Here is a 53,797-nt window from a genome sequence, read left to right as displayed (position 1 = left end):
GGGTGATGCCAAGCTGCGCCTCGAGCTGCATGATCTGGCGGCTCAGCGGCGACTGCGAGATGTGCAGGAGTTCCGCGGCACGGCCGATAGTGCCGGCTTCGGCCACGGCGACAAAATAGCGGAGCTGGCGCAGGTCAAACATTTTTTCTCCGAAGCATGAAGTCCTTTAGGGTCTCAACTTTAGCCTAATCAGTCTTGGACTGTCTGACCAGCGGCAGCGATAGTTTGGGCATCGAAACCACAGGAGACAGAAATGCAGTTCTTTGCCCTTCTCACCCGCAACACCGAAAAGTTCAGCGACGCCGATTTCGCGCCGCTGCTGCCCGGCGAGGCCGAACAGCGCCGCACGCTCTATGCCGAGGGCGCTGTGCGGCAGGTGTGGAACCGCGGCGACACTCCGGGCAGCGGCATGATGTTCGAAGCCGGCAGCGACGCCGACGTGCGCGGCCACCTCGCCACCTTGCCACTGGTCAAGGCCGGGATGATGGACATCGCCGCAGTGGTGCCGCTTGCGCCCTACCCCGGGTTTGGGCCCAAGCGCTGAGAGATCCCAGACAAGTGCGGCCGGCGGCAATCGACGCCGCTGGCTGTCTGGCGACGGATCCACGCAGGCTTTGTGACGCCGGGAGCATGCCGCAAGCTGATCGACAGACTGTGATCGGCTGTCAAGAAACTGTCACACAGAACCCGGCTCGCCCGTGTTAGGAAAAGCGGGCGGGCATCCGCGCGCGGCGTGGTCGAAATCAATACTTGGCGAGGCGAGCCGTGAACATCGCTCTCAACGCGGAAGGCACTCCCCTGTCGCCTTACCTGCCCGACGAGCACGGGCTGTTCTTCATCTACCATTTCACTGCTGATGGCCTGCGCACCAAGGACGCGGCCGAGGCTATCTGGACGTGGCGCAGCTATCAGCTCACCGACATGCGCGCCCGCCGCGAGATTGCCGCCGAGGCGGCGCTGCCCGCGCCGGTGCGCGAAGCCTTCCTCGGTGCCAGCCAGGGCTGCCACATCGACGTCGAGGACGACTGGCTCTATGGCGACCTGCCGGATTTGCGCCACGACTATTCGGCGGAAGCGCGCGGGCTCGGCCATTTCCGTTTCGCCCTCAACGACAAGATGCTGATCGGCGCCCGCAAGCAGCCACTGGAATCGGTCGACATCGTCCGCAAGGCGGTGGAGAGCGGCTCGCGCAAATTCCGCTCGCCGTCCGATTTGATCGAGGCGGTCATGGGCCAGTCGCTCGATGGCATGGCAGCCGAGCTCCATGGCCTTGGCGATACGCTGGACGGCATCGAGGATCGTATCGTGCGCGATGCCTGGCACAGCGAGCGGCAGTCGCTGGTCGAGGCGCGCCGTCAGCTGGTGGTCATCCATCGGCAGATGGCGACGCTCACAAACCTGTTCCGCCATCTCGACCATTCGCATCGCAATGAGCTGCCCGACCCGATCAACGACATGGCGACAAGGCTCTCGCACCGGGCGCACACGCTCTATCACGACGGCGAGCAGCTGCAGGCGCGCACAAGGCTGCTGCAGGACGAACTGATGGCCAAGCTGACGATGCAATCGAACCAGCTGCTCTATGTGCTGTCGGTGATGACGGCGGTGCTGTTGCCGATGACCATCATTTCGGGCCTCTTCGGCATGAATGTCGGCGGCCTGCCGCTGGTCAACACGCCGATGGGGTTCTGGGTGGTGTCGGCGGTTTCGATCGTGATCGCGGCAGCGACCTATCTGTTCGTCAGGCGGCTCGGGCGGATGTAGCGCCGACTGGCTTTTGTTTGACGCAGTTCCCAAGGGAAAGCGCTGCGCGCTTTTCCCGGGAAAACCGCTACACACTTTTCCTGGAATTGCTCATCACGCCGTGGCGCGAAGATCCTCGGTGACGGTGCCGGCGGCAGCGACTTCCGCTTCATGATCCGGTTCCCGCCAGGTCTCTGCGAGGCCCGCCGCATACCATTCCTCCATCGCCGGCAGGCCTAGCAATTGCGCGGGATAGGCGGCGGCCGCACCCTCGAGAGAGAGCCCATAGGACTGGACGCGGAACGCCACCGGGGCAAAGAGGGCGTCGACGGCGGTGAAATGGCCGCCGGCAAGAAACGGTCCGCCAAAACGGGCGAGGCCATCGTTCCATAGATCGCCGAGGCGGAAGAGATCCTGCTTCAGCGCGTCAGACATAGCAAACGGCTTTACACGCAAGCCGCAGTTCATCGGACATGCGCCGCGCAAGGCGGTGAAGCCCGAATGCATTTCGGCGGCGGCCGAACGTGCCCAGGCGCGTGCTTTGGCCTCGACCGGCCACACACCGTGGTGACGCTCGGCGAGATATTCGGCGATGGCAAGCGAATCCCACACAGCCCAGCCATCATCGACCAGGCAAGGCACGCGGCCACTGGGTGAAAACGACCGGTAGAGATCAAAGCTGGGCCCGGTCGGGAACGGCGTCAGCCGCTCCTCGAACGGGATGTCGAGGGTCCGCATCAGCACCCATGGCCGCAGCGACCACGACGAGTAGTTCTTGTTGGCAATGTGCAGCACATACATCGTAGGAGATCCTATTTCGGGGCCAGCGCCACGGGGCGGATTTCACGGCCACGAAACATCGACCAGGAATACATCGCCAACGCCGCCCAGATCAGCGCAAAGGCAATCGCCTGCGTGGTGCCGAACGGCTCGTCGAAAATCAGCACGGCGATGAGGAACACCATGGTTGGCGCGATGTACTGCATGATGCCGATGGTGGAGAGGCGCAGAAGCTTGGCACCGAAGGCGAACAGAAGCAGCGGCACGGCTGTGACCGGTCCGCAGCCGATGAGCAATGCCGTGTCGGTGCCGTTGCTGGAGATGAAATGATCTTGGCCGTTGGCGATCAGGAAGACGATGTAGCCGAGCGCCGGCACCGACAGCAAAAGGATTTCGAGCAGAAAGCCCTGGCTCGGACCGATCGGCAGCGTCTTGCGGAAGAAGCCGTAGGCGGCGAAGGAAAACGCCAGCGCCAAGGACACCCAGGGCAATTTGCCGGCATCGACGGTCAGCACCGCGACCGCGATCGCCGCCAGCGCCACCGCCGCGATCTGCAGCCGGTCGAGCTTCTCGCCAAGCAGAGCCGCGCCGACGACGATGCTGACCAGCGGATTGATGTAGTAGCCGAGTGCGGTTTCGACGGTGCGGTCGACCGAGATCGCCCAGACATAGATGCCCCAGTTGACCGAAATCAGCGTCGCCGTCAGCGCCGCCATGGCGATGGTGCGCGGCGAGCGGATCGCCGCCTTGAAGTCGGCAGTACGGCCGGCCCAGACCAGCACCGCAGCGGCAATCGGAACCGACCAGACGATCCGGTGGGCGATCACCTCGATCAGCGGCAGATGTGCGACCGCCTTCATGTAGAAAGGCAACAGCCCCCACAAGAGATAGGCGCCCAGCGCCAGGAGGAAGCCGCGGCGGCCTTTGGCATCGGCATCGGGGGCAAGTACGTTGGTGGCCATGGCGCAACGCTATGGATCAACGGCTTGGCCAAAACCATCACAAATTGCTGATGGATCAATGGACTTTTGCTGATGGTTCAAGGGTTAAGACAGACAGCCACGGTGGTCGCGATCCTTCACACCCCCCTCTGTCCTGCCGGACATCTCCCCCGCAAGGGGGGAGATCAGATGTCCTTTCGGCCTTCGCCAATCCTCAATGTTGAAGAAGACGCAATGAAAGCGAAGGTGCCAATCTCCCTCCTTGCGGGGGAGATGGCCGGCAGGCCAGAGGGGGGTGCTGTCCCTCGGCCTGCGGCTATTTGCAAACCTACTCCGCAGCCACCAGCCCCGCCATCTCGCGGTTCTTCATCAGCTTGTAGACGATCGAATCCATCAGCGCCTGGAAGGAGGCGTCGATGATGTTTTCCGACACGCCGACCGTCCACCAGCGGGCGCCGGTGCCGTCATGCGATTCGATCAGCACCCTGGTGATCGCTTCGGTGCCGCCATTGAGGATACGCACCTTGAAGTCGGCAAGCTCCATGTCGGCGATCTCGCCCTGGAACTTGCCGAGATCCTTGCGCAGCGCAATGTCGAGCGCATTGACCGGGCCATGGCCTTCGGCGACCGACATCTTCTCCTCGCCGTCGACCTCGACCTTGACGATCGCTTCGGAGACTGTCTTCAGCTGGCCGTTGGCGTCGAAGCGGCGCTCGACCATGCAGCGGAACGAGGTGACGTTGAAGAACTCCGGCAGGCCGTGCAGCATCTTGCGCGCCAGGAGCTCGAAGGAGGCATCAGCACCCTCATAGGCATAACCCTCGGCCTCACGTTCCTTGACCACCGAGATCAGCGCATCGAGCCGATGATCGTCCTTCGGCACATCGATGCCGCGCCGCTTCAATTCGGCGAGGAAATTGGCCTTGCCGCCCTGGTCCGAAACCATGACGCGGCGGCGGTTGCCGACGGCTTGCGGCTCGACATGCTCATAGGTTGCCGGCTCCTTGGCCAGCGCGGAGGCGTGGATACCGGCCTTGGTGGCGAAGGCCGAGGCGCCGACATAGGGCGCCTGCGCTTCCGGGGCGCGGTTGAGCAATTCGTCGAAGGCGCGAGACAGCCGGGAAATGCCGGTCAGCGCGTCGGCCGAAATGCCCGTCTCGAAGCGGTCAGCGAATGCCGGCTTCAGTGCCAGCGTCGGCACGATCGAGACGAGATTGGCGTTGCCGCAGCGTTCGCCGATGCCGTTCAGCGTGCCCTGGATCTGGCGCGCGCCGGCCTCGACGGCGGCCAGCGAATTCGCCACCGCCTGGCCGGTGTCGTCATGGGCGTGGATGCCGAGATGATCGCCAGGAATGCCGGCGGCGATCACCTTGTCGACAATGGCGCGCACTTCCGAGGGCTGTGTGCCGCCATTGGTGTCGCACAGCACCACCCAGCCCGCACCGGCATCATAGGCGGTCCTGGCGCAGGCCAGCGCATAATCCGGATTGGCCTTGAAGCCGTCGAAGAAATGCTCGCAATCGACCATCGCTTCCTTGCCGGCAGCGATCGCTGCTTCCACGGAAGCTTTGATCGACTCGAGATTCTCCTCATTGGTGCAGCCGAGTGCGACGCGGACATGATAGTCCCAACTCTTGGCGACAAAGCAGATGGCGTCTGACTTCGACTGCACCAGCGCCGCAAGGCCCGGATCGTTGGACGCCGACACCCCTGCCCGCTTGGTCATGCCGAAGGCGACGAATTTTGCCTTCGCCGTCCGCTTCTGCTGGAAGAAGGCGGTGTCGGTCGGATTGGCGCCGGGATAGCCGCCCTCGACATAGTCGAGGCCGAACGCGTCGAGCAGTTTTGCAATCGCGATCTTGTCCTCGACGGAAAAGTCGATGCCCGGCGTCTGCTGGCCGTCGCGCAGTGTTGTGTCGAAGAGGTAGAGGCGCTCGCGAGCCATCGTCATTTCCCCGCAAACCTATCCGTCGCCCGGATCAGCTGGTCCAATATTCCCGGCTCGGAATAAGCGTGCCCTGCTCCTTCGATCAGGTGAAAATCCGCCTTCGGCCAGGCCTTGTGCAGCGCCCAGGCGTAATGCGCCGGGCATGGCATGTCATAGCGGCCGTGGACGATGGTTCCGGGAATGTCCTTCAGCTTCCAAGCATCGCGCAGCAGCTGTCCCTCCTCCAGCCAGCCGGCATGGACGAAATAATGGTTCTCGATGCGGGCAAAGGCGATGGCGAAATCGTCCTCGCCGAACTTGCCGCTGGTTTCGGGCTCCGGCAGCAGCGTGATGGTCTCGCCTTCCCACAGGCTCCAGGCAAGAGCTGCTTCGAGCTGAGCCTTGCGGTCGGTCCCCACCAGGCGCTTGCGGTAGGCGGCCATCATGTCGCCGCGCTCGGCTTCAGGGATCGGCTTCTGAAAGCGCTCCCATTTGTCGGGGAACATTTCGGAGACGCCGAACTGATAATACCATTCAAGCTCGGCGCGGGTCAGCGTGTAGATGCCGCGCACGACAAGTTCCGAGACGCGATCGGGATGCGTCTCGGCATAGGCGAGCGCCAGCGTCGAGCCCCAGGAGCCGCCGAACACCAGCCATTTGTCGAAGCCGCACATTTCGCGCAGGCGCTCAATGTCGGCGACGAGGTGCCAGGTGGTGTTGGCGTCGAGCGAGGCGTTGGGGGTCGATTTCCCGCAACCGCGCTGGTCGAACAGAATGACATCATAAAGCTTCGGGTCGAACAACTGCCGATGTTTTGGCGAGATGCCGCCGCCGGGACCGCCATGCAGGAACACCGCCGGCTTGGCGCCTTTGGTGCCGGAACGCTCCCAATAGATCTCGTGGCCGTCGCCGACATCGAGCATGCCGGACTCGAAAGCCTCGATCTCAGGATAAAGAGTACGAAATTCACTGCTCATTTCATTGCTCATATCTGCAGGCCGTGCGCCGGCCAGTCCGTGGTTTCGTGGTCGGGATGCTGAAAGGAGATGATCTGCTCCTGGCGGGTATAGAAATCCGGATCCTGATGCACGGGCTGGTCGAAGATCGTCTCCACCCAGGGCAGCCGGGCGGCGTAGTTGACCTGGATCTGCGGCGCGAGATCGGAGCGGTCGTCGAAAGCGCCGATGGCGATCTCCAGCGCGCCGGGCTGACGATAGGTCAGCGGCGTGCCGCAACGGGCGCAGAAGCCGCGATCGATGTTGACCGACGACTGGAAATAGGTCGGTTCCTCGCGCACCCATTCGACTCCATCCTTGGGCACGGTGACCAGCGCACCGAAGAACGACCCGAACTGTTTCTGGCACATGCGGCAATGGCAGATGGAGGGACGGCCGAGCTTGCCCTTTATGCGAAAGCGCACGGCGCCGCACTGGCAGCCGCCGGTTCTGATATCATCGGTCATGATTTTTCCTCCGGCGGCCATTGTTCGGTATCGTGGTCGGGATGCTGGTGGGAGACGAGTTCAGCCAGGTATGGTGCCGACGAGATGTCGGCCATCGTGTCCTCGCCGGGCAATTGCGGGATGGTATCGACATAAGGCAGTTTTGCCTCCGTGCCCCACTGGATCAGCGGCACGATGTCAGCCGGATTGTCGAACGCCCCAATGGCGAGGCCCACGCCGTCGGGCGCGGTGAAGGTCAGCGGCGTCCCGCAATTGGCGCAAAACCCACGATCGACATGGCTGGACGAGGCGAAATATTTTGGTTCGCCGCGCGTCCAGTCGAGTTTGGCGCCGCGCACCGAAACCAGCGGCGCGTAGAAGGACCCGAACGCCTTCTGGCACATGCGGCAATGGCAGATCGAGGCGTCACCCAATGTACCTTCGACGCGGAAGCGCACCGCGCCGCACTGGCAGCCGCCGGTATAGACTGGCCGGTTGTCGAGGCTCATCGCGTCTCACTCCAATTCATGGTCACTGGGATTCATGGTCACTCCGGCGCATGGCAAACGGCCTCGACATTGTTGCCGTCGGGATCGAAGACGAAGGCGCCGTAGTAGTTAGGGTGATAGTGCGGCCGCAGCCCCGGGCCGCCATTGTCCTTACCGCCGGCGGCAAGCGCAGCGGCATGAAAGGCATCGACCTCGGCCCGGCTGCGCGCGGTGAAGGCGACGTGCTGACGGGTCCTGGGCTTGTCGTCGCTGGCCTGCACCCAGAACACCGGCCGGTCGCGGCCATAACCGCCGACCTTGGCGCCGCCGGTATATTCCAGCGGCACCATGTAGATCAGCGAAGCGCCAAGCGGCGCCATCGCCTGGTCGTAAAAGGCCTTCGAAGCGTCGAAATCGGCGACGTTGATGCCGAGATGGTCGATCATAAAACAAACTCCTCCCTTGCTGGTGCCGGCATTTCAGCGCCGGCCAGGCCAGCCTCGATCACGATGTGCTTGCAGACATTGTCGATATCGCGGATGACGTCGTCATTCCAGAAGCGCAGGACGGTCCAGCGACTGGCCCTCAAATAGGCGCTGCGTGTCTCGTCGCGTTCCGCGTGCCCGGTGTCGGCATGCTGGCTGCCATCAACCTCGACGATCAGGTGGTGGGCTGAACAGGCAAAATCGACAATGTAAGGTCCGATTGGCACCTGCCGGCGAAAGCTCATCCCCATCAGCCGATGAGCGCGCGATTCATTCCAGAGTTTAAGTTCGGCATCGGTCATAACCCGACGCATGGACTTGGCATTCTTGCGCTGGCGGGAGGGAACGACGTCGTGACCCATGTTCAGGCCACTCCACGCTGGCGATTAGCGAAAATCGAGGCGAAGGCTGATCTCCCCCCTTGCGGGAGAGATGTCCGGCAGGACAGAGGGGGGTGCTGTCCCGCAAGCATAGCAACTGGGGAGTGCTGCCTTCTCAGGAGATGGCTGGCGTGCACGTAGCGGAACTCAAAAGTCGGCGTTCCTTCACACCCCCCTCTGTCCTGCCGGACATCTCCCCCGCAAGGGGGGAGATCGGCCGTCGCCATCGACATCGCCAAGCTTGCAACGGCGTTTGCCACCCTCACCGCTTTACCTCCCACGTCGTCACGCGCTCTCCGGTCGCCGGGTCCTTGCCGTCCTTCAACTGCACGCCTTGCGCCAGAAGCTCGTCGCGGATGCGGTCGGCTTCGGGCCAGTTTTTCGCGGCGATGAGAGCAAGGCGATTGGCGATGGCTTTGGCGACGTTGTCCTCATCGACCTTTGCCGACGCCACATCGAAGCCGAGGAACAGCAGCGAGGCCTTTAGCGATGCGGCCGCTTCGTTGCCATCCGCGACCTCGCCAGCAAGCTGCGTCAGCTGCTGGAAGGCGGCGTAGGTGGCGAGATCGTCGGACAATGCCGCCACGATTTCCACCGGCACCTGCCCGGCGGCCGGCGCCAAATCGGCGACGCGCTTCCATTTGCGCAGCGTGTTCTCAGCCTCTTCCAGCTTGCGCACCGAAAAGTCGATCGGCTCGCGGTAATGCGTCATCAGCATGGCCAGCCGCAGCACTTCGCCCGGCCATTTACGGCCGCCGAAGGTGTCGGTCTCCAGGAGCTCGGCGATGGCGTAGAAATTGCCGAGGCTCTTCGACATCTTCTGGCCTTCGACTTGCAGGAAGCCGTTGTGCATCCAAACATTGGCCATGACATCGGTGCCGTGAGCGCAGCGCGACTGGGCGATCTCGTTCTCATGGTGCGGGAAGATCAAATCGAGGCCGCCGCCATGGATGTCGAAGACATCGCCGAGATAGGCGGCGGACATGGCCGAGCATTCGATGTGCCAGCCGGGACGGCCCCTGCCCCATGGGCTGTCCCAGCCGGGCTCCTCCGGCGAGGACAATTTCCACAGCACGAAATCGCCGGGGTTCTTCTTGTGCGCATCGACGGCGACGCGGGCGCCGGCCTGCTGCTCGTCGAGATTACGCTTCGACAACTCGCCATAGTCCGGCATCGAGGCGGTGTCGAACAGCACCTCGCCGGCCGCGACATAGGCATGGCCGCGTTCGATCAACCGCTCGATGAGGGTGATCATGTCGGCCTTGCCGTCGGCGCGCCGCGCCACGAACTCGGTGGCGCGCGGCTCGACCGTCGGCTGGAGGCAGCCGAGGGCGGCGACATCCTTGTGATACTGATCGGCTGTCTTTTCGGTCACCCGCCGGATCGCCTCGTTGAGCGACAGTTTTCCGGACGCGATCTCCGCCCCGAAATCGCGCAGCGCGCGGGCGTTAATCTTGTCGTCGACATCTGTGATGTTGCGCACATACGTGACATGCGCCTGGCCATAGACATGACGCAGCAAACGGAACAGCACGTCGAAAACGATCGCCGGCCGCGCATTGCCGATATGGGCAAAGTCATAGACCGTCGGGCCGCAGACATACATGCGCACGTTCAGCGGATCGATCGGGACGAACACGTCCTTCTCCCGCGTTAGCGTGTTGTAGAGGCTGAGACCCTTCGATGCGTTGGACATGCGTGCCCTTCCGGTCCGTTAAGTTTCTGGTAGGAGCCTTGCTTGCGCCGAGGCGCAAATCGGGCTCCAGCCTGCTGGCCGGGGCGTTTGTCCAATCTGGGGAAAGATGAGGCGAAAACGTCCGGACCAGCGCGAGGCTAGCCAATAATGCAAATGCCACAAATGGCGAAAAACGTTTTCATGGGCGGCTTTATCGCCTTGGCCGGTGTTGCCGTCAAGTCGCAACTTCCGGCAAAAGCGTCGCTGGATCACAGGTCATGAGCCAGTGAAACATTTTATTAAACATGTCGGCACAGTCATGAAACATTCGCCGGCTAGTTCACCACAGGTCACGATTCGGTCAGATTCGGCCGGCAAACGCAGACACGGAAATGTTACCAGGGAAGAGACTGATGTCACGAACCAAACAGGAATCGAGCCGCGCCAAGCAACCGGCGCTTGCCAACCACTACCGCGCAATCGGGCCGGCCGCGATCGTCGCTGCCCTTCTGCACACAGCGAAGAAGAAGAAGCCGGCGCCGAAAATCACCTCGCCCCGCGCTGCCTGAACTCTTTCGTTTTTACGCAATTCCGGACGGAAAACCGCTCACACTTTTCCTGGAATTGCTTTAGGCCGCCGGCCACCGACAAGGCTCGTGCCGGCATGTGGGGAGGCTGAGGCGCTTGAGAGCGCCTGAAAACAGCAGATCTTCCTCATTGAGCATGTTCTTCCCGAAGACTGGATCCTTGGGATCGTGCTCTAAAACAGCGTCATTTGACTGTCGTCCGCGCCGGGCTTCTGGCGCCTGACCCTCTCGGGCTCCGGCCCGACGATGCCCCTGTCCTGTATCTCAGGCCCGGTGTTGGCGACCTTGTTGACGAGGTCGGAGACGGGAACTGCCTCGAAGAAATCGGGCTGAGCGGGTCTGAGCAGATCGGCCACGTCGCGCGGTTCAAGCGCCCGGCAGTCCAGCCAGCGGGCAAAATCCTCAGGCGCGATCACCACCGGCATGCGGTCATGGATATGAGCGATGCCGGCATTGGCATTGACGGTGAGAATGGCGCCGGTGTCCATCTCCGAACCGCCGGGCTCGGCATAGGTTTCGACCAGCCCGGCAAAGGCGAGGAGCCCGCCATGCCTCGGCCTTATCCAGTAGGGTTGGCCCTTCTTGCCGTTGCCCGATTGCTGCCACTCATAGAAGCCGGAGGCCGGGACCAATGCGCGGCGATGGCGCATGGCGGCTTTGAACGAGGCCTTCTCCGCCGCCCCTTCCGAGCGCGCATTGAACAGCAGCGGAAATTCCCTTGTGTCCTTGACCCAGGTGGGGATCAGACCCCAACGCACCAGCATCGCCTGGCGATCCGGAAAATTCGAGCCCGGCATGCGCGGCGGCCCGGACAGCGCCATCAGCACCGGCTGCGTCGGCGCGATGTTGTAGCGGGCCGGAAAATCCTCCAGTTCGGCCAGGCCGAGCAAGGCAGCGGTCTCGTCCGGCGTGGCGGTCAGGGCAAAGCGTCCGCACATAATACAAGCTCGATGAAATGATCCGATCGCGAAAGTGGCGATGGAACCGGCGTAGCGCAACCGGTAAAGCTCTCTGCCGCAGGCCGGTCCACAGCGGGCCAGCCTCGGGCAGGGCGAATCGAGATCGATGAACGAGCAGCGCAAGACACTTCCCGCAGTTTCCGTCGCCGTCGTGCGTGGCAAGACGGTGCTGCTCGTCAAGCGGGCGCGACCCCCGTCGCAAGGGGCCTATGCCTTTCCCGGCGGCAAGGTCGAGCCCGGCGAAACTCTTGAGCAAGCGGCGGCGCGCGAATTGCTGGAGGAGACCGGGTTGCGGGCGAAAGACTATCGTCCGCTTCGCGACATCCACATCGACGGCAGCAGCGAGAATCACCCGGTCGACTATCTCTTGACGGTCTTCGGCGCTGTCTATGCCGGCGGCCAAGCGACAGCCAGTGACGACGCCGAGACCGCCGCCTTCTATACGCTGAACGAAATGACCGACATGCCGCTCGCGGGCGATGTGTTTGAGGTCACTGAGGAGCTTCTGGGCTCGAGCGGCTCCGGTATCTGAACGCAGAGAATCTGCCTTGCAGGCGACAAATTGTTTCGCCAGATAGACTTATGACCCGCGCCGCGCTCTTCCTCGCCGCATGCCTCGCCGCCAGCACGGCTGTCGCCGTGCAGCCGGCGCTGGCCGCTGAGTCGCCGTTCGAGCCCGGGCTGATGCGGTTGGCCGAGGTGCTGGGGTCGCTGCATTTCCTGCGCAATCTGTGCGGCGAAAAGGGCGACCAGTGGCGCACCGAAATGCAAAAGCTGATCGATTCGGAAAATCCCGATCCGGAGCGGCGCGCCCGCTTCATCGCCAGCTTCAACCGCGGCTACCGCTCCTTCGGCGGAACCTATACGCAATGCACGGCATCGGCGACCGAAGCGATCAGCCGTTACATGAAGGAAGGCGAGACGCTGTCACGCGACATCGCCTCGCGTTACGGCAACTGACGGGCGCCTGACAGCGTCATAGCCAACAGCTTTTCGTGCATCCAGCCTTGTATCCGCGGCGCCTTGATGCAATCTTGGTGTTGCACTTTGGCAACAGTATTAACGAAACGTTAGCGCGCGGATGTGGAATTAACTCAAACTGAAGGTTTTCATCCCTCTCACCGGTCTAATCGGCTAAGTTTTGAATCGGACCGAACGCAGGCGATGAAGTTTGTAACAGACGATCAAAAAAATGTCGTATTTACAAATACTTACTTAGCCTGTGTGGAGATAGGGACAGCCCAAGCCGGATCCGACCCGCCGGATCGCCGCTTGAAAAGGGTGGACATCGCAATGGAACATGGCGTCAACGACATCGACGCGCTGGTCAGGGAAGAAAAGCGCCTGACCGCGGTGGAAAGCCATAGCGAGGCCTGGGCGGAAGGTCTGTCCGCCGGCATCGAGCCGGAAATCATCGCCGAGGCAGCACTTGAAACGGCGTTCGGCGAGATGCTGCGCGCCAATGGCGAAACCTCGGCCCTTGCCCTTCTCGACCGCATGCGTGAAAAGGTGATCGCTGGTGCCTTCGAGCCGGAGCGGCTGCGGCACTAGAGCGCCACGCGTTCCCGCCGGCGCCAAATGGCGCTCTGGCACCCCGACCGGTTCTTTGACTACGGCGCGCCGTTTGGGCATCATGCCCGGCACCTAAGAGCCTAGGCCCAAGGAGAGGCAAGCGGTGAATTTTTTGATGTCAGGCCGGCCTCACGGCATGGTCCTCAGCATCTGGCTTGCCGCTTCCTGCGCCGCGGTTCCGCTGGCACTTGTCCTGACAAGCAGCCCTGTCTATGCGCTGAGCGAGATCAAGCGCGAGGAGCTTCCGGCGCCGGCGGCGCCGCCAGCCAATGGTGAGACGGCGCCATCCGAAAACTCCGTGCCGATGCCCGATCTGCCCGGCACAACGCCGCCGGCCGCCAGCCAGCCGACATCGCCCGCAGAGCCCGAGCAAAGCGAACCGGAAGGGCCGACGGACGATGGCGGCGTGGCCAACCCTCGTGTCGATCCCGATGCGCCGGTGCCTGAAGTCGTCTACGACCTTTCCAAATTGCCGGAGCCGGTCAGGCGCATGCACGACCTGATGGTCGAAGCCTGCGTCAGCGGCGACATCGAGAAGCTGCGGCCACTGATCGGCAAGGGCGACACCATGACCCAATTGTCGCTGGGCGAGATCGAGGGCGATCCGATCGCCTTCCTGAAGGGGCTTTCAGGCGACAAGGAAGGCCAGGAAATCCTCGCCATCATGGAAGAGGTGCTCAATGCCGGCTATGTCCATGTCGACGTCGGCACGCCGCAGGAACTCTATGTCTGGCCGTATTTCTTCGCCCTGCCGCTGGATAAGCTCGACGCCAGGCAGCGGGTCGAACTGTTCAAGATCGTCACCGCCGGCGACTATGACGACATGAAGCAGTTCGGCGCCTACATCTTCTACCGCGTCGGCATCACCCCGGCCGGACAGTGGACGTTCTTCGTCGCCGGAGATTGAGCGGCCGGCGGCGCAACGTCCGCAGGCTTGTTGGAATAGCTGTCTTTGAGCGCCGACGGGTGTGCGCCTCTACGCTCGTATTATTTACAGGTGTATTCCCAAGTGAAATATTGAGGATGCTCAGCGTCCGGATCCTCATCTTGTTCAGGGTCTCTGCTTATTGTTATACCTCCCAGAGCGCTGACGCCATTTTGGCAGCTACCCTTGATCAATCTCGCTACCATTCCAAAAACTTGCAAATGGCGGTCACGAAATGACATCTCCGCCAGCGGCCCACCGTACTTTTCTCTGTTATGAATAACCTCTATGCGCCTATTGTTCGAACCTAAGTCGATTACAGAGTAGCTGAATTCTGATTCACTCAATTCAGATACACCTTGTTTAAGGGTATCTATGGCGCGCGCCGAAACTTCAGTCATGCCCAGAATAATCAAAATAGCGGAAATATATCTGAGCATAGTCCCCCCCTAGACGACAATTAGAATCTGTCTCACCGGATTCTTTTCAGGGTAATTCCAGGAAGGTGTGAACCGGCTTTCCGTCCGAATTGCGTCCAAACAAAGAGATGGCGCATGTTTCCGTAGAACGAAGCACCGCTCTATTCGATTCGTGAATAACGCTGCGGTATTGGGCTAACGCTTCGTCAGGCGGACCGGGCGTGCGGCGATCGATATCGCGCGCGCGAAAATGGGTTGCGGTTCGTTTCCCCTAAAGCGGGAGCGCTTCGGAGAACTCCACTGCCCTACCCTGTCCCGGCGTGACGATCTCGCCTTCCCACATGATGCGGCGGCCGCGCACGACAGTGCCGACCGGCCAGCCGGTAACCTCTTTGCCGTCATAGGGCGTCCAGCCGGCCTTGGAGCCGGCCTGCGCGTTGGTGATGGTCTCGCGGCGCTTCAGGTCGACGATGGTGAAATCGGCGTCGTAACCGGCGGCGATGCGGCCTTTCCGGGCCATGCCGAAGATGCGCTGCGGGCCGTGGCTGGACAGGTCGACGAAGCGCTGCAGGGTCAGCCGACCGGCATTGACGTGATCGAGCATGATCGGCACCAGCGTCTGCACCCCGGTCATCCCCGACGGCGTGGCCGGATAGGGCTTTGCCTTCTCGGCCAGCGTGTGCGGGGCGTGGTCGGAGCCCAGCACATCGACAATGCCTTGGGCAATGCCGTGCCAGACACCGTCGCGATGATGCGCCGTTCGCACCGGCGGGTTCATCTGGATCAACGTGCCCAGCCGCGCATAGTCGTCGGCGGCGAGCGTCAGATGATGCGGCGTCGCCTCGCAGGTGGCGACGTCCTTGTGCTGTTCGAGGAACACAATCTCTTCGGCGGTGGAGATGTGCAGGACATGGATGCGGGCGCGGGTGTTTCGCGCGATGCGCACCAGGCGTTCGGTGCAACGCAAGGCGGCGATCTCGTCGCGCCACACCGGGTGCGAGGACGGGTCACCGTCGACGCGCAGGCCAAGGCGCTCGCGCAGCCGGAACTCGTCCTCGGAATGGAAGGCGGCCCGGCGTCGGGTGTTCCTGAGGATCGAAGCGACACCCTCGTCGTCCTCGACCAGGAGGTCGCCTGTGGAGGAACCCATGAACACCTTGATGCCGGCCGCACCGGGGAGCCGCTCAAGTTCGCCGACATCATTGGCGTTCTCGCGCGTGCCACCGACCCAGAAGGCGAAGTCGCAGTGCATGCGGCCGGTGCCGCGCCGCACCTTGTCGGCAAGCGCCGCTTCGCTGGTGGTCAGCGGGTTGGTGTTGGGCATTTCGAACACGGCGGTGACGCCGCCCAGCACAGCCGCGCGCGAACCCGTCTCCAGATCTTCCTTGTGTTCCAGTCCCGGTTCGCGGAAATGCACCTGGCTGTCGACGACGCCCGGCAGGATGTGCAAGCCGCGGCAGTCGATCGTTTCGCCGGCCGAGGCTTGGCGAAGATCGCCGATGGCCGCGATGCGACCATCCCTGACGCCGACGTCGCGCGCGCCCTCGCCGTCATGGTTGACCACCGTGCCGCCTGTCAGGATGAGATCGTAGGTGGTGGCCATTGGCGTTCGGTCTCTTGCGGGGGGAGTGTCGTCGGCTTACGTAAAGGCCGACCCTTTTGCAAGATCAGGCTTTATTTCAACCCATGCCCTTTGCCCTGCTCAAAGACCGCGCAGTCATTTCCGTGTCAGGCCCGGATGCCGAGCATTTTTTGCAGAACATCCTCACCACGGACCTCGATACGCTGGGCGCCGCAGAGGCAAAGCCCGGCGCACTGCTTTCGCCGCAAGGCAAGATCCTGTTCGACTTCCTGGTCTCGCGCAGTGGCGAGAATGGCTTCCGGCTGGAATGCCGCGCCGATGTATCCGACGATTTCCTGCGCCGGCTCACGCTTTACAAGTTGCGCGCCAAGGTCGAGATTAGCAAGCAGTATCAATCGCTTGTGACGGTTGCATGGGGACCCGATTCAACGGCCTCACAAACTGATTCAACTGACGTTTCTGATGCACGCTTCAGCCAGCTGTCCGTCAGACGCAGCTATGGCGGCACGCCGGCGGGCGGCGACCCCGCTGCGTGGCAGGCGCTTCGCATCGCCAACGGCATCGCCGAAAGCGGTTCCGATTACCAGCTCGGCGACGCCTTCCCGCACGACGTGCTGCTCGACGAGGCCGGCGGTGTCGGCTTCAAGAAGGGCTGCTATGTCGGCCAGGAAGTGGTCTCGCGCATGCAGCATCGCGGCACCGCCAGACGGCGCGTGCTGATCGTTTCGGCCGACCATGCCTTGCCCGCGGAGGGCACTGAACTGACGGTTGCGGGGCGGCCGGTCGGCATGCTCGGCTCGACCGCGGGCACGGCCGGCCTCGCCATAGCCCGCATCGACCGGGTCAAGGCGGCGATCGACGCCGGCCAGCCGGTCCTGGCCGGTGATGTTACCGTCTCGCTCGCCATCCCGGCCTGGGCAAAGTTCAGCTTTCCCAGGGAAGTCGTCGGCGTGGAGGACACCTGATGGCCGCCGACCGCGTCGGTGCGCCGCCGCGCGCGTGGCAGCGCATGCTGTCGGGGCGGCGGCTCGACCTGCTTGACCCCTCGCCGCTCGATATCGAGATTTCCGACATCGCTCATGGGCTTGCTCGCGTCGCCCGCTGGAATGGCCAGACGCGCGGCGATCACGCCTTTTCGGTCGCTCAGCATTCCCTACTGGTCGAGGCCCTGTTTGACGAATTACAGCCGGACGCCTCGGCCAATGCGCGGCTGGCAGCCCTGCTGCACGACGCACCGGAATATGTCATCGGCGACATGATCTCGCCGTTCAAATCGGTGATGGGCGGCTCCTATAAGGACTGCGAGCTGCGTCTCCAGCGCGCCATCCACCAGCGCTTTTCGCTGCCGGCCGAACTCGGCGTCGGCCTGCGCAAGGAAATCAAGCGCGCCGACCAGATCGCTGCTTACTATGAGGCGACGCTGCTCGCCGGCTTTTCGACCGCGGAAGCAACCGAGTTCTTCGGCCGGCCGCGCGGCTTTAATGCCGATCGCTTCGATTTCACCCCGCGCTCGGTAACCTCGGCGCAGGCAGCGTTTCTCAAGCGCTATGCAACGATCGAAAGGCAGCGCCAGGCAGCGGTTGCGGTGCGTTCGGCCGAGTGAACATACGCTAAATTAACCAGCGGGACCCACAGTACCGGGTTCGATCACGGTCAGCAGGTACGGCTCATGTCCGTTGGGCACGTCAAGGGTGGTTCGCCCGTCCGCAGGCGGGGAGCCGGAGGCGTCGCCGCGACACGGCAGATCGCAGACGAATTACGCAATCAGAATGAGCGCTTTTCGGCGGCCGTCGAGAACATGTCGCATGGCCTGTGCATGTTCGATGCCGACGAGCGGATGATCATCTGCAACCGCAACTATCTCAGCATCTTCTCCCTCGATGCGAAGATCGTGCGGCCCGGCATCGCGTTCCTGGACATTCTCCAACACAGCGTCGACATCGGCGTCGCCTCGCAGAGTGCCCAAGACCTTTATGCCATCCGCAAGCCCTATATCGAGCGCGCGCAAGCCTCGACCTACGAGGAAATCCTGTCGGACGGCCGCATCGTTTCCATCACGCACCGGCCGCTGGCCTCGGGCGGCTGGGTGTCGATCTATGAGGACATTACGGAGCAAAGGCGGGCCGAGCAGGACTTGAAGGAGCAGCACCGCCGCTTCGATGCGGCGCTCGCCAACATGTCGCAAGGCCTGTTGATGTATGGCGCGGACGGCACGCTGATCGTGCGCAACCAGCGCTTTCTGGATTTGTGCAAGGCAAAAGCAACTGATTTCGCGCTCGGCATGACACACGGCCAGATGCTGGAAAAGCTCGTTCGCCTCGGCATCTTTGTGTCCATCGACGTCGATGTCGAGGTGGCAAAGACAAGGGCGACCCTGGAGGCCGGCCAAACCCGTTCGAGCTATCGCGAACTGGTTGATGGCCGCACGCTGTTTGTTTCGCGCCGGCCGCTTGCCGGCGGCGGCTGGGTGGCAACCTTCGAAGACGTCACCGAGCGCCGGCGCGCCGACGAGCGCATGAGCCATCTTGCCCATTACGACACGCTGACCGACCTGCCCAACCGCTCGATGTTCCGCGAACGGCTCGACCAGGCGCTTGGCGAAACCCCTGCTACTCCGCTGGCGATCTTCTCGCTCGACCTCGATCGCTTCAAGGCCGTCAACGACACCTGGGGGCACCCGGCCGGCGACTGGCTGCTGAAGTGCGTGGCCGAGCGGCTGCGGCACAGCCTGCGCAGCGATACGGATGTGGTCGCCCGCCTCGGCGGCGACGAGTTCGCCATCCTGCAGTTCAATCCCAAAGGGACCGCCGATGCGGAGAACCTGGCAAAACGCATCGTCTCGGTCATCAGCCAGCCGTTTCGCAATAAGGGCCGCGACATGCATGTCGGCATCAGCCTTGGCATCGCGCTGTATCCCGGTGACGGCAAAGACGCCGACACGCTTTTGAAGAACGCCGACATGGCGCTTTACAGGGGCAAGAGCGAAGGCCGCAACGTCTACCGCTTTTTCGAGCCCGGCATGGATGCCCTGGTGCGGGCGCGCCTGGCGCTCGAAACCGATCTCGAGACGGCACTGAAGCGGCAGGAATTCGTCCTGGACTTCCAGCCGATCACCAACATCGCGTCAGGCGAGATCGTTGGCGCCGAGGCCTTGATGCGGTGGAATTCGCCGACGCGCGGCCTGGTGGCGCCCGACGATTTCATCGCGGCCGCCGAAGACAGCGGACTGATCGTTCCGCTGGGTGAATGGGCGCTGAAACAGGCCTGCAGCGTGGCCGCCGGCTGGCCGCCCGGAATGCGCATCGCCGTCAACGTCTCGGCCGTGCAGATCAGAAGCGCGGACTTTGCCCGCAGCGTGATTTCGGCGCTGGCCGTTTCAGGCGTGCCGGCCAGGCGGCTTGAGCTGGAGATCACCGAAACCGTGCTGATGGATGAAAGCGAGACGGTGCTGAAGACGCTGAGGCAGTTGCGCGAACTCGGCGTGCGCATCGCGCTCGACGATTTCGGCACGGGCTATTCGTCGCTTGGCTATCTCAGGCGTTTTCCCGTCGACAAGATCAAGATCGACCGCTCCTTCATCCATGATATCGACAACCGGGACACGGCGGCGATCGTGCGCACGATCATCGGGCTCGGCGCCGAGCTAGGCATCACCGTCACCGCAGAAGGCGTCGAGACCGAAGCCCAGCTCGACATATTGCGCAAGGCCGGCTGCGTCGAGGCGCAGGGCTTTCTGATCGGCGTGCCGTCAAAGGCGACCGAGATCAATCGCCTGCTGAAGACGAGAGCGGTACGCCGGCCCGCCTGAACATGCCCGGTGTCATTCCATGCGCCGCGCGGAAGGTGCGCGAGAGATGGCTCTGGTCGGAGAAGCCGGCCGCAAAGGCGGCATCGGCGAGATCTGAACCTTGCCGGATAAGGAGATCAGCGCGACGCAGCCTGCGGTCGCGGATGAAGGCGGCCGGGGTGAGACCCAGCGCCTTCTTGAAATCCCGGATGACCTGAAAGCGCGTCACGCCTGCAGCTTCGGCGAGCCGCTGCAAATCGAGGTCCAAGTTCAGATGGTCTTCGATGACCTGTTCATAGACCCGAAGCCTGCCTTTAGATCCGAAGCTCTCGACCGCCTCGCGCCGTCGGCCGCCCCAGTCGCCATGACGCAAGATGAGCTTGCGCAAGGCGATCAGCATGGATGTTTCGGCACCCGCCGCGTCGCCTGATGTCGAGCTCTGATGCGCTACGGCTACAGCCTGGACGAGATCGGCATCATCGACGATCGATTGCGAAAACAGTGGCGCACGATCCTGCCCGAGTTCTGCTGCGATCGCGCCCATAAGTGAGGTCGAGGGATAGAAGGTACGATAGGCCCAGCCCTTCTCGGCGCCAGCCTCACCATCGTGCCACACCTCCGGATTGACGAGGAGGACCGTGCCCGACGGCGCAACGACGCTCTCGTTGCCGATGCGGACACGCTCGCAGCCTTGCGTGATCAGGGCGACGACATAAGTCGGGTGCGTGTGCAGCTGGTAGCGATGCCGGGTGAAGCGCGCCTTGAGCATGCCAAGGTCGCGAAAGCGCGGATGACGCCAGAACTGCGTTGTCTCCTGCGGCTCGTGAATTCCCAACACGGTCAATCCTGTTCAAGACGCTGCCGGCGCAACCCATTAGGTGCTGGCATCGACAAGGCCGAAATTTACGACGGCCGGCAAGGAGAGCGCAATGCTGCACAACGACCCCGTCGCCGCCCTCACCCCGCAGGTGGTGCAATGGCGGCATCACATCCACGCCAATCCCGAGCTGGGTTTCAGCGAGTATGAGACCTTACGCTTTGTTGCCGACAGGCTGCGCGCCTTCGGGCTGGACGAAATCCATGAAGGGATAGGTGGCACCGGCGTGGTCGGCGTTCTCAAAGGCCGGGCGGGGGAGCGCGCGGTCGGGCTTCGGGCCGAGCTCGACGCCTTGCCTGTGCTGGAGAAGACCGGATTGTCCTACGCGTCGAAAAAGGACGGCGTGATGCATGCCTGCGGCCATGATGGCCACACCGCGATGCTGCTCGGCGCCGCCAAGCTGCTCGCCGATAGCAGAGCCTTCGACGGAACCGTCTATTTCATCTTCCAGCCGGCGGAGGAAAATGAAGGCGGCAGCATGCGGATGATCGAGGACGGGCTGTTCGAGCGCTTCCCGGTGGAGGCCGTCTACGCCGTCCACAACTGGCCGGGGCTGCCGCTTGGCACGATCGCTGCCCGCGCCGGCGCGATGATGGCGGCCGTCGACAATTTCGAGCTGAGTTTCGAGGGGACCGGCGCGCATGCCGCTATGCCACAGCTAGGCGACGACCCGGTGCTTGCAGCTAGCGCCTTCATCCAGGCCGTGCAGCGCATCGTCAGCCGCTCGGTCGACCCGCAGACGGCGCTGGTCGTCTCGATCACGCAGATTCATGGCGGCAATGTCGGCAACATCGTGCCGGGCACGGTCTGGCTGCAAGGAACCTGCCGCTTCTTCGAGCCTGCTCTTTCGGACCATTGTGAAAGGCTAATCGGAGAGATCGCGGATGGTATCGCCTCGGCGCACAGCCTGACCACCAAGCTCGCCTATCGGAAAGGCTATCCGCCGCTGGTCAACACATCAGCCGCGACGGACCAGGCCGTGCAAGCTGCGGCTGTCGTCGTCGGTCGCGAGCAAGTCGAGACCGCATTCAACCCGAGCCTCGGCTGCGAGGATTTCGCCTATATGGTTCGCGAAGCCGGCGGCTGCTATGCGTGGATCGGCGCTGGGGCAGTCGGACCCGGCGAAGGGTTGCACGGCGATCGCTACGTCTTCAACGACGCTATCGTTCCCACCGTGCTCCGCTATTTCGTCACGCTGGTCGAACAGCCGCTAGAGGCCAAGCCGATCAAGACCGCGGATTGAGCATCACTGTCGGCGCAGCGTCTCGATGTATTTTTCGTGGAAGCTGAGATAGCCGGGCTCGACCACTTTGAGATGGCGCTCGATCAGCTGGTGAAACGCCGGCAGCTGATGAAACGGCACGCCGGGATAGGCGTGGTGCTCGGCGTGATACGGCATGTTCCAGGCAACCTTGCGCACCAGCCAGTTGGTCAGCGTGGTGCGAGTATTTTCCAGCATGTTGGCAACGAGCGGGCAGCGACCGTGCTCGGCCAGCAGATAAAGCCTGAGGAAGGGCTGGCCGAGCAGTGCCGGCACGATCCAGACATAGAGCAGCACCGTCGCCTTGAACCAGAGGGCAAGCGCCGCGACCACGACATAGAAGGCGATCATGGCACGGGCCTCGGCCTTCACCTTGGGCAGGCCCTTTGGCGGCACGTAGCTGTCTCGGCAGCCGCCCGTCGCATTGGTGTAGAGCGTCTGCAAATGCGCCCACCACACCGGGAGGCCCGAGACGTGGACGATGTATTGCCGCATCGTCTCCGGTTTCGGAAAGGCGAGCTCGGGATCGTTCTCGGGATCCTGGGTGAAGCGATGATGAGCGAAATGGAAATAGCGGAACCAGTCAGCCGGCAGCGCGATCGCCAGGCTGCAGACCCTTGCCACGGCATCATTGAGCCACTGCGTGTCGAAAGCTGTCCTGTGCACCGTCTCATGCAGCAACGTGAACAGGAAGACGATGAGGATGCCTTGCGGCAGCATCAGCAGCGGCCAGTACGGCAACTTGGCCGCGATCAGCGCGCCGATAACGATGACCCCACCGAGATGAAATGCGAGCTGGATCAGGCCCGGCCCGTCCGATTTGCCGGTCAGGCGGCTACGCTGCTCATTGGTCAGCGACGCGATGACATCGCGATGGTCTCTGGGGTCGGTCTGGACTGATACGGTCATGGCGCGCCACGCTACCCCAACGAGAAACCTTTCTAAAAACGAGGATTTCTGCAAAATAGATAAGCACAACTTATCTTTTTGATCGCCAATGGCCGCACTTCCATCCCTGAGAGGACTTCAAGCCTTCGAGGCGGCGGCGCGCTCGGGCAGCTTTGCCGCGGCGGCGGAAGAACTGTCGATCTCGGCAGCCGCCGTCAGTCAGCTCATCCGCACCGTCGAGGAGCAGATGGGCCGCAAGCTGTTCCACCGCGTCAACCGCCGCGTCGTGCTCACCGAGGCCGGCGTCGAGATGCTGCCGAGGCTGACCCTGGCCTTCCAGGAGATCGGCAGCGTCGCGCGCGGCGGCGATGCCTTCCGCCCGCGGCTTGTCATATCGGTGCCGCCGTCAATGGCGATGGGCTGGCTCTCGGAGCGTCTCGCCGGCTTTGTCGCCAGCCACGGCGCCGTCGACATCTCTCTGCGCGGCGATGACGACCCGGTGCCGTTCGACCGTGAACTGGTCGACCTCAGACTGTCCTTCGGACCGCACTATCGTGAACATCCTACCGAGGACATCGTCAGGGACGCCGTGTATCCCGTGTGCGCGCCAGGGCTTGCCGCCAAGATCAGGCCAGAGAACCTTGCCGGCTTCCCGCTGATCCACACCGACTGGGGGCCGACCGGAGCGTCGTTTCCGTCATGGCGCAACTGGTTCGAGGCGGCCGGCATCGATCCCGGCAGGGCAGTCCAGCGCGGCCTGTCGGCGAACTCGTCGCGGGCAGCGCTCGACCTTGCGATTTCGGGGCTGGGCGTGGCGCTGGCGCAAGGCATCTATTGCGCCAAGGCGCTGGAAGACGGCCGGCTGGTCCGGTCGAGCGCCCTGTCGATCGCGCTGCGCCAGCCCTATTGCCTGACAATCCCCGAGCGCAGCGCAAGGCGCGACGCGGTGGCGGCGTTCCGTTCCTGGCTGATCGAGGAATGCCGGCGGTCGGTGGGCTCGCCGGCGCTTCGATGATGGCTTGCGGCTCAGAGATGGGCGGCTAATGCCACCACTCAAAGATGGCCCGCCAATGCCGCTACCATGTCCTTGTTCGTCGCCACGGGAATGATCTCGAACTCCACCAGGTCAGACCATTCGATGACCCAGCGCTGCAGCAGCGTGACGTCATCGGCCTCGACCAGAAGGAAGCAGCGGCTCATATCCGCCGCGATCCAGGAGTGGTGGACGACAAGCTCGTCCGGCTTCAGGCGGCCGCGCTCGCCGAAGCGGCGGTAGATTTCCTTGCGATCGCAGCCGGTAAAATCCTCGATGACGATGAACTGCATACGTCCCCCTCGCCTTGAATTACCGCCCGGGACGATCGAGCCGCTCCAGGAACCATTGCGTCAGCCGCACCCAGACCTCGTCCTTTTCGCCGGAATCCTCCCAGCCATGGTCGAGATTGGGATTGTCGTTGACCTCGATGACGAAGACACCGTCCTTGGTTTCCTTGAGGTCGACGCCGTAAAGCCCGTCACCGATGCAGCGCGCCGCCTTCACCGCGGTCTCGACGACATGCGGCGGCGTCTCTTTCAGCGTAAAGGTCTTGATGCCGCCCTGGTCGGGCTTGCCGCTGGCCTTGTGGTTGACGATCTGCCAATGTTTTTTGGCCATCAGATAGTGCACGGCAAACAGAGGCTGGCCGCCGAGCACGCCGACACGCCAGTCATATTCGGTCGGAATGAATTTCTGCGCAATCAGAAGATCGGAATCCTCAAGCCACTCCGTGGCGAGTGTCTTCAGTTCCTCGAAGTTGCCGCATTTCTTGACGCCGCGCGAGAACGATGAATCCGGGATCTTCAGCACCAGCGGAAAGCCCAGCGTCTGCGCCGCCAGTTCGAGGTCGGTGGTGCCGGCAATCATCACCGTCGGCGGCACCGGCACCTTGTTGTAGGCCATCAGCTCGTTGAGATAGACCTTGTTGGTGCAGCGGATCATCGACAGCGGATCGTCGATCACCGGCATGCCTTCCTGCTGGGCGCGGCGCGCAAAGCGGTAGGTGTGGTTGGAGATCGAGGTGGTCTCGCGGATGAACAGCGCGTCGTAGTTGGCGAGCTTGGCCAGGTCCTTCCTGGTGATCGGCTCGATTTCGACGCCCATCTTTTCGGCGATCTTGGCCCAGTAGCGCAGCGAGGAAATCTCCGACGGCGGCAGTTCCTCATGCGGATCGACCAGCGTGGCGAAGGTGTAGCGCGCCGGCGTGCGGCCCTTGGTGTCACGCCACTCGCGGTTGGTGTAGGTCTCCAGCGCCTGCACGAATAAGGCTTCTTCTTCCTCGGTCATCCTGGCCAGCGGCAGGAAGCCGATCTTGCGGATCGAGGCCCATTCGGCGCTGTCCTTGATGTGCACCTCAAGCGCGGGGGCGCGGAACCAGTCGAACAATAGCTTGGCGAAACGGTCCCAGATCTTCGACGGCCCGATGCCGAAGAAGATGCAGACTTTTTGCGGAAAGACGCCGCCGAGATCCTTGCGGCATTTGTTGAGCGCCAGTTCCAGTTCCGGCAGCGCGTGCTCGTAGAGCTTGCGCTCCGACAGGTCGATCATCGTCTCGACCGTCGGGATGACCTTGTGGCCGCGCGAACCGGCGAGCAGAGAGGCATAGTAGCCGCGGCTCTGGTAGGCGTAGTTGTTCGACAAGTTGATCACCTTCGGCTGCTGGCCGCGAAACAGCGCCGGATGTGCAAGATAGTCACGGTTGGTGATGATCTTGTGCGGCGTCGCCGCCTGGTCGAGATCGTTCTGACGGCCGGTGAGGATGACCCAGGTCATTGTTATCAGCGTTTCCCAAGAGTGATGGCAGCACGCAGTCCGTCGCGGCCGAATTGCGCCATGTTCATGAAGATGCCGTGGGGCACGGGAATGTTGGCGGCATCGAGGATGGTCTCCTGTCTTTCGTCCTCGACCCAGGGATCGTGGATCAGGATGTGGTCGCCGTCGTCGCCGATGGCCAACACCCAATGCGGCACCTTCTTGCCGAACATCAGGAAGCCGCTGATCAGCACCAGCACAAGTTTTCCCTCGGCCAGAGCGCCACGGATGTCGTCGATGGCGAATGGACGGTAATTCACCGGGATGCCGTATTGTTCCGCGCGGCGGCGAAAGTCGACCTGGGCAAGCTCCATCACCCGACGTTTGTCCTCGCTGCGCACCGATTGCAGAAACAGCGCGCCGTAGAAGGACACGAAGATTTCGGCCGCCAGCCCGTTTTCGTGGCCGGCCACCGCAAGGCCGAACGGCTCACAACCGCCCGGGCCGGACATCATGAAAACAGTCGTCGCCTCGCGCCACAGGCGGATTTCCATGACCGGGTCGGGCACATAGTCGCGATCGAAATTGGCCATCGCCATCATCAGGCAGCATGGGCCGCAGGTGAATTCGCACGTCTGCTGGTAGAACGGCACTTCGGTGGCGACCGGAATGTCGCCGCGCAAGGTCTTTTCGTAACGCAGAGCCGTCTCGCCATCCTCGTAATAGTGGGGTTCGCGACCGATCTTGCGGTAGCCGCTCTGCTCATAGATGCGGATGGCGCGCAGATTGTCCTCGCGCACTTCGAGGCGCAGCATCATGCGGTCGTGCTCGAAGGCTGCCTCTTCGGCTGATGCAAGCAGCATGCGGCCAATGCCGCGGCCGCCGAAAAACGGACTGGTGGCAAGCGAATAGAGCCGGGCCACGCCGCTGCCCTTGCGAAACAACACCACGGCGTAACCGGCGACGCGGCCATCGTCCTCGGCGACCAGCATCTCGGCGGTCTCGCGTTCGATCAACAGCCGAAAGGAGCGCCGGGAAATGCGGTCACTGGAAAAAACCGCCTTCTCGATGGCGGCGAGGTCATCGACGTCGGACGCGCGGGCCTTGCGAATCTCGGCAGGCATGCGGGTTCAGAAAACCTCGATTGAGTGGATGGAAAGCCCCGGACAAAAACGTCGCAAACATCAGCCGAAACGCCGATATCAGCCAAGCGCTATCGCACCTTGAATAGGGCCGAATTGTGACAGGTTCCGCCGCGAGTGGCGGGCGGTGGGGGCGGCACCGCGAAGTGCGGCGGCGCCCTGCTGAATGATCCGAAAACGGAATGCGCTCAACTGGCGAGACCCGCCAGAAGCTGACCGTAGGCGCGCTTGGCGACCGCAGCCAGTTGCTCACGCGGCAGCGAGCCGACGACGGCGCAGGCATAGCCCTTGTCGAGCCAGTAGACCGCCTCGGGACCGTCGGCGTCCGCCATGTAGGTGCCCTTGGACTTGGCAGCCGAGTCGGCGGTAACGAACAGGGAGATGCGCTGGCCCTTGGCGTCCTCGTAGAGCAGCATGGCCGCCTTGCCCTGGCCGGCGGGCAGCAGCCGGCCGCCAACCAGCTGGAAGCCTTCCGCCACCAGATCGGGCGCCACCAGCTTCAGGCCGACGCGGTTGGACAGCCAGGTCTGCAGATGATCCTTGTCGCTGGCGGGCACTTCGACCGCATGGCGCTGTTCGGCGGCATAGATGACATGGGCGGCGATGGCCTCCTCGGCCAATTGGTCGTCTGCCCCGTCATCCCTCCCAATGCCGTCGATGCCGGCAAAATAGCCGCCAAGACCGCCGACGACGAGCACCGCGGCCGCCGCGGCCGCAAGCCACCAGCGCGAGTGCCGCGCCGCTACCCTGGCCGGGCCTTCGCCGCGCACGATCTGCTTGAACAGCACCGGCACCGGCTCGTCGAGCACGCCGGCAAATGCGGCGCGCAGCGCGGCGCGGTCGGCGGTGTAGCGGGCGCTTTTCGCCTTCATTTCGGGATTGGCGTCGATCCACGCGTCATAGGCGGCGCGCTCGTCGCCCGGCAGCTCGCCGTCGAGGGCCATGTGGATGTCGCGTTCGGTAAAATCGCGGCGGGTCATTTCTCGACGATCCTTATCGAGCGGCGGCGTGCGGTGTCGTCGAGCAGACTGCGCAGTTCCTCGCGCCCGCGCGCTATGCGCGACATCAGCGTGCCGGCGGGCACGCCGAGAATGTTGGCGGCCTCGGCATAGGAAAATCCTTCGATGGCGACCATGACAAGGGCGGCGCGGCGGTCCGGGCTGATCGCCTGCATAGCCTCGATGATCTCGCGCGATGCAGCATTCTCCGCCTGCTCGGCGGGGACTGCCTGCGCCTCGTTTGCGTCGAGCGGCAGGATCGCCGCCTCACCGCGCCGGTTCACCTTGCGCATCTGATCGATGAACAAATGGTGCATGATCGTAAACAGCCACCTCCGGGGGCTTTCTCCCGTCTGCCAGCTCTCGAGCCGCAACAGCGCCCGTTCGAGGCAATCCTGGACGAGATCGTCGGCGGAATCGCGGTCGCGCAGAAGCGAGCGTGCGTAGCGGCGCAGGCGCGGTATTTCACCAAGGATTGCTGCCTTCTTTTCGTCCATGACCGCTGGTTCTGAGGTCGCCCTTGTTTAACCCGATTGAACGCGCCTTCCCGGCGTGGCGCAAGCGGCCAGCGCGAAGCGGTCTGCCGCCCCGGTCACCCAAGCACTGAGATAACGAGAGGGTGAGCCGAATTATTCCCGGCAATCAACAAGAAAGCCGAATTATCCCAAATCGGTCAGTGCGAAATCATTGCCCTTGTAGAGGAGCGGAAGATCGCGACTTTTCGCGCAGGCGTAGGCGAAACAGTCGCCAAGGTTCAGATCCGCCTGGTGCCCGACGGCTTTGCCGTAACGGGCGCTGGCGTCGATGGCCCGAGAGCCGATGTCGTCGTCGATCGTCACATTGTCTCCGTCAATCTCCAGAATGAACCGATCAACCAGATCGCGAGCATGGAGAAGTGCCTCGGCGGTGGGTTTGCGCGACCCCGCACCAGCACGCGCCAGTGCTTGTGTCGCTTCGAAGCGCACCAAGGGAGAAACGCAGAGCAAGCCGGAAAACCCGGAAACCCGCTTGATCAATTCCTCCCAACCCGGCTCCTGGTTGAGAATGGCGACCACCACCGACGCGTCGACAAACATCAGTCTTCCCACATCTCGTCGGTGAACTTCTTCATATCGAAATCGGGATTGGGCAGACCAATCTTCCTGGCCTCGACCTGTAGCCTGGCAATCCGGTCGCGCAGCGGCACCTTGGTGCGATTGCGTTCGAGTTCGTGCACGAGCGCGATCCGCACCGCCTCGGTTTTGCTCGGTGCGTTCGTCTCGCGCTGCAATCGGGTGGCCAGCGCATCCACTTCGTCGTCACGTATATAGAGCGGCATATGAATATCCTTTATTGGATATTCATATATTCCATCCTGCATATTCCTTCAAGAAGCAGCGCTGTTCTCCCTCGCCGCCCTTGTCAGCAGCCGTTGATAGAACAGGCCGATGCCGATCAGCACGGCGCCGAGGCCGATGAAGGACAGTGCCCTGAGCACGCCTTCCAGCTCCGACATGTCGAACAGGAAGACTTTCACCACGGCAATCGCGATCAGCGCCGCCGAGGCAATGCGCAGCACCTGCGATTTCAGCCAGACGCCGGCGGTGAGCAGAACGACACCGATGACCAGCCAGAGCGCCGAATAGGTGTAGGTCTCGAGCTGGCCGAGACCGCTCCATAGGCCGATGAACTCGCCCTTGAACGCTCGCCTGACCGACAGTGTGGCATAGGCGAAGACAAGCAATGCCGCCACAACGGCCAGCATCTGCGCATACCATGGCGGCCGCTTGTCCCTGGCATAGAGTGCCAGCCCGCCGGCGGCGATGGCCGGCAGGAGGTAGGCCAGGAACAAGAGGTTGAACACCGGAATCTGGCCGGTCGACTCGTCGGTGAACAACGGGTTCAGCACCAGGAAATGCTGGAAGACGATGAAGGCGACCGAGACCACGCCGGCGGCCATCGAGCCGTAGCGCAGCACCGAGCTTGGCGAGCGCATGTCGGTGGCGACCAATATGGCGCCGGCGCCGAGGGCGATCAGGGTGTAGATCGCCTGTTCGGCGAGCGTGACGGTGCCGGTGTCGATGACGCCGCCATGCATGGCGTGGCGCACCAGCATGGCGATGGTGAGGAGCGCGAAAAGGGCTGCACCCGCCTCCATGGCAAGGCGCGGCCGGCCATTGGTGGTGCGGGCGAGTTGCCAGGCGGCGAAGCCGAAGGCGAGCGCCGGCACACCGTAACCGGGCAGCAGCCAGTTGAACACCGGCGTCGTCGTCAGCAATTCGGCGCCGACGATGGTCGGATCGAAGGCAACGCGGCCAAGCACGGCGACAACCGCGCCGACCGAAATCCAGCCGAGGACCGGATAGGAGCGCCAGCGCGTCGCCAGCGCCGGCACGATTGCCGCAACGCCGGCGAGAATGGTCGTCCAGCCGGAACCGAAGGCCATATGCAGCATCAGGAGGCCGGCCAGGGCCGAACCGCAGAGCGCGAAGGAGACGGCGATGTCGCCCTTGAGCGGCGGCTGTTCGGCGCGCGCGATCCACTCGCCGCCGGCGGCGAAGACGACGACCAGAAGGGTCGCGACCGCGGCATAGGCCAGGTCGCGGTCGAGATTGCCGTAGGCGAGCCACAGCGTCAAAAGGACGACCAAGGGCGCGGCGACGCCCCATGCCGCCCAACATGCCGCGCGAACCTGCGCGGTAGCGGCGAAGCGGCGTGCGGCCCAGAAACCGGCGCCGATGAAGACCAGGCCAAGGCCGATGCCGATGTTAAGCGTCCAGGGGTTTCCGGCCGCCACCGGCATTCCGTCAAAGCCTATGTTTCCCTGGGATATGCCTGAGCCGATGGTGGCGGGCGGAATGATGCCGAGAAAGATCATCACGCTCACCACACCGGCGGCGTGCAGCAGCGGCAGCGCGCGCGGCCGGTAGAGCGCGGTGGCGACAAGGGCGACGAGGACGAACGCGCCAGGCAGGGCACCGCCGGCGGCGACCAGCGTCATGTCGACGGAGAGGCCCAGGGCCGAAAAAGCAACGAAGACACCTGGCACGATCGAGGGCCAGTCGAAGCCGTTCTTTGCCGTTTCCGCTTCGCCGCCGCGGCGACCCAGCCAGACAAAGGCAAGAACCGCCAGCGTCACCGCGTCGATGAACAGGATGACGGCAAGGTCGGTGCCGGGTGCAGCCATCATATAGGCGATGGTCCAGGCGCCGGTGCCGAAGAAGGCCGCCGCGATCAGGAATGTCCAGTCGCGCATGCGGGCGATCACCGCGGTGGCGGCAAGCACGATGGCGAGATAGACGAACAGCGCCCATGGATTTGGCGCCTGCGAGGACACAAGCGCCGGCGTCGCCATGGAGCCGACAAGGCCGATGCCGGCCAGCGCCTGGCCGTGGATGAGAGCGGCGACAATGGTCGCCACGCCGATGGCGCCGAGCACGGTGAAGGCGAAGGCTGGGCCGACGAAACCGTAAACGGCGTGGGCGGCATAGACCGTGCCGAACAGGATGAATGCGCCGGCGGCCGTCAGGATCGCCGGGATATAGGCGCCAGCCACTCCTTCCACCGGAACCTTGAAGCCCGTGCGGCGGATGAACTCGCCGCCGCCGATCAGCACCAGCCCGAGCAAGGCTGCCAGGGCCAGCCGCACTTCCGGACCGAAAATGCCGGCCTCGATGGTGTAGCGGATGAGGAACAGGCCGCCCAAGGCCAGCGCGATGCCGCCGACCCAGACCGCCCAGCGTGTGCCGAGCGCGGTTTCGACCTCGGACTGGCGGGCGGCTTTTGCTGCGGCCGGCGCTGTGGTCGCGGATCCGGTGAACGCCGCCTTGGCCGCTGCTGACAGTTCTGACGCGACCTCGCTGGTGACCGCTACGGCCTCCGCGGCCGGTGCCTGCGCCGCTTCGGCTGCTGTCGGCGAAGCTATGTCGGCAATCGCTGCGGTGGCCTGGGCGGCATCTGCGGGCACGCTGTCACTTGCGACCGCCTCAACCGCCTTGGCAGCGGGCGCGGCAACATTCACGCCGGACAGAACCAGGCTGCGCAGCGCGCCGAGTTCGCGCTCGATCAGGCCGATGCGGCCCTGCTGCCGCAGCACGATGACGAAAAGCACGATAACGACGACAGCGCCAATCAGGCTTTCAAACATGGCGGTTCCCCCAAACCAGGCCAGTTTTCACTGACAATTGCGGCGGCCACACGGCCACCCCAGACGGCTATTCAAGTCACGCCACCGCAATGGTGACCGGAGAGAAATCATCGAGCATGTTTCGTCGGCAAATTCCAGCGGTCTACAGTCGTTATCCTCACCCATCATCCCGGATGGTCAGGAATGGCGCCACCGCTACTTGCCAGGGAGACATGCTATCCTCAGATGAGCTGCGAGGAAATCCAATGCCGAAAAGAAGCGCGGGATTGCTGATCCACCGGACAAAGGCCGGCATTCTCGAATTTCTGCTGGTCCATCCCGGCGGCCCGTTCTGGGCAAGGAAGGATGAAGGCGCGTGGTCGATCCCCAAGGGTCTTGTCGAAGAGAACGAGGATGAGCTGGCGGCCGCCCGGCGCGAGGCCGAGGAGGAACTCGGTGTCGCCATCGAAGGCGATTTCGAGCCTGTCGGCAGCTTCCGGCAAGCCGGCGGCAAGATCGTCATCGCCTGGAGTGTCGAAGCCGACCTCGACGCCGATGCCGTCAAAAGCAGCATGTTCACCATGGAGTGGCCACCAAGGTCGGGCGCGATGAAGGAATTTCCGGAAGTCGACAGGGCCGGCTGGTTTTCATTGGCTGAAGCCAGCCTCAAGATTCTCAGCGGTCAGCGCGCCATCCTCGATGATTTCATGGAGCGTCGCAAAACGGGCTGAGCGCTACGTTGCCCTCCTGTCGGATGGCGAGCCTCAGCGCGCCGCGAGATTGGCGGCTGGAAAGATCGAGCATGTCTCGGTGCCGAAGGCGAGCAATTTGCCCTGCGCGTCCTTCAGCGTCGCTTCCGATACCGCCAGCGTGCGGCCCTTGTGGACGATCTTGCCCTCGCAGACCACCTCGCCGGTCCTTGGCGTGATCGGCCGCGTAAAATTCACTTTGAACTCGGCCGTCGTATAGGCCTCGCCCTTGTCGAGCAGCGTCTGAACCGCGCAGGCCAGTGCGGAGTCCAGCAACGTTGCCGCCCAGCCGCCATGCACGCCGCCCAACGGGTTGAGGTGGCGCTCGCTCGGCATGCCGCGAAACACCGCCCGGCCCTCAGACACCTCGGTCAGCGTAAAATTCAGCCGGAAGGAGATCGGCGGCGCCGGATATTTGCCGTCGATGATCCGCTGCAGCAAGTCGAGGCCGCTGTATTCGAGGAGGTCGGCAAGTGGAATGGTGCCAAGGCCAAGCGGCGAGACCCGGCCTGGATAAAGTTCGACTTCGCTCATGGGATTCTCACGGCGTGATTTCTGGGAGGGCGCCTGCTCTTGCGGCGGCTTTGCCGCCCGAATGATGCTTGCGCAATGCGGCGAGGAAGCCGGTACGCGCGTCTGGCTGTTCGATGCCGCGCGGCTCGTAGACATGGCGGGTAAAGAAGAAACCGGTCAGCCGGAAAGCATCCTCAAGTGCCGCCTGGTCGGCACGCAGGCCGGAGCCGCGCTGCAGGAAGGCCGGCAGCGCCAGCATCTTGTCGCGCCATGGCGCGCCGGCCTGGCGCGATACCGCGCGGCCGGATTTCGGCGAGACATAGGCCAGATCCTGCCGGGCGCCGGTCGCCGCGCACTGGCTGAGATCGAGCCCGAAGCCGAGTTCATCTAGGATGAGCAGTTCAAAGCGCGCCACCAGTTCGCCGGCGGCATCGGCATCGTCGAGATGGGCGATCATCACGGCCAGCGTCTCGTAGAGGCCGCCATGGGCGTCGCGCTCCGGCAGGAGCCTCAGATGCGCGGCCATGGTCTGCAGCCCGTAGACGGCTACCGCGCTGTCCATCAGCCGGGCGGCGTTCATCTCGATCGCCTCCGCCTGGAAGGTGCCGAGATGCTCGTCGAGGCGGGCCCGCCACAGCAGGTCGACGCGGTTGCCCGGCTGAAGCACCGGCTGCTGCTTGCGCGAGCGGCCGCCGCGCACCAGGCCGAGATGGCGGCCATGCGCGCGCGTCATCACCTCGAGGATGGCGCTGGTTTCGCCATGCTTGCGAGTGCCGAGAACGATTCCCTCGTCGCGCCATTCCATGGCGGGAGCTTGTCACCGGTTGCGTGGCGAAATCAAGGATCGTGCCGGGGACCCTGCATGAGCTCCTGACATTGGCTTGCGTCGAAATATCGGAAAACCATCGGAAAGCCGTCGGGATTTTCCGCCACGCAACCCCCAATAAGAACGGGTTGGCCGGCGCGGTCGACTCACAACCTACCGGAATGGTTCGGATGGGTCGTGTCCAGCATGTCGACCGATCGGGCAGCCCGGCGACCTCTCATGCCCCCTGCCCGCCGAGAGGACCCGACATGATTTCCTTCCTGAGCCTGGTGCGAAGGCACCAGCTGATATCCTTCTTTTCAATGGCACTCGGCCTGACCTGGCTGTTGTTCATCCCGTTCTGGCTGTCGAAGGGCGACAGCATTCCGTGGTTCACCTTCGGGCCGGTGGTTGCCGCCTTCACCGTCGCAGCACTTTCCGGGGGCTGGACCTCGGTCAAGGCCATCCTTGCCTCAATGGTGAAGTGGCGGGTGCATCCACTGTGGTATCTCGTGGCGTTCGGCCTGCCGTTCGCGGCACAGCTGGCCTCGATCCTGATCAATCCGCTGCTTGGTTCTCCGGCGCCTGCCTGGGGCAACATTCCGGCGATGAGCGAAATCCTGCCGATTGTCGCGCTTTACGCCGTCTTCAGCGGCCCGCTCGGTGAAGAGCCAGGTTGGCGCGGCTTCGCCACGCCGCGGCTGCTTGCCAGCCATTCGGCGCTCACCAGCAGCCTTATTCTCGGCGTGATCTGGGCGATCTGGCATTTCCCGCTCGGCCTGGTAGGCGACCTCAGCGTCTATGGAACGATCAATGTGGTGCTGGCCGGCGTGGTGTTCACCTGGCTCTACCAGAACACCGGCAGCGTTCTGCTCGCCTTCATCATGCACGTCACGCATCAGAACAGCGTGCGCTTCCTGGGCAAGGTGTTCACCGACGGCGACTATGTGCAGCAGCAGTGGATCGGTGTCGCGATCTGGGCGATCATCGCGGGGGCAATCGTTGCCTACTATGGCTCGGAAAGCTTTGTCCGCCGGCCATCGGCGCACGAGATCGGTATCGATCGTCAGTTTTGGGTCCATCGTCTCAAACTGCCGGGCAGTTCTAGATGACGAATCTCAATGGGGAAACTCCAGCCCCATCTCGCGGTAGCGTTCGGGGTCATCGCCCCAGTTCTCGCGAACCTTGACGAACAGGAACAGGTGCACCTTCTGCTCCAAAATGCCTGATATCTCCATGCGCGCGGACTGGCCGATGGCGCGGATCGTCTCGCCCTTGTGACCGAGCACGATCTTCTTCTGGCTGTCGCGCTCGACATAAATGGTCTGGTCGATGCGCACCGAGCCGTCCGGCTTCTCTTCCCATTTCTCGGTCTCGATATGGGAGGAGTAAGGCAGTTCCTGATGCAGCCTGAGATACAGTTTTTCGCGCGTAATCTCGGCCGCCAGCTGGCGCATCGGCAGGTCGGAAATCTGGTCTTCCGGATAGTACCAGGGGCCAGCCGGCAGCGCTTGCGCGAGGTAGTCGAGCAGGTCCTTGCAGCCCGAGCCGGTAAGCGCCGAGACCATGAAGGTGCGCTTGAACGGCACTTTTTCATTCGCTGCCGCGGACAAGGCCAACAGCGCTTCGTGCTTGACCCGGTCGACCTTGTTGAGGATCAGCACCATCGGCTGGCGGACATCCTTCAGCCGCTCGAGGATGGCGTCGGCGTCGCCCCTGATGCCGCGCTCCGCATCGATCAACAGCAGCACGATATCGGCGTCCTTGGCGCCGCCCCAGGCCGTGGTTACCATCGCGGTGTCGAGCCGGCGCTTCGGCTTGAAGATGCCCGGCGTGTCGACGAAGACGATCTGGGCATTGTCGTGCGTGGCGATGCCGCGCACGATGGCGCGGGTGGTCTGCACCTTGTGGGTGACGATCGACACTTTGGCGCCGACCAGCTGGTTGACCAAAGTCGACTTGCCGGCATTGGGCGCGCCGATCAGGGCGACGAAGCCGGAATGGGTGACGGGAGCCTCCGCTGCCGAGGGCAAGTCTTCACTGGCGGTCATGCCGCACTCCCTTGATTGGCCCAGATGCCTTCACGCACAAGAAATGCCGATGCCGCCGCTTCCTCGGCTGCGCGGCGAGAGCCGCCCATGCCGCTTGCCGGGGCAAAGCCACTGATCCTCACGGAAACCGTGAAAACCGGTTGATGCTCGGGCCCTTCACGTTTTTCGATCGCGTATTCGGGCCGGACATCGCTCGTCTTGGCAATCCATTCCTGCAGGTCGGATTTCGGATTGGGCGGCTTTGCCACCACCTTTAGCGAGCGCGGCACCCAGTACCGCAGGACGAATTGCCTGGCGGCATCGAGGCCGCCATCGATATAGACCGCCGCGATCAGCGCTTCGACCGCGTCGGCCAGATAGTTTCCGCCCGAGCCGCGCGAGCGCGCCTTCAAGGCTGCGTCCGCCCGGACCAGATCTTCCAGCTGCATTTCAATGCCGATCTCGGAACATGTCCGCGCATCGACCAGGGCATTGAAGCGCGGCGCGATTTCACCTTCCGGCGCTTCGGGAAATTTTTCGAAAAGCATGTCGGCAACGATCAGGCCGAGCACGCGGTCGCCGAGGAATTCGAGGCGCTGATTGTTGCTGTTGGCCCTGACCGCACTGGAATGGGTCAGCGCGGTCTCGAGCAAACGGACATCCCGGAAGGAATGGCCGGTTCTGGCTTTCACCAAATCGGCCAGAGTTTCACCAGTCGGGCGCTTCAAGGCCATCAATTTACGAAATGGAACATGCGCGACAGGCGCACCAGCGACGGCCATTTCCAGATCTCGAGCGGGCTCGCTTGGCCGGCGATCGAGAAGAAAACGATGTTGGCGCGGCCGACCAGGTTCTCGGCCGGCACGTAGCCGACGCTGAGGCGGCTGTCGGAAGAGTTGTCCCGGTTGTCGCCCATCATGAAATAGTTGCCGGCGGGCACGACAAACTCTTTGGTGTTGTCGGTGATCGAATTCGGTGTCAGGTCGAGCGTGTCGTAGCTGACGCCGTTGGGCAGCGTCTCGCGATAGACGTCGACCGGCTCAGGCACTTCGGTGATATCCGGATTTTGGATCTGGCCGGTCTTCACACGCGGAACACCCTCGCCGTTGATGAACAGCTGGCCGTTCTTCATCTGGATCTTGTCGCCGGGCAGGCCGACGACGCGCTTGATGTAGTCAAGCGACGGATCCGGCGGGAACTTGAACACCACCACGTCGCCGCGCTTCGGGTCGGAACCCCAGATGCGGCCGGAAAAGATGTCGGGGCCGAACGGCAACGAATAGCGCGAGAAGCCATAGGACCATTTGGTGACGAAGAGATAGTCGCCTTCGAGCAAGGTCGGCCGCATCGATCCCGACGGGATCGAGAAGGGCTGGAACAGCAGCGTGCGGATGACCATGGCCAGCAGCAAAGCCTGGATGATGACGCTGACGATTTCGCCAAGCCCGCCGGATTTCTTCTCGGATTTTTCAGCCACGCTCATGTCGTCCTCGATTATGCGTTGGATGGTATAGAGTCTCGGCGCGCGCTGGGCAACGTCATGCCGGTCCTCAGATGCAATCAATGTGGCGCTTGTTCGGCGGGCAACGCCTCGATGATCACAAAGGCTTGAGCAAGCGGGAAATCATCGGTGATTGTGAGGTGGATCGCCGCTTTGTGCCCTTGCGGCAGGATTTTGGCCAGCCGTGCCGCCGCTCCCCCGGTCAGCGCCATGGTCGGCGCGCCGCTGGGCAGGTTGGCGACGCCCATGTCGCGCCAGAACACGCCTTGCGCCAGGCCGGTGCCGAGCGCCTTGGCGCAGGCCTCCTTGGCGGCGAAGCGCTTGGCATAGGACGCGACACGCCCGGCACGGCCCTCCGAGCGGGCTTGTTCGATCGCGGTGTAGATGCGCTGGATGAAGCGCTGGCCATGCCGTTCCAGCGACTTTTCGATGCGTCTGATGTCGATCAGGTCGCTGCCGATGCCGATGATCATTCCGCCGGAACTTCCCGTCCGCGGTGGCCGGATTTGTGTGCCCGTTCGGCCATGCGCTTCCGGCGCTGCTCGCGAAAGGCGGTCATGCCCCAGCGGGTGATGCCGTAGAAGATGAGGCCGAAGACCAGCCCGAGCGGCACCGCGCCGATCAGCATCGGCTCCAGAATCGGGTGCCACAGCTTGGCAAACGACAGGGTATGCATCATTTCGCCGAGATGCGCGGGGGGGCCGTTCTTGGGCAGGCGCTCATGCAGGATCAGCTTGCCTGTCTCCCAGGACGCGCCCCAGAGCAGCGGGAACGTCAGCGGATTGCCGAAGAACACCGCACCCAGTGCCGCCGCCACCAGATTGCCGGCGATTACCCAGCAGAGCACGGCGGCAATGACGAAATGGAAGCCGAGCGGGAAGAAGGAGGCGAACACGCCGGCCGCGACGCCGGCCGCCACTGCGTGCGGGGTGGCCTTCAGCCTGAGGATGCGCTTGGAGAAATATTGCAACGAGCGAGAAAACGAGCGGCGCGGCCAGAGATAGGTACGCACCCGCTCCAACAGGCCATCAGGCTTGCGGCGTCGAAAAAGCACTCTGTTTCAGTTCCCGTTCAGCAACGCCCCAACCATCCCAGGCCGGACGCGATAGGTCTATCTTGCGCTTCGAGGGCGCAGAAAGGCAACAACGACTTTGATATAGCGACTGCCTTGCCGCGGAACAACGAAACGGCGCCGCGATGGTCTGCCGCAGGCCCGCAACAAGAGCGTTATTGGGGCGAAACTGAGGACAACGTCAGGTGAGAGTTTTCACGGCGACGATAAGGCCGCCCGCGAAGACGACGCCGAGGCGGATACACTATTCCCGATATTCGCTGACTTCGACCAGATTGCCATCCGGGTCGCGGAAATAGACCGACATCATGGCGCCACGAGCGCCGGTGCGCTCGACCGGGCCGACTTCTATTGCCACGCCATTGGCCTCCAGGCTGGCACAGATCTCGGCGAGCGGCCTTGCGGCGACCAGGCAGAAATCCCCGGAGCCGCGCGTCGGCGTCTTGGCTTTCGGTTCAAAAGTGCGGCCGACTTCATGCAGGTTGATCTTCTGCGATCCGAACAGCAGCGCCGTCGGCCGCTCGGGCTCGTCGAGACGCTTCAGGCCAAGCACCCGCTGGTAGAAGGCGCAGCTGTCCTCCACCGAGCGAACCGTCAGCACGAAATGATCGATGCCGGCGATCATGCGGCTTTCTCCACACACATATCGCTGCTCCAAAATCGCCATGCATTCTCGTGTGGCATGCAATCTTGTATCAGGCGGCCTTCCGTTGACATCGCGCGACAAAAGTGTGTATTAATACACATATGAAGAGCATCCATGTGATTGCAATCCTGGTTGCTGATGGTTGGTTCGAAGTCGCTCGAAAAGGCAGTCATGCTCAATTCAAGCACCGCGACAAACCGGGACGGGTCACCGTACCACACCCTAAACGAGACATCCCCATCGGCACCCTGCGCAGCATCGAGAAACAATCCGGGCTGAAATTAAGGTGAGAACCATGCAGCACTACATCGGACTTATCCATAAAGATGCAGAAAGCGACTTTGGCGTCTCTTTTCCTGATTTTCCCGGTTTGGTTACGGCGGGTCAGGATTTGGACGATGCCCGAGGCATGGCCGAAGAAGCCCTCGCCTTCCATATCGAAGGGCTCGTTGAGGACGGCGAGGCTATCCCAGAGCCCTCATCTCTGGCTGAGATTATGGCGTCGGCGATCAATCGCGATGGCGTAGCCATTCTGGTTGAGGTGAAAACCGAAACAAAAAAAGTGGTACGAGTAAACGTCACTCTGCCGGCTGATGTTCTTCAGCGGATCGACGCGTTTGCGGAAGCTCACGGCTATACGCGATCTGGTTTTCTCGCCAAGGCGGCAGAGAAGGTAATGCAGCAAGAGGCTGCCTAACTTTTGTTGCCGAACGTGTAGCGCATTGCCCTAGATGTTGCGGCTGCCGGGCTTGATGGCCGGAATGGCGGCAAGTTCGGGCGGCAGGCGGTCGGCCGGATAGGCCGGCACCTCATATTCGGCGAGCGCGATCAGCGGCACGCCGACATTGGTCTTGCCGGCCGAGCGGTCGATGATGCAGGCGGCGGCCACCACTTCGGCGTCAAGCGCGCGCAGGCAGTCGATGGTCTCGCGGATCGAAAGACCGGTGGTGACGATATCCTCGACGATGACGACGCGCGATCCCGGCGCGATCTCGAAGCGGCGCAGCCTGAACTCGCCGCCTTCGCGCTCGACCCAGATTGCCGGGACGCCGAGATGGCGCGAGGTTTCATAGGCCGGGATAAGGCCACCGATCGCCGGCCCGACGACATAGTCGATCTTGCCCGGTACCGCCTTGCGGATCTTCTCGGCCAGCGCCTTGCACAGGCGCTCGGTCTTGTCGGCATGCATGAACACCCGCGCCTTCTGCAGGAAGACCGGACTGCGCAGGCCAGACGTCAGGATGAAGTGGCCCTCCAGAACAGCGCCCGCCTCGCGGAAAATGCCCAGCACTTCGTCGGTGTTCATGCTCGCTCCATTCACCCATTCACACGCCGCGCATCGCTGACGCTCGAATTGTCCTTGAGCTGCGACAGCAGCCGGTTGAGGTGCTTCAGATCCCAGACTTCGAGATCGATCAGCATTTCGGTGAAGTCGGGCGCGGTGCGCACCATCGACAGCGTATGGATGTTGGCGTCGTTCGAGGCAACCACCTGGGCGATGTCGGCCAACGACCCCGGCGCATTGATGGCGGTCACCGAGACACGCGCCGGAAACCGTTCCTTGGTCTGCTCGTCAATGTCCCAGCGCACGTCGATCCAGCGCTCCGGCTGGTCGTCGAAGGCCTGCAGCGCCGGCGACTGGATGGGGTAGATGGTGATGCCGGTGCCCGGCTGGACGATGCCGACGATGCGGTCGCCGGGCACGGCCCCTTCCGGCGCGAAGCGCACCGGCAGGTCGCCGCGCACGCCGCGGATCGGCACAGCGCCGTCGCGCGGCTGGTCCTTGTCCTTGCGCGCGGCTCGCGTGCCGGGCATCTGGAACAGCATGCCGGCGGCGTTGCGGATCTTCGACCAGCCTTCCTCGCGCTGCTTGGGGGCGCTGACGGTGACGCGCTCGTCCTTGTAGTCGGGGAAGACCGCCTTCATCACGTCGGTCGAGGCGAGTTCGCCGCGTCCGACCGAGGCCAGCACATCCTCGATGTCCTTGCGCGCCAGCCGGTGCAGCACCGGCTTCAGATTTTCCTTGGCGAAAGTCTTGCCGGCACGTTCGAAAGCCCGTTCCAGAATGCGGGCGCCGAGACCGGAATATTGCTTGCGGATGGCGTTCTTGGTAGCCCGACGGATGGCCGAACGGGCCTTGCCGGTGACGACGACCGATTCCCAGGCCGCCGGCGGCACCTGCGCCTTCGAGCGGATGATCTCGACCTCGTCGCCGTTCTTGAGCTCCGTCATCAGCGGCATGATGCGGCCATTGACCTTGGCGCCGACGCAGGTGTCGCCGACATCGGTGTGCACGGCATAGGCAAAGTCGATGGGCGTGGCGCCGCGCGGCAGCGCGATCAGCATGCCTTTCGGCGTGAAGCAGAAAACCTGATCCTGGAACAGCTCCAGCTTGGTGTTCTCGAGGAAATCTTCCGGGTTGTCGCCTTCGGCCAGCTGCTCGATGGTGCGCCGCAGCCATGCATAGGCATTGGTTTCTTTCGAGATCGCGTGGCCTGCACCGTTCGTCTTGCCGCCGGTGTCCTTGTAGATCGAATGGGCCGCGACGCCATATTCGGCGATCTTGTTCATCTCGCGGGTGCGGATCTGCAATTCGACACGCTGGCGCGACGGACCGACGATGGTGGTGTGGATCGAGCGGTAGTCGTTCTGCTTGGGCGTCGAGATGTAATCCTTGAAGCGGCCGGGCACCATCGACCATGTCGTGTGGATGGCGCCGAGCGCGCGGTAACAATCCTCGACGCTGTCGACGACAACGCGGAAGCCGAAGATGTCGGAGAGCTGCTCGAAGGACAGCGCCTTTGCCTCCATCTTGCGGAACACGGACCAAGGCTTTTTCTGCCGGCTTTTCACGCCGGCGTTGATGGCGTGTTTTTCGAACAGCGCCGACAGCGCCTTCTCAATGTCGGTCAACACGCCCTTGTTGCGCTCGAATATCTCAGCAAGTCTTGCGGTGACGGCGCGATACGCTTCCGGATTGATGAAGCGAAAGGCGATCTCTTCCAGCTCCTCGCGCATGCCTTGCATGCCCATGCGCCCCGCGAGCGGCGCGTAGATATCCATCGTCTCCTCGGCGATGCGCAGGCGCTTGGCCTCGGGCATGTGGTCGAGGGTGCGCATATTGTGCAAACGGTCGGCGAGCTTGACCAGCAGGACGCGGACATCCTCCGAGATGGCCAGCAAGAGCTTGCGCAGGTTCTCCGCCTGCTCGGCCTTCTTGGAGACGAGATCGAGCTTCTTCAGCTTGGTCAGGCCTTCGACCAGCTTGCCCATTTCGGGACCGAACAGATCGTCGATCTCGGCCCGCGTCGCGGTGGTGTCCTCGATGGTGTCGTGCAGCAGAGCGACGGCGATCGTCGCCTCGTCCATGTGCATTTCCGTGAGGATGGCGGCGACTTCGAGCGGATGCGAGAAATAGGGATCGCCGGAAGCGCGCTTCTGATGGCCATGCTTCTGCATGGCGTAGACATAGGCCTTGTTGAGCAACGCCTCGTTGACGTCAGGCTTGTAGCGCGCGACGCGCTCGACAAGCTCATACTGACGCATCATGGGCTAGATCTCTCGGTGCTGAAATGATTGATGCGCCGCACTAGCGTACGGCGCATCTCATAGATAGCCACGAAACTGACGGGACGGAAGTGCCGGAACCATATTCCCGGCAGGTCCATAGCGCCTGCTTAGTAGTCGTCGCTCTTTTCCGGGGGTACCAGGCCTTCGATGCCGGCCAGCAGGTCTTCCTCGGTCATGCGATCGAAGGTGACGTTGTCCTCGGCGTCGTCGGCATCGGTTGCCGCGACAGCATTGCCGGTCTGGTCGGCGATCGCCTCGCCGTCGGCTTCCGGCTCATCAACCTCGACATGCTTTTGCAGCGAGTGGATCAGATCTTCCTTGAGGTCGTCGGGCGACAGCGTCTCATCGGCGATCTCGCGCAGCGCCACGACCGGGTTCTTGTCGTTGTCGCGCGGCACGGTGATCGGCGCGCCCTGGCTGATCTGGCGGGCGCGGTGGCCGGCGAGCAGCACGAGCTCGAAGCGGTTGTCGACCTTGTCGATGCAGTCTTCAACGGTTACGCGGGCCATTGATTGCCCCTTTCATGCCTGGATTTGATGGAAAACAGGCGCGGTCCATAACCCGAACGCCGCCAAAATACAAGCATTATGGCGCCAGGGCCTCCGGGCCGGGCCGATGCTGGTTTCGGGTGCCGACGAATGCCTTGCCGGCAAAGCCCGCCCGCCAGTGGCGATACGGCCCCGATCACAATTGCTTGCAGTCAGCCCTAGCACCCTTGGATTGCCGTAAAACTGGCGCTATCTCGGTTGACGAAAGGTCAGCCGGTTTATTTACGAGCCGACCGATATATCAGACCCATTTCGATTAGTCCGCCACCTATTTCGAAAAAGGAATATTGCCATGTTCGACCCCCGTGAAAAAATCGCTCTTTTCATCGACGGCGCCAATCTTTACGCCACCTCGCGCGCACTTGGCTTCGACATAGACTACCGCAAACTGCTGTCGAGCTTCCAGAAGCGCGGCTATCTGCTGCGCGCTTACTACTACACCGCATTGGTTGAGGATCAGGAATACTCCTCAATACGTCCCTTGATCGACTGGCTCGACTATAATGGCTTCAAGGTGGTGACCAAGCCGGCCAAGGAATTCACCGACTCGACCGGCCGCCGCAAGATCAAGGGCAACATGGACATCGAGCTGACCGTCGATGCGCTAGAACTTGCCGATGTCGTCGACCATTATGTCATCTTCTCCGGCGACGGCGATTTCCGCACGCTGGTCGAAGCGCTGCAGCGGCGCGGGCGCAAGGTTTCGATCGTCTCCACCATGGCCTCGCAGCCGCCGATGATCTCGGATGATCTGCGCCGCCAGGCCGACCATTTCATCGACCTGACCTCGCTGAAGAACGAGGTCGGCCGCGATCCTTCCGAGCGTCCGGTGCGCCGGCCTGAGCCGGCGGAAGTCGAAGAGGACGACTATTGAGAAGCGGCCGCCTTGAACGCCGCTTCAGAACCCGACCGCGACTGTCCGCTCTGTCCGCGCCTGCATGATTTCATCGCAGACTGGCGGAGCCGAGAGCCATCCTGGTTCAATGCGCCGGTGCCGACCTTCCTGCCGCCGGAGGGCGACGGCGCCGTCGAGCTTCTGATCGTCGGGCTGGCGCCCGGCCTGCGCGGCGCCAACCGCACCGGGCGACCGTTCACCGGCGACTATGCCGGCGACCTGCTCTACTCCACGCTGATTGCGCACGGCTTTGCCCGCGGCGAGTTCAAGGCGCGGCCCGATGACGGGCTGCAGCTTGTCGGCACCGCGATCACCAATGCGGTGCGCTGCGTGCCACCGGAGAACAAGCCGGTCGGTGCCGAGATCACTACCTGCCGCAGTTTTTTGGTGCCGACGATCGCACGCTTTCCCAGGCTGCGCGCCGTGCTGGCGCTGGGTTCGATCGCGCATCAGTCGACGGTCAGGGCGCTGGGTGGGCGCGTCGCCGCCTATCCGTTCAAGCATGGCGGGCAATTGCCAGCTGGTGCCATCACGCTGTTTTCAAGCTATCACTGCTCGCGCTACAACACCAACACCGGTGTCCTGACGGAAGCGATGTTCGTCAATGTGTTCCGCGACATCGCGGCGTTCCTGCGGGGCTGAGAGCTGCGAAGTGTCGTCTCACACCGGCAGCAGCGCGTCCGGCTTCACGTCCGATATCGACGCATAGGTGTGCGTTTCCCTGACACCCGGCAGCGGCAGGATCACGCGCTTGAGGAAATCCTGGTAGGCGGCCATTTCCGAAATGCGGGCCTTGACCAGATAGTCGAAGCCGCCGACGACCATATGGCATTCCAGCACTTCGGGGGCCTTGGCCACCGCTTCGGCGAAACGGTCGAACACATGCGGCGCCGCCTGGTCGAGCCTGACCTCGATGAAGACGAGCGTGCCACGGCCGATCTTCTGCGGATTGAGCACGGCCCGGACCGCGGTGATGAACCCGTCACGAAACAGGCGCTTCACGCGCTGGCTGGTGCCGGTCGGCGACAGGCCGACACGGGCAGCGAGATCGAGGGTGGTGCGACGCCCATCCTCCTGCAGCAGCCGCAGCAAGCTGCGGTCGATGGCGTCCAGCTGGTCCGATTCATGATTCACGTCTGCAGCGCCCATATTGTGTGAATTTCACTTCCGTATTGTGAAAAGAGCATATTTCGTCGCACCATTTTCAACAATAGGCTGCGCTTCCAACGAAAGCCGCCGGAGGTAGAAGCCTCCGCTGGCAGGATAGAGCGGGATAAAAAATGCGCCTGGCAGAGGGCCTAAACACGAAGCCAGCAATCCTTGCGGGCCCGGCCATGATCGCCATCTACGCCGTCCAGTTTGTCGCCGCCCGCTTCAGCCTGCGGGAGCATCTGACCGCGACCGATCTCGCGACCTTGCGCTTTGTCGGGGCCGGCATGGTCATGCTGCCAGTCGTCTGGCGCAGCGGCCTGGCGACAGGCAAGGCATTGGGCTGGAGGCGTGCCTTGACACTCGCGGTATTGGCCGGACTGCCCTACCCGATCATTATCAATTGGGGGCTCACTTACGCACCCGCCGCGCATGGGGCGGCACTTTGCCCAGCTTCGATCGTGTTCTTCTCGTTCGTGCTGTCGCACATCGCCACGACGGACAAGGCCTCGGGCCAGCGAACCATTGGCGTCGCTGCCATCATTGCCGGGCTGATCCTGTTCATTGCGCCGGTGCGCACCGATGGCGGCATGAAGGACGTCCTCTTCGGCGATCTCCTGTTCATCGCATCGGGCGCAATGTTTGCCACCTATGCCGTTCTCGTGCGGCGCTGGCGCGTCGATCCGGTTACGGCGACCGCAACGGTCGTGCTCCTGTCATGCGTGCCGCTGCCGCTGCTCTGTTTCTTTGCCCCAAGCGGCCTGCGCGCCGCATCAGTGGCCGAGATCGCCAGCCAGATCGTCATTCAAGGGTTTTTGGCAGGTGCGGCAGCCATGTTCCTCTATACCTATGTCGTCCGACAGTTGGGGTCGCAGACGGCATCGTTGTTCATGCCATGCGTGCCGATCGCGACGGTCCTCATCGCCATGACGGTGCTCGGTGAGATGCCGACAGGCACCCAATTCGCCGCCATCCTGATCATGGCTGCGGGGATGGCTTTTTCGGCTGTCGCCAGACCTGTGAGCAAGACTGCGTGAGACTGCGGTAGCCAAAGCGGATGCCTGCCTGATCCGATCAGGGCAATGGACGCGTTTGTGGAAAGACCGATCCCGGCCTGGCAAACAACTCGGCCAGCGTTTGCTGCCTGCCCTGCAGGACATTGAGATCGACATCACCCTCGATGCCGTCGACGCGGCCCATATTGTGATACTGCCAATAGATCCAGCCGTCCTCACTCGGCTTGAGGGCCAGCGAGCGCAGCCAGCGCTGACGCACAGTTATCTGTCCGAGATAGGCCGCCGCGGCCTCGTCGGTCAGGTAGATGATCGCCGGCTTGCCGAACGCAGCTTCCACCGGACCGAGGAAGGCCTGAAGCTCCACGCTCAGTTGTTCCGGCGAAGGTCGTTGCGGACAGTTGCCGCCGAATTCGATGTCGACCACCGGCGGCAGCAGCGGTTGATCGTGCGGCACGACCGCAATGAAATTCTTCGCCTGGTCGGCGCCTGGCCGGCAGAAGGTGAAGAAGTGGTAGGCGCCGACAGCAAGGCCGGCCGCGCGCGCCTCGCGCAGGTTCTTGGCGAAGGCGTCGTCGACATGGTCGCCGCCCTCGGTCGCCTTGATGACGGCGAAGGCGACATCGTCGCCGGCGACCCGCCGCCAGTCGATCTCACCCTGATGATGGGAAACGTCGATGCCTCTGACCGGATAGCTCTCGCGATCCGGCGAGAAGGTCTGGAAGTAGAAAAAGCCGCCTGCCGCCACGAGGCCGACAAAGACCAGACTGGCCGCGCCCCAGAGAACAATCCGATTTTTCAAGACGATCCCCTGTTGGAACAGCCGGTTCAGCCGTTCCACCCTTGAAAGCCAGACTGTTGGCTTTTTTCGGGCTATCGCCTGAAGGCCGGCCCTGCGCTATGGCTCCGGGCGTTCGTCGCTCGAAAAGCCAAATCGTTGGCTTTTCGTCCGCTACGCGGACCACTCCTCACCCACGTTCTTTCAGCAACCGGCCCTTCTCGCGCGACCAGTCGCGCTGCTTTTCGGTCTCGCGCTTGTCGTGCAGTTTCTTGCCGCGGCCGACGGCGAGCAGGAGTTTGGCGCGGCCCTGGTCGTTGAAATAGATCTTTAGCGGCACCAGCGTCATGCCTTCGCGCTCGATGCTCTGCGACAGTTTTGCCATCTCGCGCTTGTTGAGCAGCAGCTTGCGGCGCCGGCGCGGCTCATGGTTGAAGCGGTTGGCCTGCAGATATTCCGGCAGATAGGAATTGATCAGCCAGATCTCGCCGCCTTCGACGGAGGCATAACTGTCCTGGATGTTGGCCTGGCCCTGGCGCAGCGACTTGACCTCGGTGCCGGTCAGCACAAGGCCGGCCTCCACCGTGTCGAGCACCTCATACGAAAACCGCGCCTTGCGGTTCTCCGCAACGGTCTTGTTGTTGGGATCGGCTTTTCTGACTTGATTCATGATGTGGAGAGGTGGCACCTCATCCTCAATTTATCAAGCCGGCGTGCTTCATCGCCGCATCGATCCGCTCCGCGGTCGATGCCTCGATCGTCACCAGCGGCGAGCGCACCACGTTCTCGACCTTGCCAATCTTCGACAGCGCGTACTTGACGCCGCACAGGCCGGGCTCGAGGAAGATCGCCTTGTGCAGCGGCAGCAGACGGTCCTGCAACTCCAGCGCCTTGGCGCTGTCGCCGGACAGTGTGGCTTCCTGGAATTCGGCGCACAGTCGCGGCGCGACATTTGACGTCACCGAGATACAGCCGACACCGCCATGGGCGTTGAAGCCGAGCGCGGAGGCATCCTCGCCCGAAAGCTGGATGAAATCCTTGCCGCAGGTGGCGCGCTGTTCGGACACGCGCTCGACCTTGCCGGTGGCATCCTTGACGCCGACGATGTTCTTGAAGTCGTGTGCCAGCCGGCCCATCGTTTCGGGCATCATGTCGATGACCGAGCGCGGCGGGATGTTGTAGATGATGATCGGCAGGCTGGTCGCCCTGGCGACGGCAGCGAAATGCTCGTAGAGGCCGCGCTGCGTCGGCTTGTTGTAATAAGGCGTGACGACCAATGCCGCATCGGCGCCCGCCTGCTCGGCATACTGCACCAGACCAACCGCTTCCGCAGTGTTGTTGGAGCCGGCGCCGGCAACGACCGGAGCGCGGCCGTTGGCGACCTCGATGCAGACCTTGACGACATGGCGGTGCTCGTCATGCGATAGCGTCGGCGACTCGCCGGTGGTGCCGACCGGAACCAGACCCGTGGTGCCCTCGCCAAGTTGCCACTCGACGAAAGCGCGAAAGGCTTTCTCGTCGAAACGCCCGCTCTTTTCGAACGGTGTCACGAGCGCAGTAAGCGAGCCTCTCAGCATGTCGTCCAACTCCTTGGGACTTCTCGGGTTTCTTGATGTGTTTCAGCGTCGGCGCCTTCTAGCCGAAAGCGAAGCCGCGCACCATAGTCTCGACACTGTTCAGCGGCAAGCATGCCGATGGTGCCAGCAAGCGCAATTCGAACGGCCTCGATAACCCTTTGTTTACGGGCTCTTCACGACCTAAGTCTAGGCTCTCGGGCACCTGGGCTTGCCATTTAAGGTGCCGCAACAGGGAAAGATCAGGATCCATGCCGACCAGTCGGCCCTTCCGCTTCGTATTGCTTGGCGCCGTTGCCCTGCTGATAGTGGGGACGGCGGCAAACGAAAGCGTCGACGAGCAGACGACCTCATCGATCCCGATGCCAAGCCTGCAAAATGGGGGCCTGCAGGACGGGGCGCAGACCGATGCGCCCTCCGCCAGCATCGTCGTGTTGAAAGCCGGTCTCGACGCGTTGGCGACCGGCGATATTGCCGCGGCACGCGCCCTGCGCGAAACATTGCCGGCCAATTCGCTCGACCGCCATATCCTGGCCTGGGCGATCGCGCTCTATGGCGGCGACCGTGTGCCGAGCAGCGAGATTGCCGATACCCCAAAGATGCTGCCGAACTGGCCGGGCACAATCGCCCTGCGCAAGAACAGCGAGCGCGCGCTCTACCGCGAAAGCCCCCCGCCGCAGACAGTGGTGAAAGCCTTTGACGGAAGCCAGCCGCTGACCTTCGAAGGCGTGGTGATCCTTGCCCGATCCTATGTGGCGCTGGGCAATGCCAAGGCCGCGCTTTCAGTTTTGTCGCCGTTCTGGCGCACCGAAAAGCTGGAAGCGAAGGATGAGGCGTCCGTCATCAAGGAGTTTGGCGCTATTATCCCGGCTGCCGACCATCGTTTCCGCATGGAACGGATGTTTTATGCCGAGCGAGAAAATTCGGCGCTGCGGGTCGCCGCGCTTGCCGGCGCGCAACCGCTGGCCGATGCCTGGGCCGCTGCCTCGCGTGGCGACAAGAACGCGGCCAAGCTCTTGAAAGCAGTACCTGAAGCACAACGATCGGCCGGCTATTTCTTCGCGCAAGCCGAATATCTGCGCAAGCAGCGGAAGTTCGCGGACGCTGCGGCGGTGGTGATGAAAGCGCCAACCGATCGCGACGCGCTGGTCGATCCCGATGCCTGGTGGGTCGAGCGCCGCGTGCTGTCGCGCGCACTGGTCGACCAGGGCGACTGGAAGACCGCCTACAAGATCGTTGCCGCGCATGCCGCCGAAAGCCCCGCCAGTGCCGCCGAAGCCGAATTCCACGCCGGCTGGTATGCGCTGCGCGGCCTCAACGACCCTGCGACGGCTGCGACCCATTTTGCCCGCATCGCCGATCTTGCGCAGGGGCCGATGTCGCTCTCGCGCGCCTATTACTGGCTTGGCCGCGCGGCGGAAGTCGGCGGTCCCGGCGATGCGAAGGATTATTTCACCAAGGCAGCGGCCTATGGCACCACTTTCTACGGCCAGTTGGCGGCGGAACGGGTTGGCCTGCGCACGCTGAACATCGTCTACCCCGAGCCAAGCAACGCAGACCGCCAAAGCTTTGACGGACGCGAAGCGGTCAGCGCCATCAAGCGGCTGCAGGAAGCGGGCTATGACCGCTATGCCGAGACGCTCTACCGCGATCTCGCCGGTCAGTTGACCAGCCCCGGCGAACTGGCGCTGCTGGCGGTGCTGGCGGAAAACCAGGGCAACCATTTCATGGCGCTGAAGATCGGCAAGATCGCCGGGGCGCGCGGCATCGATGTCGGCGCGCTGTCGCATCCGCTGGGCGTCATTCCCGACACCGCCGACATTTCCGGCTCGGGCAAGGCGCTGGCCTACGCAATCGCGCGCCAGGAAAGCGAGTTCAATGTCGGCGCCGTCTCCAGCGCCGGCGCGCGCGGCCTGCTGCAACTGATGCCGGGCACCGCAAAGCAATTGGCGAAGAAGGCAGGACTGAGCTTTTCGCAGGACCGGCTGACCAGCGATGCCGGCTACAATGCGACGCTGGGCGCGGCCTTTCTCGGCGAGCAGCTCGACCGCTTCGGCGGCTCCTACGTGCTGACGTTCGCCGGCTACAATGCCGGCCCCAACCGTGCAGCCCAGTGGGTGGCCAAATATGGCGATCCGCGCGGCAAGGGAATAGATGCCGTCGTCGACTGGATCGAGCGGATTCCCTACACGGAAACCAGAAGTTACGTACAGCGCGTGATGGAGAATTACGAAGTCTACAAGATGCGCATTTCGGGGGAGTACGACATTGTCGGGGATCTCGTGAACGGGCGGAGCTGAGCTTTTTTGTCCTTCCCCCCTTGTGGGGGAAGGTGGCCTCGCGAAGCGAGGTCGGATGAGGGGTGTTCCAGGGAACGCTAACGTCTCACTCCGATGGAACACCCCTCATCCGTCTCGGCGCTGCGCGCCGATCCACCTTCTCCCAGGGGGAGAAGGGAAGACCCTCCAATTTGACCACTCCCGCCCGCGCCTGTAGCAGTCGGAGACGATCGCCGGGAGTCATTTCAGATGCCAAACCACGACGGCTTTTCCGATTTCTTCTACACAGCGCCGGATGGGCTCAGGCTTCACGCCCGCGTCTACGGCGAGACGAATTCGACAGCGTGGCCGGCGGTCTGCCTGCCCGGCCTGACCCGCAACGCGCGCGACTTTCATGAGCTGGCGCTTTACCTGTCGCAGCGGGCCGACAATGCACGCAAGGTGATCGCCTTCGACTATCGCGGCCGCGGCCAATCGGCCTACGATCCCGATATCGGACACTACAATGTCGGCATCGAAGCCGGCGACATCCTCGCCGGGCTTGCGGCACTCGACATCGCGGACGCAGCCTTTATCGGCACGTCGCGCGGCGGGCTGATCATCCATGTGCTCGGCACGTTGCGGCCAACCGTGCTGAAAGCCATCGTGCTCAACGACATCGGCCCGGTGATCGAAGCCGCCGGGCTCGCCCATATCCGGACCTATCTCGATCCGTCACCGAGGCCGAAGAGCCGGACCGAGGCTATGGAGGCCCAAAGCAGCGCTCATGGCGGTGACTTTTCCGCGCTGACCGCGGCGGATTGGGACCGCATGGTATCAGCCCTCTATCGCGAGACCGATCAGGGGCTGGTGCCGGATTTCGACCCCAAGCTGGTCGAGACGCTGGCCGGCCTCGACCTCAGCAAGCCGTTGACGGGCCTGTGGCCGCAGTTCGATTCGCTGATGGCCATACCGCTGCTTGCCATACGTGGCGCCAACTCGAAACTTTTGTCGGTGGAGACATTCGAAGAGATGGGCAAGCGCCATCCCGGCATGGAAGCGATCACCGTTGAGGGCCAGGGCCACGCCCCCTTCCTGGAGACAGGCAAACTGCCCAGCGCCATCGCAGCTTTCCTGGACAAGGCCGAAAACACAGCTCCAGCAAAGTAGCCCCCAAGAATAAATATGATCCTGGGGCTGCCGTTCAGTATATCACCGATCGGTGGAACTATTTGGCTTTCGAGCTTTTCCTGGGTGCCTTGACCGTTTTCGCCGCGGTCGCTTCGCCCTTTTGCTTCGGCGGCGCTGCCGTTGAAGGCGTGGTCAGCGGCGATGCGAAGGTCGAATTTTGCGTGTCACCGGACAGCCCTTCGCCGCGGGGTGTTTCCAGCACGACGACGCAACCGTCAAGATCGTTTGTGGCCAGATGCGCATAACGCATGGTCATCGAAAGCGTCTGGTGGCCGAGCCACATCTGCACGCGGCGGATGTCGATGCCGCCCTGGACAAGACGCGAGGCGCAGGTGTGACGCAAGATGTGCGGTACCACCTGGTCATCTGCGCCGAGGCCAACCTCGGCTTTCGCATCGTTCCAGATGGCGCGAAACTGCGCCTGGCTGAGTTTTGTGAACGGACCTTTGGGCCTGCGACCCTCTGAGGGCGGCAGTTTGATCACCTCTTTGACCCGTTCGGTCATCGGAATGGTGCGGCTGCGGCCGGATTTGGTGATCCAGAACGAGACGCGGTGTTCCTGGATGTCATTCCAGATCAGTCCGAGCGCTTCGCCGAGGCGGCAGCCGGTGTCGACGAGAAAGACCGAGAGACGATAGGCATCCTCGTTGCGGCTCTTGATGGCAGCGAACAGCCTTGCCTCTTCGTCCCTTTCAAGGAAACGAATCCGTCCCGCCCGCTCCTTCTGGCGGCGGAACTCGGGCAGGCTGTGGATATCGCCCATCTTGTAAGCCTTGCGCAGCAGTTTGCTGAGGGCAGCCATCTTTCGATTGATGGTTGCGTTGCTGTTGCCGCGCTGGCGCAAGGTGCCGATAAGGTTGTCCAGGGTGCTCTGGTCGAAGGCGCTGAACCGTTCTCCGAGGAGAATCTCGTCTATTTCGCCGATGAAGGAACTGACATTGTACTTATGCCGCCCATCATCCCAGAGTATGTCCCGGTATGCTGAAAAAAGCTCTCCGACCCTGTGCGACTTTACTTCTCGGATTTTGTTGTAGCTGTATCTTATCTTCGAGGTTTGAGAAGAAAACATCGAGAAATGATCGGCGGGATCACCCTCTTGCGTCGCTTCGTTGGTCATCAATTGCCACACCCCCGAGTGGATAGAGTCAGACCTACCCGCTTGGAAGCGTCCTTTCAAGAGATTTAAATCACGCAGTTGTGACTTCATCCGCCCATCAGCGGATCCCACGAACTCACCCTTGCGGACTGTTCAGCTGCCGATTCCCCCTGTTCCTTCTGCTTGTCTTGACCCAGTCACGAAACAAAAACAGCCCGGGCGTTGAAGCGCCCGGGCTGGTATTCACCTGTCTAAAGCCAGTCCTTAGAACGAGCGCTGGAAGCGGAGCATGCCGCCGATGGCGTCGTCGCCGCCATCAGAAATACCGGTCCAGTTGTGGTTCAGGCCATCGGCCTCATCGATACTGCCTGCATTGATGTAGTCAACTTCGGCCGTAACCGTCAGGCCCGGGACAACATCGTAAGCGATGTTGGCGGCGATGGCGAGGTTCTCACCTTCGTCATACGAGACCTGGGCGTTGAACGAGGTCTTCTCGTTGATGGTGTAGGTGCCACCACCCCAGACTGCCCAGTTGCCATCCCACTGCTTGTAGAAGCCGCGGCCACCGGCCGGGAACGCGTAGGTCGGATCCGAATAATTGTCGTCGGTGCCGTAGCCGCCCATGATGAAGAGCGACAGGTTCTGCATCGGGGTGATGT

At 62.8% G+C, this 53,797-nt stretch carries 61 protein-coding genes (1 of these 61 cut by a window edge); 21 read left to right on the top strand and 40 right to left on the bottom strand.

Annotated features, from left to right (window positions below):
* Positions 1–142 carry the beginning of a LysR substrate-binding domain-containing protein gene (locus ACWGTO_RS22895; RefSeq protein WP_454577072.1) on the bottom strand. It extends 743 nt beyond the left edge of the window, so only the first 142 of its 885 coding nucleotides appear in the window; its start codon is at positions 140–142; its stop codon lies off the left edge, out of view.
* A gap of 111 nt (positions 143–253) precedes the next feature.
* On the opposite strand from ACWGTO_RS22895, the gene ACWGTO_RS22890 reads away from it, so the two are divergent.
* Entirely contained in the window at positions 254–544 is a 291-nt protein-coding gene (locus ACWGTO_RS22890; RefSeq protein ID WP_454577071.1) for a muconolactone Delta-isomerase family protein, read from the top strand.
* A 221-nt stretch (positions 545–765) separates the two neighbouring features.
* A complete protein-coding gene (locus ACWGTO_RS22885) occupies positions 766–1,764 on the top strand; it encodes a transporter (RefSeq protein WP_454577070.1) in 999 nt (332 codons plus the stop codon).
* A gap of 93 nt (positions 1,765–1,857) precedes the next feature.
* Here ACWGTO_RS22885 and ACWGTO_RS22880 read toward each other — a convergent pair whose 3' ends face one another.
* The 9 genes from ACWGTO_RS22880 to cysS all read right to left on the bottom strand — a co-directional run bounded on the left by ACWGTO_RS22880 (position 1,858) and on the right by cysS (position 9,881).
* The gene (locus ACWGTO_RS22880) at positions 1,858–2,544 is read right to left on the bottom strand and encodes a glutathione S-transferase family protein (protein WP_454577069.1); all 687 of its coding nucleotides are present in this window, start codon (positions 2,542–2,544) and stop codon (positions 1,858–1,860) included.
* A gap of 11 nt (positions 2,545–2,555) precedes the next feature.
* Positions 2,556–3,485, bottom strand: a complete 930-nt coding sequence (gene rarD / locus ACWGTO_RS22875) for an EamA family transporter RarD (RefSeq protein WP_454577068.1) — start codon at positions 3,483–3,485, stop codon at positions 2,556–2,558.
* 307 nt (positions 3,486–3,792) lie between these two features.
* Positions 3,793–5,415, bottom strand: coding sequence for a citramalate synthase (cimA, locus tag ACWGTO_RS22870; protein WP_454577067.1), 1,623 nt, complete (start codon positions 5,413–5,415; stop codon positions 3,793–3,795).
* Positions 5,412–6,368 (bottom strand): prolyl aminopeptidase, encoded by a 957-nt coding sequence (gene pip / locus ACWGTO_RS22865; RefSeq protein WP_454577066.1) that lies wholly within the window; start codon positions 6,366–6,368, stop codon positions 5,412–5,414. Before pip ends, cimA begins: the two co-directional genes overlap by 4 nt.
* Before the next feature lie 8 nt (positions 6,369–6,376).
* Positions 6,377–6,853: a GFA family protein gene (locus ACWGTO_RS22860; protein WP_454577065.1), complete on the bottom strand. Its 477-nt coding sequence runs from the start codon at positions 6,851–6,853 to the stop codon at positions 6,377–6,379.
* Positions 6,850–7,341 (bottom strand): GFA family protein, encoded by a 492-nt coding sequence (locus ACWGTO_RS22855; protein WP_454577064.1) that lies wholly within the window; start codon positions 7,339–7,341, stop codon positions 6,850–6,852. The genes ACWGTO_RS22860 and ACWGTO_RS22855 overlap by 4 nt, the downstream gene beginning before the upstream one ends.
* Before the next feature lie 38 nt (positions 7,342–7,379).
* Positions 7,380–7,766, bottom strand: coding sequence for a VOC family protein (locus ACWGTO_RS22850; protein WP_454577063.1), 387 nt, complete (start codon positions 7,764–7,766; stop codon positions 7,380–7,382).
* On the bottom strand, positions 7,763–8,167 hold the full coding sequence (locus ACWGTO_RS22845; protein ID WP_454577062.1) for an endonuclease domain-containing protein: 405 nt from the start codon (positions 8,165–8,167) through the stop codon (positions 7,763–7,765). The genes ACWGTO_RS22850 and ACWGTO_RS22845 overlap by 4 nt, the downstream gene beginning before the upstream one ends.
* Positions 8,168–8,447: 280 nt before the next feature.
* On the bottom strand, positions 8,448–9,881 hold the full coding sequence (gene cysS / locus ACWGTO_RS22840; RefSeq protein WP_454577061.1) for a cysteine--tRNA ligase: 1,434 nt from the start codon (positions 9,879–9,881) through the stop codon (positions 8,448–8,450).
* 392 nt (positions 9,882–10,273) lie between these two features.
* Here cysS and ACWGTO_RS22835 point away from each other — a divergent pair, with 392 nt between their 5' ends.
* Complete coding sequence (locus tag ACWGTO_RS22835; protein ID WP_112560752.1) at positions 10,274–10,429, top strand: hypothetical protein; 156 nt, start codon at positions 10,274–10,276, stop codon at positions 10,427–10,429.
* A 191-nt stretch (positions 10,430–10,620) separates the two neighbouring features.
* Here the strand turns inward: ACWGTO_RS22835 and ACWGTO_RS22830 are convergent, their stop codons facing one another.
* On the bottom strand, positions 10,621–11,385 hold the full coding sequence (locus tag ACWGTO_RS22830) for an SOS response-associated peptidase (RefSeq protein ID WP_454577060.1): 765 nt from the start codon (positions 11,383–11,385) through the stop codon (positions 10,621–10,623).
* A 127-nt stretch (positions 11,386–11,512) separates the two neighbouring features.
* Between ACWGTO_RS22830 and ACWGTO_RS22825 the strand changes: the two genes are divergently transcribed.
* The 4 genes from ACWGTO_RS22825 (at position 11,513) to ACWGTO_RS22810 (ending at position 13,885) form a co-directional block, all read left to right on the top strand.
* Entirely contained in the window at positions 11,513–11,938 is a 426-nt protein-coding gene (locus ACWGTO_RS22825; protein WP_454577059.1) for an NUDIX hydrolase, read from the top strand.
* A gap of 50 nt (positions 11,939–11,988) precedes the next feature.
* Positions 11,989–12,366 (top strand): TIGR02301 family protein, encoded by a 378-nt coding sequence (locus ACWGTO_RS22820; RefSeq protein WP_454577058.1) that lies wholly within the window; start codon positions 11,989–11,991, stop codon positions 12,364–12,366.
* A 333-nt stretch (positions 12,367–12,699) separates the two neighbouring features.
* A complete protein-coding gene (locus ACWGTO_RS22815) occupies positions 12,700–12,957 on the top strand; it encodes a hypothetical protein (RefSeq protein ID WP_008874920.1) in 258 nt (85 codons plus the stop codon).
* 124 nt (positions 12,958–13,081) lie between these two features.
* Positions 13,082–13,885: a hypothetical protein gene (locus ACWGTO_RS22810; RefSeq protein ID WP_454577057.1), complete on the top strand. Its 804-nt coding sequence runs from the start codon at positions 13,082–13,084 to the stop codon at positions 13,883–13,885.
* Positions 13,886–13,965: 80 nt separating this feature from the next.
* Here the strand turns inward: ACWGTO_RS22810 and ACWGTO_RS22805 are convergent, their stop codons facing one another.
* Both ACWGTO_RS22805 and ACWGTO_RS22800 read right to left on the bottom strand, forming a co-directional pair.
* Positions 13,966–14,343, bottom strand: a complete 378-nt coding sequence (locus ACWGTO_RS22805; protein WP_454577056.1) for a hypothetical protein — start codon at positions 14,341–14,343, stop codon at positions 13,966–13,968.
* Positions 14,344–14,593: 250 nt separating this feature from the next.
* Complete coding sequence (locus ACWGTO_RS22800) at positions 14,594–15,925, bottom strand: dihydroorotase (RefSeq protein WP_454577055.1); 1,332 nt, start codon at positions 15,923–15,925, stop codon at positions 14,594–14,596.
* Positions 15,926–16,008: 83 nt separating this feature from the next.
* On the opposite strand from ACWGTO_RS22800, the gene ygfZ reads away from it, so the two are divergent.
* The 3 genes from ygfZ to ACWGTO_RS22785 all read left to right on the top strand — a co-directional run bounded on the left by ygfZ (position 16,009) and on the right by ACWGTO_RS22785 (position 19,712).
* The gene (gene ygfZ, locus ACWGTO_RS22795) at positions 16,009–16,869 is read left to right on the top strand and encodes a CAF17-like 4Fe-4S cluster assembly/insertion protein YgfZ (protein ID WP_454577054.1); all 861 of its coding nucleotides are present in this window, start codon (positions 16,009–16,011) and stop codon (positions 16,867–16,869) included.
* The gene (locus ACWGTO_RS22790) at positions 16,869–17,507 is read left to right on the top strand and encodes a hydrolase (protein ID WP_454577053.1); all 639 of its coding nucleotides are present in this window, start codon (positions 16,869–16,871) and stop codon (positions 17,505–17,507) included. Before ygfZ ends, ACWGTO_RS22790 begins: the two co-directional genes overlap by 1 nt.
* 66 nt (positions 17,508–17,573) lie before the next feature.
* The gene (locus tag ACWGTO_RS22785) at positions 17,574–19,712 is read left to right on the top strand and encodes a putative bifunctional diguanylate cyclase/phosphodiesterase (RefSeq protein ID WP_454577052.1); all 2,139 of its coding nucleotides are present in this window, start codon (positions 17,574–17,576) and stop codon (positions 19,710–19,712) included.
* On the opposite strand, the gene ACWGTO_RS22780 is transcribed toward ACWGTO_RS22785, so the two are convergent.
* Positions 19,669–20,529 carry an AraC family transcriptional regulator gene (locus tag ACWGTO_RS22780; protein ID WP_454577051.1) on the bottom strand — a complete coding sequence of 287 codons (861 nt, stop codon included), beginning with the start codon at positions 20,527–20,529 and terminating at the stop codon, positions 19,669–19,671. The genes ACWGTO_RS22785 and ACWGTO_RS22780 overlap by 44 nt on opposite strands.
* Positions 20,530–20,620: 91 nt before the next feature.
* Between ACWGTO_RS22780 and ACWGTO_RS22775 the strand changes: the two genes are divergently transcribed.
* The gene (locus ACWGTO_RS22775; RefSeq protein WP_454577050.1) at positions 20,621–21,811 is read left to right on the top strand and encodes an amidohydrolase; all 1,191 of its coding nucleotides are present in this window, start codon (positions 20,621–20,623) and stop codon (positions 21,809–21,811) included.
* A gap of 3 nt (positions 21,812–21,814) precedes the next feature.
* On the opposite strand, the gene ACWGTO_RS22770 is transcribed toward ACWGTO_RS22775, so the two are convergent.
* The gene (locus ACWGTO_RS22770; RefSeq protein WP_454577049.1) at positions 21,815–22,738 is read right to left on the bottom strand and encodes a fatty acid desaturase family protein; all 924 of its coding nucleotides are present in this window, start codon (positions 22,736–22,738) and stop codon (positions 21,815–21,817) included.
* Between the two features lie 88 nt (positions 22,739–22,826).
* Between ACWGTO_RS22770 and ACWGTO_RS22765 the strand changes: the two genes are divergently transcribed.
* Positions 22,827–23,732 carry a LysR substrate-binding domain-containing protein gene (locus ACWGTO_RS22765; protein ID WP_454577048.1) on the top strand — a complete coding sequence of 302 codons (906 nt, stop codon included), beginning with the start codon at positions 22,827–22,829 and terminating at the stop codon, positions 23,730–23,732.
* 38 nt (positions 23,733–23,770) lie between these two features.
* On the opposite strand, the gene ACWGTO_RS22760 is transcribed toward ACWGTO_RS22765, so the two are convergent.
* The 8 genes from ACWGTO_RS22760 to ACWGTO_RS22725 form a co-directional block, all read right to left on the bottom strand.
* Positions 23,771–24,043, bottom strand: a complete 273-nt coding sequence (locus tag ACWGTO_RS22760) for a DUF3303 domain-containing protein (protein ID WP_454577047.1) — start codon at positions 24,041–24,043, stop codon at positions 23,771–23,773.
* A 19-nt stretch (positions 24,044–24,062) separates the two neighbouring features.
* Positions 24,063–25,526, bottom strand: a complete 1,464-nt coding sequence (locus ACWGTO_RS22755; protein ID WP_192256718.1) for a RimK family protein — start codon at positions 25,524–25,526, stop codon at positions 24,063–24,065.
* Between the two features lie 5 nt (positions 25,527–25,531).
* Positions 25,532–26,629, bottom strand: a complete 1,098-nt coding sequence (locus ACWGTO_RS22750; RefSeq protein ID WP_454577046.1) for a peptidase C39 family protein — start codon at positions 26,627–26,629, stop codon at positions 25,532–25,534.
* A gap of 206 nt (positions 26,630–26,835) precedes the next feature.
* Complete coding sequence (locus tag ACWGTO_RS22745; RefSeq protein WP_454577045.1) at positions 26,836–27,627, bottom strand: anti-sigma factor family protein; 792 nt, start codon at positions 27,625–27,627, stop codon at positions 26,836–26,838.
* The gene (locus ACWGTO_RS22740; protein WP_454577044.1) at positions 27,624–28,142 is read right to left on the bottom strand and encodes a sigma-70 family RNA polymerase sigma factor; all 519 of its coding nucleotides are present in this window, start codon (positions 28,140–28,142) and stop codon (positions 27,624–27,626) included. Before ACWGTO_RS22740 ends, ACWGTO_RS22745 begins: the two co-directional genes overlap by 4 nt.
* A gap of 162 nt (positions 28,143–28,304) precedes the next feature.
* Complete coding sequence (locus ACWGTO_RS22735; protein ID WP_454577166.1) at positions 28,305–28,724, bottom strand: type II toxin-antitoxin system VapC family toxin; 420 nt, start codon at positions 28,722–28,724, stop codon at positions 28,305–28,307.
* The gene (locus ACWGTO_RS22730; RefSeq protein ID WP_454577043.1) at positions 28,721–28,963 is read right to left on the bottom strand and encodes a type II toxin-antitoxin system VapB family antitoxin; all 243 of its coding nucleotides are present in this window, start codon (positions 28,961–28,963) and stop codon (positions 28,721–28,723) included. The genes ACWGTO_RS22735 and ACWGTO_RS22730 overlap by 4 nt, the downstream gene beginning before the upstream one ends.
* Positions 28,964–29,011: 48 nt before the next feature.
* Entirely contained in the window at positions 29,012–31,771 is a 2,760-nt protein-coding gene (locus ACWGTO_RS22725; RefSeq protein WP_454577042.1) for a DUF2339 domain-containing protein, read from the bottom strand.
* Positions 31,772–32,016: 245 nt separating this feature from the next.
* Here ACWGTO_RS22725 and ACWGTO_RS22720 point away from each other — a divergent pair, with 245 nt between their 5' ends.
* Positions 32,017–32,481 carry an NUDIX domain-containing protein gene (locus tag ACWGTO_RS22720; RefSeq protein ID WP_454577041.1) on the top strand — a complete coding sequence of 155 codons (465 nt, stop codon included), beginning with the start codon at positions 32,017–32,019 and terminating at the stop codon, positions 32,479–32,481.
* A gap of 33 nt (positions 32,482–32,514) precedes the next feature.
* Here ACWGTO_RS22720 and ACWGTO_RS22715 read toward each other — a convergent pair whose 3' ends face one another.
* Together ACWGTO_RS22715 and recO are read right to left on the bottom strand one after the other, a co-directional pair.
* Positions 32,515–33,033 (bottom strand): PaaI family thioesterase, encoded by a 519-nt coding sequence (locus tag ACWGTO_RS22715; RefSeq protein ID WP_454577040.1) that lies wholly within the window; start codon positions 33,031–33,033, stop codon positions 32,515–32,517.
* Positions 33,034–33,040: 7 nt separating this feature from the next.
* Entirely contained in the window at positions 33,041–33,817 is a 777-nt protein-coding gene (gene recO, locus ACWGTO_RS22710) for a DNA repair protein RecO (protein WP_454577039.1), read from the bottom strand.
* A 269-nt stretch (positions 33,818–34,086) separates the two neighbouring features.
* On the opposite strand from recO, the gene ACWGTO_RS22705 reads away from it, so the two are divergent.
* Positions 34,087–34,929 (top strand): CPBP family intramembrane glutamic endopeptidase, encoded by an 843-nt coding sequence (locus tag ACWGTO_RS22705; protein ID WP_454577038.1) that lies wholly within the window; start codon positions 34,087–34,089, stop codon positions 34,927–34,929.
* A gap of 6 nt (positions 34,930–34,935) precedes the next feature.
* Here the strand turns inward: ACWGTO_RS22705 and era are convergent, their stop codons facing one another.
* From era to ACWGTO_RS22675, 6 genes are all read right to left on the bottom strand, one after another.
* Complete coding sequence (gene era, locus ACWGTO_RS22700) at positions 34,936–35,868, bottom strand: GTPase Era (protein WP_454577037.1); 933 nt, start codon at positions 35,866–35,868, stop codon at positions 34,936–34,938.
* Entirely contained in the window at positions 35,865–36,581 is a 717-nt protein-coding gene (rnc, locus tag ACWGTO_RS22695) for a ribonuclease III (RefSeq protein WP_454577036.1), read from the bottom strand. The genes era and rnc overlap by 4 nt, the downstream gene beginning before the upstream one ends.
* On the bottom strand, positions 36,581–37,330 hold the full coding sequence (gene lepB / locus ACWGTO_RS22690) for a signal peptidase I (RefSeq protein ID WP_454577035.1): 750 nt from the start codon (positions 37,328–37,330) through the stop codon (positions 36,581–36,583). Before lepB ends, rnc begins: the two co-directional genes overlap by 1 nt.
* Before the next feature lie 77 nt (positions 37,331–37,407).
* Positions 37,408–37,821 (bottom strand): holo-ACP synthase, encoded by a 414-nt coding sequence (gene acpS / locus ACWGTO_RS22685; protein WP_454577034.1) that lies wholly within the window; start codon positions 37,819–37,821, stop codon positions 37,408–37,410.
* Positions 37,818–38,402, bottom strand: a complete 585-nt coding sequence (locus ACWGTO_RS22680) for a DUF2062 domain-containing protein (RefSeq protein ID WP_454577033.1) — start codon at positions 38,400–38,402, stop codon at positions 37,818–37,820. The genes acpS and ACWGTO_RS22680 overlap by 4 nt, the downstream gene beginning before the upstream one ends.
* 262 nt (positions 38,403–38,664) lie before the next feature.
* Positions 38,665–39,045: a VOC family protein gene (locus ACWGTO_RS22675; RefSeq protein ID WP_454577032.1), complete on the bottom strand. Its 381-nt coding sequence runs from the start codon at positions 39,043–39,045 to the stop codon at positions 38,665–38,667.
* Between the two features lie 122 nt (positions 39,046–39,167).
* Here ACWGTO_RS22675 and ACWGTO_RS22670 point away from each other — a divergent pair, with 122 nt between their 5' ends.
* Complete coding sequence (locus ACWGTO_RS22670; RefSeq protein WP_454577031.1) at positions 39,168–39,356, top strand: type II toxin-antitoxin system HicA family toxin; 189 nt, start codon at positions 39,168–39,170, stop codon at positions 39,354–39,356.
* 5 nt (positions 39,357–39,361) lie between these two features.
* Complete coding sequence (locus ACWGTO_RS22665; RefSeq protein ID WP_454577030.1) at positions 39,362–39,763, top strand: type II toxin-antitoxin system HicB family antitoxin; 402 nt, start codon at positions 39,362–39,364, stop codon at positions 39,761–39,763.
* 30 nt (positions 39,764–39,793) lie between these two features.
* Here ACWGTO_RS22665 and pyrE read toward each other — a convergent pair whose 3' ends face one another.
* The 3 genes from pyrE to rpoZ form a co-directional block, all read right to left on the bottom strand.
* Positions 39,794–40,372 (bottom strand): orotate phosphoribosyltransferase, encoded by a 579-nt coding sequence (pyrE, locus tag ACWGTO_RS22660; protein ID WP_454577029.1) that lies wholly within the window; start codon positions 40,370–40,372, stop codon positions 39,794–39,796.
* 11 nt (positions 40,373–40,383) lie between these two features.
* On the bottom strand, positions 40,384–42,615 hold the full coding sequence (locus ACWGTO_RS22655) for a RelA/SpoT family protein (protein ID WP_454577028.1): 2,232 nt from the start codon (positions 42,613–42,615) through the stop codon (positions 40,384–40,386).
* A gap of 128 nt (positions 42,616–42,743) precedes the next feature.
* Positions 42,744–43,145 (bottom strand): DNA-directed RNA polymerase subunit omega, encoded by a 402-nt coding sequence (gene rpoZ / locus ACWGTO_RS22650; RefSeq protein WP_025583642.1) that lies wholly within the window; start codon positions 43,143–43,145, stop codon positions 42,744–42,746.
* Between the two features lie 331 nt (positions 43,146–43,476).
* Between rpoZ and ACWGTO_RS22645 the strand changes: the two genes are divergently transcribed.
* Complete coding sequence (locus ACWGTO_RS22645) at positions 43,477–44,058, top strand: LabA-like NYN domain-containing protein (protein ID WP_454577027.1); 582 nt, start codon at positions 43,477–43,479, stop codon at positions 44,056–44,058.
* A gap of 12 nt (positions 44,059–44,070) precedes the next feature.
* Positions 44,071–44,721 carry a uracil-DNA glycosylase gene (locus ACWGTO_RS22640; protein WP_454577026.1) on the top strand — a complete coding sequence of 217 codons (651 nt, stop codon included), beginning with the start codon at positions 44,071–44,073 and terminating at the stop codon, positions 44,719–44,721.
* 18 nt (positions 44,722–44,739) lie between these two features.
* On the opposite strand, the gene ACWGTO_RS22635 is transcribed toward ACWGTO_RS22640, so the two are convergent.
* Positions 44,740–45,228, bottom strand: coding sequence for an Lrp/AsnC family transcriptional regulator (locus ACWGTO_RS22635; RefSeq protein WP_454577025.1), 489 nt, complete (start codon positions 45,226–45,228; stop codon positions 44,740–44,742).
* A 131-nt stretch (positions 45,229–45,359) separates the two neighbouring features.
* On the opposite strand from ACWGTO_RS22635, the gene ACWGTO_RS22630 reads away from it, so the two are divergent.
* On the top strand, positions 45,360–46,265 hold the full coding sequence (locus ACWGTO_RS22630; protein ID WP_454577024.1) for a DMT family transporter: 906 nt from the start codon (positions 45,360–45,362) through the stop codon (positions 46,263–46,265).
* A 37-nt stretch (positions 46,266–46,302) separates the two neighbouring features.
* Here the strand turns inward: ACWGTO_RS22630 and ACWGTO_RS22625 are convergent, their stop codons facing one another.
* From ACWGTO_RS22625 to dapA, 3 genes are all read right to left on the bottom strand, one after another.
* Positions 46,303–47,043, bottom strand: a complete 741-nt coding sequence (locus tag ACWGTO_RS22625; protein ID WP_454577023.1) for a glycoside hydrolase family 25 protein — start codon at positions 47,041–47,043, stop codon at positions 46,303–46,305.
* A gap of 166 nt (positions 47,044–47,209) precedes the next feature.
* Positions 47,210–47,689 carry an SsrA-binding protein SmpB gene (smpB, locus tag ACWGTO_RS22620; RefSeq protein WP_025583626.1) on the bottom strand — a complete coding sequence of 160 codons (480 nt, stop codon included), beginning with the start codon at positions 47,687–47,689 and terminating at the stop codon, positions 47,210–47,212.
* A gap of 25 nt (positions 47,690–47,714) precedes the next feature.
* Complete coding sequence (gene dapA / locus ACWGTO_RS22615; protein ID WP_454577022.1) at positions 47,715–48,596, bottom strand: 4-hydroxy-tetrahydrodipicolinate synthase; 882 nt, start codon at positions 48,594–48,596, stop codon at positions 47,715–47,717.
* 248 nt (positions 48,597–48,844) lie between these two features.
* Between dapA and ACWGTO_RS22610 the strand changes: the two genes are divergently transcribed.
* The gene (locus ACWGTO_RS22610; RefSeq protein WP_454577021.1) at positions 48,845–50,893 is read left to right on the top strand and encodes a lytic transglycosylase domain-containing protein; all 2,049 of its coding nucleotides are present in this window, start codon (positions 48,845–48,847) and stop codon (positions 50,891–50,893) included.
* A gap of 228 nt (positions 50,894–51,121) precedes the next feature.
* Positions 51,122–52,021 carry an alpha/beta fold hydrolase gene (locus ACWGTO_RS22605; RefSeq protein ID WP_454577020.1) on the top strand — a complete coding sequence of 300 codons (900 nt, stop codon included), beginning with the start codon at positions 51,122–51,124 and terminating at the stop codon, positions 52,019–52,021.
* 58 nt (positions 52,022–52,079) lie between these two features.
* On the opposite strand, the gene ACWGTO_RS22600 is transcribed toward ACWGTO_RS22605, so the two are convergent.
* On the bottom strand, positions 52,080–53,111 hold the full coding sequence (locus tag ACWGTO_RS22600) for a tyrosine-type recombinase/integrase (protein WP_454577165.1): 1,032 nt from the start codon (positions 53,109–53,111) through the stop codon (positions 52,080–52,082).
* Between the two features lie 291 nt (positions 53,112–53,402).
* Positions 53,403–53,797 (bottom strand): porin (locus ACWGTO_RS22595; protein ID WP_454577019.1); only part of this gene is annotated, 395 nt, incomplete at its 5' end.

It is taken from the genome of Mesorhizobium sp. PL10 (assembly GCF_053714315.1).
This window is presented reverse-complemented; position numbering and strand designations above follow the sequence as displayed.

What these genes read in the sequence shown, in the direction of transcription:
- ACWGTO_RS22670 (WP_454577031.1), top strand. Translation starts at nt 39,168, where the DNA reads ATGAAGAGCATCCATGTGATTGCAATCCTGGTTGCTGATGGTTGGTTC.
- ACWGTO_RS22675 (WP_454577032.1), bottom strand. Translation starts at nt 39,045, where the DNA reads ATGATCGCCGGCATCGATCATTTCGTGCTGACGGTTCGCTCGGTGGAG.
- smpB (WP_025583626.1), bottom strand. Translation starts at nt 47,689, where the DNA reads ATGAATCAAGTCAGAAAAGCCGATCCCAACAACAAGACCGTTGCGGAG.
- ACWGTO_RS22715 (WP_454577040.1), bottom strand. Translation starts at nt 33,033, where the DNA reads ATGAGCGAAGTCGAACTTTATCCAGGCCGGGTCTCGCCGCTTGGCCTT.
- ACWGTO_RS22830 (WP_454577060.1), bottom strand. Translation starts at nt 11,385, where the DNA reads ATGTGCGGACGCTTTGCCCTGACCGCCACGCCGGACGAGACCGCTGCC.
- ACWGTO_RS22820 (WP_454577058.1), top strand. Translation starts at nt 11,989, where the DNA reads ATGACCCGCGCCGCGCTCTTCCTCGCCGCATGCCTCGCCGCCAGCACG.
- ACWGTO_RS22860 (WP_454577065.1), bottom strand. Translation starts at nt 6,853, where the DNA reads ATGACCGATGATATCAGAACCGGCGGCTGCCAGTGCGGCGCCGTGCGC.
- era (WP_454577037.1), bottom strand. Translation starts at nt 35,868, where the DNA reads ATGACCGCCAGTGAAGACTTGCCCTCGGCAGCGGAGGCTCCCGTCACC.
- ygfZ (WP_454577054.1), top strand. Translation starts at nt 16,009, where the DNA reads ATGCCCTTTGCCCTGCTCAAAGACCGCGCAGTCATTTCCGTGTCAGGC.
- rnc (WP_454577036.1), bottom strand. Translation starts at nt 36,581, where the DNA reads ATGGCCTTGAAGCGCCCGACTGGTGAAACTCTGGCCGATTTGGTGAAA.
- ACWGTO_RS22605 (WP_454577020.1), top strand. Translation starts at nt 51,122, where the DNA reads ATGCCAAACCACGACGGCTTTTCCGATTTCTTCTACACAGCGCCGGAT.
- cimA (WP_454577067.1), bottom strand. Translation starts at nt 5,415, where the DNA reads ATGACGATGGCTCGCGAGCGCCTCTACCTCTTCGACACAACACTGCGC.
- ACWGTO_RS22725 (WP_454577042.1), bottom strand. Translation starts at nt 31,771, where the DNA reads ATGTTTGAAAGCCTGATTGGCGCTGTCGTCGTTATCGTGCTTTTCGTC.
- ACWGTO_RS22755 (WP_192256718.1), bottom strand. Translation starts at nt 25,526, where the DNA reads ATGACCTGGGTCATCCTCACCGGCCGTCAGAACGATCTCGACCAGGCG.
- ACWGTO_RS22850 (WP_454577063.1), bottom strand. Translation starts at nt 7,766, where the DNA reads ATGATCGACCATCTCGGCATCAACGTCGCCGATTTCGACGCTTCGAAG.
- lepB (WP_454577035.1), bottom strand. Translation starts at nt 37,330, where the DNA reads ATGAGCGTGGCTGAAAAATCCGAGAAGAAATCCGGCGGGCTTGGCGAA.
- ACWGTO_RS22800 (WP_454577055.1), bottom strand. Translation starts at nt 15,925, where the DNA reads ATGGCCACCACCTACGATCTCATCCTGACAGGCGGCACGGTGGTCAAC.
- ACWGTO_RS22730 (WP_454577043.1), bottom strand. Translation starts at nt 28,963, where the DNA reads ATGCCGCTCTATATACGTGACGACGAAGTGGATGCGCTGGCCACCCGA.
- acpS (WP_454577034.1), bottom strand. Translation starts at nt 37,821, where the DNA reads ATGATCATCGGCATCGGCAGCGACCTGATCGACATCAGACGCATCGAA.
- pip (WP_454577066.1), bottom strand. Translation starts at nt 6,368, where the DNA reads ATGAGCAGTGAATTTCGTACTCTTTATCCTGAGATCGAGGCTTTCGAG.
- ACWGTO_RS22610 (WP_454577021.1), top strand. Translation starts at nt 48,845, where the DNA reads ATGCCGACCAGTCGGCCCTTCCGCTTCGTATTGCTTGGCGCCGTTGCC.
- ACWGTO_RS22750 (WP_454577046.1), bottom strand. Translation starts at nt 26,629, where the DNA reads ATGCCTGCCGAGATTCGCAAGGCCCGCGCGTCCGACGTCGATGACCTC.
- ACWGTO_RS22765 (WP_454577048.1), top strand. Translation starts at nt 22,827, where the DNA reads ATGGCCGCACTTCCATCCCTGAGAGGACTTCAAGCCTTCGAGGCGGCG.
- ACWGTO_RS22880 (WP_454577069.1), bottom strand. Translation starts at nt 2,544, where the DNA reads ATGTATGTGCTGCACATTGCCAACAAGAACTACTCGTCGTGGTCGCTG.
- ACWGTO_RS22770 (WP_454577049.1), bottom strand. Translation starts at nt 22,738, where the DNA reads ATGACCGTATCAGTCCAGACCGACCCCAGAGACCATCGCGATGTCATC.
- dapA (WP_454577022.1), bottom strand. Translation starts at nt 48,596, where the DNA reads ATGCTGAGAGGCTCGCTTACTGCGCTCGTGACACCGTTCGAAAAGAGC.
- ACWGTO_RS22645 (WP_454577027.1), top strand. Translation starts at nt 43,477, where the DNA reads ATGTTCGACCCCCGTGAAAAAATCGCTCTTTTCATCGACGGCGCCAAT.
- ACWGTO_RS22775 (WP_454577050.1), top strand. Translation starts at nt 20,621, where the DNA reads ATGCTGCACAACGACCCCGTCGCCGCCCTCACCCCGCAGGTGGTGCAA.
- ACWGTO_RS22635 (WP_454577025.1), bottom strand. Translation starts at nt 45,228, where the DNA reads ATGGGCGCTGCAGACGTGAATCATGAATCGGACCAGCTGGACGCCATC.
- ACWGTO_RS22835 (WP_112560752.1), top strand. Translation starts at nt 10,274, where the DNA reads ATGTCACGAACCAAACAGGAATCGAGCCGCGCCAAGCAACCGGCGCTT.
- rpoZ (WP_025583642.1), bottom strand. Translation starts at nt 43,145, where the DNA reads ATGGCCCGCGTAACCGTTGAAGACTGCATCGACAAGGTCGACAACCGC.
- cysS (WP_454577061.1), bottom strand. Translation starts at nt 9,881, where the DNA reads ATGTCCAACGCATCGAAGGGTCTCAGCCTCTACAACACGCTAACGCGG.
- ACWGTO_RS22825 (WP_454577059.1), top strand. Translation starts at nt 11,513, where the DNA reads ATGAACGAGCAGCGCAAGACACTTCCCGCAGTTTCCGTCGCCGTCGTG.
- ACWGTO_RS22630 (WP_454577024.1), top strand. Translation starts at nt 45,360, where the DNA reads ATGCGCCTGGCAGAGGGCCTAAACACGAAGCCAGCAATCCTTGCGGGC.
- ACWGTO_RS22705 (WP_454577038.1), top strand. Translation starts at nt 34,087, where the DNA reads ATGATTTCCTTCCTGAGCCTGGTGCGAAGGCACCAGCTGATATCCTTC.
- ACWGTO_RS22665 (WP_454577030.1), top strand. Translation starts at nt 39,362, where the DNA reads ATGCAGCACTACATCGGACTTATCCATAAAGATGCAGAAAGCGACTTT.
- ACWGTO_RS22855 (WP_454577064.1), bottom strand. Translation starts at nt 7,341, where the DNA reads ATGAGCCTCGACAACCGGCCAGTCTATACCGGCGGCTGCCAGTGCGGC.
- ACWGTO_RS22790 (WP_454577053.1), top strand. Translation starts at nt 16,869, where the DNA reads ATGGCCGCCGACCGCGTCGGTGCGCCGCCGCGCGCGTGGCAGCGCATG.
- ACWGTO_RS22815 (WP_008874920.1), top strand. Translation starts at nt 12,700, where the DNA reads ATGGAACATGGCGTCAACGACATCGACGCGCTGGTCAGGGAAGAAAAG.
- ACWGTO_RS22785 (WP_454577052.1), top strand. Translation starts at nt 17,574, where the DNA reads ATGTCCGTTGGGCACGTCAAGGGTGGTTCGCCCGTCCGCAGGCGGGGA.
- ACWGTO_RS22890 (WP_454577071.1), top strand. Translation starts at nt 254, where the DNA reads ATGCAGTTCTTTGCCCTTCTCACCCGCAACACCGAAAAGTTCAGCGAC.
- ACWGTO_RS22655 (WP_454577028.1), bottom strand. Translation starts at nt 42,615, where the DNA reads ATGATGCGTCAGTATGAGCTTGTCGAGCGCGTCGCGCGCTACAAGCCT.
- pyrE (WP_454577029.1), bottom strand. Translation starts at nt 40,372, where the DNA reads ATGAACACCGACGAAGTGCTGGGCATTTTCCGCGAGGCGGGCGCTGTT.
- ACWGTO_RS22745 (WP_454577045.1), bottom strand. Translation starts at nt 27,627, where the DNA reads ATGACCCGCCGCGATTTTACCGAACGCGACATCCACATGGCCCTCGAC.
- ACWGTO_RS22760 (WP_454577047.1), bottom strand. Translation starts at nt 24,043, where the DNA reads ATGCAGTTCATCGTCATCGAGGATTTTACCGGCTGCGATCGCAAGGAA.
- rarD (WP_454577068.1), bottom strand. Translation starts at nt 3,485, where the DNA reads ATGGCCACCAACGTACTTGCCCCCGATGCCGATGCCAAAGGCCGCCGC.
- ACWGTO_RS22845 (WP_454577062.1), bottom strand. Translation starts at nt 8,167, where the DNA reads ATGGGTCACGACGTCGTTCCCTCCCGCCAGCGCAAGAATGCCAAGTCC.
- ACWGTO_RS22720 (WP_454577041.1), top strand. Translation starts at nt 32,017, where the DNA reads ATGCCGAAAAGAAGCGCGGGATTGCTGATCCACCGGACAAAGGCCGGC.
- ACWGTO_RS22740 (WP_454577044.1), bottom strand. Translation starts at nt 28,142, where the DNA reads ATGGACGAAAAGAAGGCAGCAATCCTTGGTGAAATACCGCGCCTGCGC.
- ACWGTO_RS22805 (WP_454577056.1), bottom strand. Translation starts at nt 14,343, where the DNA reads ATGCTCAGATATATTTCCGCTATTTTGATTATTCTGGGCATGACTGAA.
- ACWGTO_RS22600 (WP_454577165.1), bottom strand. Translation starts at nt 53,111, where the DNA reads ATGTTTTCTTCTCAAACCTCGAAGATAAGATACAGCTACAACAAAATC.
- recO (WP_454577039.1), bottom strand. Translation starts at nt 33,817, where the DNA reads ATGGAATGGCGCGACGAGGGAATCGTTCTCGGCACTCGCAAGCATGGC.